The organism is Alteromonas sp. S005 (assembly GCF_036864475.1).
Taxonomy (GTDB): Bacteria; Pseudomonadota; Gammaproteobacteria; order Enterobacterales; family Alteromonadaceae; genus Alteromonas.
Genome location: NZ_JAZETN010000006.1, coordinates 1 through 57,671, shown reverse-complemented (window position 1 = coordinate 57,671; position 57,671 = coordinate 1). Strand labels below are relative to the sequence as shown.

General features: G+C 44.1%; 43 protein-coding genes and 8 tRNA genes (1 of these 51 running past the window's edge). 27 read left to right on the top strand and 24 right to left on the bottom strand.

Annotated features, from left to right (window positions below):
* Window positions 1-925, top strand: partial view of a ribose-phosphate pyrophosphokinase gene (locus V7R55_RS09420; RefSeq protein ID WP_014949014.1) — the 3' portion only. 23 nt of this gene lie to the left of the window's left edge; 925 of the gene's 948 nt are visible here — the last part of the coding sequence; its start codon lies off the left edge, out of view; the stop codon is at window positions 923-925.
* A gap of 75 nt (window positions 926-1,000) precedes the next feature.
* Here the strand turns inward: V7R55_RS09420 and V7R55_RS09415 are convergent, their stop codons facing one another.
* A complete protein-coding gene (locus tag V7R55_RS09415) occupies window positions 1,001-1,309 on the bottom strand; it encodes a hypothetical protein (RefSeq protein WP_334059234.1) in 309 nt (102 codons plus the stop codon).
* A 614-nt stretch (window positions 1,310-1,923) separates the two neighbouring features.
* Between V7R55_RS09415 and V7R55_RS09410 the strand changes: the two genes are divergently transcribed.
* The 15 genes from V7R55_RS09410 to V7R55_RS09340 all read left to right on the top strand — a co-directional run bounded on the left by V7R55_RS09410 (window position 1,924) and on the right by V7R55_RS09340 (window position 10,057).
* Entirely contained in the window at window positions 1,924-2,379 is a 456-nt protein-coding gene (locus V7R55_RS09410) for a ribose-phosphate pyrophosphokinase (RefSeq protein WP_334059233.1), read from the top strand.
* A 129-nt stretch (window positions 2,380-2,508) separates the two neighbouring features.
* On the top strand, window positions 2,509-3,510 hold the full coding sequence (gene ahr / locus V7R55_RS09405; RefSeq protein ID WP_334059336.1) for an NADPH-dependent aldehyde reductase Ahr: 1,002 nt from the start codon (window positions 2,509-2,511) through the stop codon (window positions 3,508-3,510).
* A gap of 333 nt (window positions 3,511-3,843) precedes the next feature.
* A complete protein-coding gene (locus V7R55_RS09400) occupies window positions 3,844-4,476 on the top strand; it encodes a 50S ribosomal protein L25/general stress protein Ctc (RefSeq protein WP_334059232.1) in 633 nt (210 codons plus the stop codon).
* A gap of 5 nt (window positions 4,477-4,481) precedes the next feature.
* On the top strand, window positions 4,482-5,063 hold the full coding sequence (pth, locus tag V7R55_RS09395) for an aminoacyl-tRNA hydrolase (RefSeq protein WP_334059231.1): 582 nt from the start codon (window positions 4,482-4,484) through the stop codon (window positions 5,061-5,063).
* Between the two features lie 41 nt (window positions 5,064-5,104).
* Window positions 5,105-6,196: a redox-regulated ATPase YchF gene (ychF, locus tag V7R55_RS09390; protein WP_118489665.1), complete on the top strand. Its 1,092-nt coding sequence runs from the start codon at window positions 5,105-5,107 to the stop codon at window positions 6,194-6,196.
* Between the two features lie 124 nt (window positions 6,197-6,320).
* Window positions 6,321-7,334 (top strand): peptidylprolyl isomerase, encoded by a 1,014-nt coding sequence (locus tag V7R55_RS09385; protein WP_334059230.1) that lies wholly within the window; start codon window positions 6,321-6,323, stop codon window positions 7,332-7,334.
* Window positions 7,335-7,505: 171 nt separating this feature from the next.
* Window positions 7,506-7,582, top strand: a tRNA-Met gene (locus tag V7R55_RS09380).
* Between the two features lie 35 nt (window positions 7,583-7,617).
* Window positions 7,618-7,702 (top strand) — tRNA-Leu (locus V7R55_RS09375).
* Window positions 7,703-7,706: 4 nt separating this feature from the next.
* Window positions 7,707-7,782 (top strand) — tRNA-Gln (locus tag V7R55_RS09370).
* Window positions 7,783-7,817: 35 nt separating this feature from the next.
* Window positions 7,818-7,902 (top strand) — tRNA-Leu (locus tag V7R55_RS09365).
* Between the two features lie 2 nt (window positions 7,903-7,904).
* A tRNA-Gln gene (locus V7R55_RS09360) sits at window positions 7,905-7,980 on the top strand.
* A 52-nt stretch (window positions 7,981-8,032) separates the two neighbouring features.
* Window positions 8,033-8,109 (top strand) — tRNA-Met (locus V7R55_RS09355).
* A 32-nt stretch (window positions 8,110-8,141) separates the two neighbouring features.
* Window positions 8,142-8,226, top strand: a tRNA-Leu gene (locus V7R55_RS09350).
* A gap of 4 nt (window positions 8,227-8,230) precedes the next feature.
* A tRNA-Gln gene (locus V7R55_RS09345) sits at window positions 8,231-8,306 on the top strand.
* 344 nt (window positions 8,307-8,650) lie between these two features.
* A complete protein-coding gene (locus tag V7R55_RS09340; protein ID WP_334059229.1) occupies window positions 8,651-10,057 on the top strand; it encodes an alanine/glycine:cation symporter family protein in 1,407 nt (468 codons plus the stop codon).
* Between the two features lie 67 nt (window positions 10,058-10,124).
* Here V7R55_RS09340 and V7R55_RS09335 read toward each other — a convergent pair whose 3' ends face one another.
* The 3 genes from V7R55_RS09335 to V7R55_RS09325 all read right to left on the bottom strand — a co-directional run bounded on the left by V7R55_RS09335 (window position 10,125) and on the right by V7R55_RS09325 (window position 14,242).
* Window positions 10,125-12,698 (bottom strand): hypothetical protein, encoded by a 2,574-nt coding sequence (locus V7R55_RS09335; protein WP_334059228.1) that lies wholly within the window; start codon window positions 12,696-12,698, stop codon window positions 10,125-10,127.
* A 216-nt stretch (window positions 12,699-12,914) separates the two neighbouring features.
* Window positions 12,915-13,571: a cupin domain-containing protein gene (locus V7R55_RS09330; RefSeq protein WP_334059227.1), complete on the bottom strand. Its 657-nt coding sequence runs from the start codon at window positions 13,569-13,571 to the stop codon at window positions 12,915-12,917.
* Window positions 13,572-13,621: 50 nt separating this feature from the next.
* Entirely contained in the window at window positions 13,622-14,242 is a 621-nt protein-coding gene (locus tag V7R55_RS09325) for a flavin reductase family protein (protein WP_334059226.1), read from the bottom strand.
* Window positions 14,243-14,334: 92 nt separating this feature from the next.
* Here V7R55_RS09325 and V7R55_RS09320 point away from each other — a divergent pair, with 92 nt between their 5' ends.
* Window positions 14,335-14,919, top strand: coding sequence for an acyl-CoA thioesterase (locus V7R55_RS09320; RefSeq protein WP_334059225.1), 585 nt, complete (start codon window positions 14,335-14,337; stop codon window positions 14,917-14,919).
* 202 nt (window positions 14,920-15,121) lie between these two features.
* Here V7R55_RS09320 and V7R55_RS09315 read toward each other — a convergent pair whose 3' ends face one another.
* Both V7R55_RS09315 and V7R55_RS09310 read right to left on the bottom strand, forming a co-directional pair.
* Window positions 15,122-17,683, bottom strand: a complete 2,562-nt coding sequence (locus tag V7R55_RS09315; RefSeq protein WP_334059224.1) for a TonB-dependent receptor plug domain-containing protein — start codon at window positions 17,681-17,683, stop codon at window positions 15,122-15,124.
* Window positions 17,684-18,261: 578 nt separating this feature from the next.
* Window positions 18,262-18,432 carry a hypothetical protein gene (locus V7R55_RS09310; RefSeq protein ID WP_334059223.1) on the bottom strand — a complete coding sequence of 57 codons (171 nt, stop codon included), beginning with the start codon at window positions 18,430-18,432 and terminating at the stop codon, window positions 18,262-18,264.
* Window positions 18,433-18,638: 206 nt separating this feature from the next.
* On the opposite strand from V7R55_RS09310, the gene V7R55_RS09305 reads away from it, so the two are divergent.
* A complete protein-coding gene (locus tag V7R55_RS09305) occupies window positions 18,639-18,821 on the top strand; it encodes a hypothetical protein (protein ID WP_334059222.1) in 183 nt (60 codons plus the stop codon).
* Window positions 18,822-18,981: 160 nt separating this feature from the next.
* Here the strand turns inward: V7R55_RS09305 and V7R55_RS09300 are convergent, their stop codons facing one another.
* Window positions 18,982-19,533 carry a carboxymuconolactone decarboxylase family protein gene (locus tag V7R55_RS09300; RefSeq protein ID WP_334059221.1) on the bottom strand — a complete coding sequence of 184 codons (552 nt, stop codon included), beginning with the start codon at window positions 19,531-19,533 and terminating at the stop codon, window positions 18,982-18,984.
* Window positions 19,534-19,685: 152 nt separating this feature from the next.
* Here V7R55_RS09300 and V7R55_RS09295 point away from each other — a divergent pair, with 152 nt between their 5' ends.
* The gene (locus V7R55_RS09295; protein ID WP_334059220.1) at window positions 19,686-20,276 is read left to right on the top strand and encodes a TetR/AcrR family transcriptional regulator; all 591 of its coding nucleotides are present in this window, start codon (window positions 19,686-19,688) and stop codon (window positions 20,274-20,276) included.
* 10 nt (window positions 20,277-20,286) lie between these two features.
* On the opposite strand, the gene V7R55_RS09290 is transcribed toward V7R55_RS09295, so the two are convergent.
* Window positions 20,287-20,463, bottom strand: a complete 177-nt coding sequence (locus V7R55_RS09290) for a hypothetical protein (protein ID WP_014948996.1) — start codon at window positions 20,461-20,463, stop codon at window positions 20,287-20,289.
* On the bottom strand, window positions 20,463-21,662 hold the full coding sequence (locus V7R55_RS09285) for an FAD-dependent monooxygenase (RefSeq protein WP_334059219.1): 1,200 nt from the start codon (window positions 21,660-21,662) through the stop codon (window positions 20,463-20,465). Before V7R55_RS09285 ends, V7R55_RS09290 begins: the two co-directional genes overlap by 1 nt.
* Window positions 21,663-21,967: 305 nt before the next feature.
* On the opposite strand from V7R55_RS09285, the gene miaB reads away from it, so the two are divergent.
* The 5 genes from miaB (at window position 21,968) to lnt (ending at window position 27,586) form a co-directional block, all read left to right on the top strand.
* Window positions 21,968-23,401, top strand: a complete 1,434-nt coding sequence (miaB, locus tag V7R55_RS09280) for a tRNA (N6-isopentenyl adenosine(37)-C2)-methylthiotransferase MiaB (protein WP_198817277.1) — start codon at window positions 21,968-21,970, stop codon at window positions 23,399-23,401.
* Window positions 23,402-23,430: 29 nt separating this feature from the next.
* Window positions 23,431-24,513: a PhoH family protein gene (locus V7R55_RS09275; protein WP_334059218.1), complete on the top strand. Its 1,083-nt coding sequence runs from the start codon at window positions 23,431-23,433 to the stop codon at window positions 24,511-24,513.
* The gene (ybeY, locus tag V7R55_RS09270) at window positions 24,510-24,986 is read left to right on the top strand and encodes an rRNA maturation RNase YbeY (protein ID WP_334059217.1); all 477 of its coding nucleotides are present in this window, start codon (window positions 24,510-24,512) and stop codon (window positions 24,984-24,986) included. Before V7R55_RS09275 ends, ybeY begins: the two co-directional genes overlap by 4 nt.
* 116 nt (window positions 24,987-25,102) lie before the next feature.
* The gene (corC, locus tag V7R55_RS09265) at window positions 25,103-25,960 is read left to right on the top strand and encodes a CNNM family magnesium/cobalt transport protein CorC (protein WP_334059216.1); all 858 of its coding nucleotides are present in this window, start codon (window positions 25,103-25,105) and stop codon (window positions 25,958-25,960) included.
* A gap of 102 nt (window positions 25,961-26,062) precedes the next feature.
* Window positions 26,063-27,586, top strand: coding sequence for an apolipoprotein N-acyltransferase (gene lnt / locus V7R55_RS09260; protein ID WP_334059335.1), 1,524 nt, complete (start codon window positions 26,063-26,065; stop codon window positions 27,584-27,586).
* 1,338 nt (window positions 27,587-28,924) lie between these two features.
* On the opposite strand, the gene pta is transcribed toward lnt, so the two are convergent.
* The gene (pta, locus tag V7R55_RS09255) at window positions 28,925-31,063 is read right to left on the bottom strand and encodes a phosphate acetyltransferase (protein ID WP_334059215.1); all 2,139 of its coding nucleotides are present in this window, start codon (window positions 31,061-31,063) and stop codon (window positions 28,925-28,927) included.
* A 50-nt stretch (window positions 31,064-31,113) separates the two neighbouring features.
* Window positions 31,114-32,295: an acetate kinase gene (locus V7R55_RS09250; RefSeq protein ID WP_334059214.1), complete on the bottom strand. Its 1,182-nt coding sequence runs from the start codon at window positions 32,293-32,295 to the stop codon at window positions 31,114-31,116.
* Between the two features lie 392 nt (window positions 32,296-32,687).
* Here V7R55_RS09250 and V7R55_RS09245 point away from each other — a divergent pair, with 392 nt between their 5' ends.
* Window positions 32,688-33,137 (top strand): Hsp20 family protein, encoded by a 450-nt coding sequence (locus V7R55_RS09245; protein ID WP_334059213.1) that lies wholly within the window; start codon window positions 32,688-32,690, stop codon window positions 33,135-33,137.
* Between the two features lie 131 nt (window positions 33,138-33,268).
* Here V7R55_RS09245 and V7R55_RS09240 read toward each other — a convergent pair whose 3' ends face one another.
* The 7 genes from V7R55_RS09240 to dapB form a co-directional block, all read right to left on the bottom strand.
* Window positions 33,269-33,661 carry a DUF3224 domain-containing protein gene (locus tag V7R55_RS09240; protein ID WP_334059212.1) on the bottom strand — a complete coding sequence of 131 codons (393 nt, stop codon included), beginning with the start codon at window positions 33,659-33,661 and terminating at the stop codon, window positions 33,269-33,271.
* 93 nt (window positions 33,662-33,754) lie between these two features.
* Complete coding sequence (locus V7R55_RS09235) at window positions 33,755-34,294, bottom strand: NUDIX hydrolase (protein WP_334059211.1); 540 nt, start codon at window positions 34,292-34,294, stop codon at window positions 33,755-33,757.
* A 72-nt stretch (window positions 34,295-34,366) separates the two neighbouring features.
* Window positions 34,367-36,352 (bottom strand): methyl-accepting chemotaxis protein, encoded by a 1,986-nt coding sequence (locus V7R55_RS09230; protein WP_334059210.1) that lies wholly within the window; start codon window positions 36,350-36,352, stop codon window positions 34,367-34,369.
* Window positions 36,353-36,712: 360 nt separating this feature from the next.
* Complete coding sequence (gene greA, locus V7R55_RS09225; protein ID WP_014948981.1) at window positions 36,713-37,189, bottom strand: transcription elongation factor GreA; 477 nt, start codon at window positions 37,187-37,189, stop codon at window positions 36,713-36,715.
* 117 nt (window positions 37,190-37,306) lie between these two features.
* The gene (gene carB / locus V7R55_RS09220; RefSeq protein WP_334059209.1) at window positions 37,307-40,528 is read right to left on the bottom strand and encodes a carbamoyl-phosphate synthase large subunit; all 3,222 of its coding nucleotides are present in this window, start codon (window positions 40,526-40,528) and stop codon (window positions 37,307-37,309) included.
* 13 nt (window positions 40,529-40,541) lie between these two features.
* A complete protein-coding gene (gene carA, locus V7R55_RS09215; protein WP_334059208.1) occupies window positions 40,542-41,672 on the bottom strand; it encodes a glutamine-hydrolyzing carbamoyl-phosphate synthase small subunit in 1,131 nt (376 codons plus the stop codon).
* A 372-nt stretch (window positions 41,673-42,044) separates the two neighbouring features.
* Window positions 42,045-42,848: a 4-hydroxy-tetrahydrodipicolinate reductase gene (gene dapB, locus V7R55_RS09210; RefSeq protein WP_334059207.1), complete on the bottom strand. Its 804-nt coding sequence runs from the start codon at window positions 42,846-42,848 to the stop codon at window positions 42,045-42,047.
* 392 nt (window positions 42,849-43,240) lie between these two features.
* Here dapB and V7R55_RS09205 point away from each other — a divergent pair, with 392 nt between their 5' ends.
* Complete coding sequence (locus V7R55_RS09205; protein WP_334059334.1) at window positions 43,241-43,936, top strand: cytochrome b/b6 domain-containing protein; 696 nt, start codon at window positions 43,241-43,243, stop codon at window positions 43,934-43,936.
* 148 nt (window positions 43,937-44,084) lie between these two features.
* Here V7R55_RS09205 and V7R55_RS09200 read toward each other — a convergent pair whose 3' ends face one another.
* From V7R55_RS09200 to grpE, 6 genes are all read right to left on the bottom strand, one after another.
* Window positions 44,085-45,989, bottom strand: a complete 1,905-nt coding sequence (locus tag V7R55_RS09200; protein ID WP_334059206.1) for a propionyl-CoA synthetase — start codon at window positions 45,987-45,989, stop codon at window positions 44,085-44,087.
* 207 nt (window positions 45,990-46,196) lie between these two features.
* Window positions 46,197-48,773, bottom strand: a complete 2,577-nt coding sequence (locus V7R55_RS09195; protein WP_334059205.1) for a bifunctional diguanylate cyclase/phosphodiesterase — start codon at window positions 48,771-48,773, stop codon at window positions 46,197-46,199.
* A gap of 450 nt (window positions 48,774-49,223) precedes the next feature.
* A complete protein-coding gene (locus tag V7R55_RS09190; RefSeq protein WP_334059204.1) occupies window positions 49,224-49,706 on the bottom strand; it encodes a c-type cytochrome in 483 nt (160 codons plus the stop codon).
* Between the two features lie 387 nt (window positions 49,707-50,093).
* Entirely contained in the window at window positions 50,094-51,227 is a 1,134-nt protein-coding gene (dnaJ, locus tag V7R55_RS09185) for a molecular chaperone DnaJ (protein WP_015066791.1), read from the bottom strand.
* A gap of 227 nt (window positions 51,228-51,454) precedes the next feature.
* Entirely contained in the window at window positions 51,455-53,383 is a 1,929-nt protein-coding gene (gene dnaK / locus V7R55_RS09180) for a molecular chaperone DnaK (protein WP_334059203.1), read from the bottom strand.
* Window positions 53,384-53,500: 117 nt separating this feature from the next.
* Window positions 53,501-54,124, bottom strand: a complete 624-nt coding sequence (gene grpE, locus V7R55_RS09175; protein WP_334059202.1) for a nucleotide exchange factor GrpE — start codon at window positions 54,122-54,124, stop codon at window positions 53,501-53,503.
* A 259-nt stretch (window positions 54,125-54,383) separates the two neighbouring features.
* Between grpE and V7R55_RS09170 the strand changes: the two genes are divergently transcribed.
* A partial coding sequence (locus V7R55_RS09170) for a sodium:solute symporter family transporter (protein WP_334059201.1) occupies window positions 54,384-57,671 on the top strand: 3,288 nt, incomplete at its 3' end.

Here is a 57,671-nt window from a genome sequence, read left to right as displayed (position 1 = left end):
AGGTAATGCCGTACCAGAACTTGCCCAGAAAGTTGCCGATCGCCTCTACACCAAACTTGGAAATGCCAAAGTTGGCCGTTTCAGTGACGGTGAAATCAGCGTAGAAATTCATGAAAACGTCCGTGGCTCGGACGTTTTTATTATCCAGTCTACGTGCGCACCTACTAACGATAACCTTATGGAACTTATTGTGATGATCGACGCACTACGTCGCGCATCAGCTGGTCGTATTACAGCAGTAATTCCTTACTTTGGTTATGCACGCCAAGACCGTCGTGTTCGTTCAGCTAGGGTGCCAATTACTGCGAAAGTAGTGGCTGACTTCCTGTCTAACGTTGGTGTTGACCGCGTACTTACTATCGACCTACACGCCGAACAAATTCAAGGTTTCTTTGATGTTCCGGTGGATAACGCATTCGGTACTCCTATCCTTCTTGCTGACATGGTAAGACGTGATTTTGCCGACCCTGTCGTCGTTTCTCCTGACATTGGCGGTGTTGTTCGTGCACGTGCTACTGCGAAACTACTTAACGACACCGACCTTGCCATTATCGATAAGCGTCGCCCTAAAGCGAATGTGGCTCAGGTAATGAACATCATTGGTGACGTGAAAGACAGAGACTGCATCATTGTCGATGACATGATTGACACAGGCGGTACGCTTGCAAAAGCAGCAGAAGCGCTAAAAGCGCATGGCGCGCGCCGTGTTTATGCTTATGCGACTCACGCTATTTTTTCAGGTAATGCTGCAAACAATCTTAAAGAGTCTGTTATTGACGAAATTATCGTTACCGACTCTATCCCATTAAGTGCAGAGATGAAGCAAATTGGAAAAGTAAAACAGCTTACTTTATCTGAGATGCTTGCTGAAACTATTCGTCGCATCAGCAACGAAGAGTCTATTTCAGCAATGTTTGAGTACTAACTCGCACTAAAAAGCGAGTGAGACAATGTCTTTCAATAGCATTGTTTCACTCGCTTCTTTTATACGAATTATTGATTAATTATCAATTTCGTCTTCTTCGTCGTCTTCTGGCATATCCACGTCAACAACAGGTACTTCAACTTCTTTAGTCTTTGTTTTTACGTCAACGTCCATCGTATCGACGTCATACTCAGGCATTTTACCGCCTTCAACGTCAACGTCTGGCATTTGACCATCATCGGTTTTCTTTACTTCATATTCAGGAAGCTCGCCAGACTCAACGTCAACATCAGGCATTTCGCCATCTTCAGTTTTGTTCACGTCGCACGCACTTGCCGCTAGTGCCAGACTCGATACTGCAAAAATTTTGGTTAAGTGCTTCATTTTCTCTCCTTAAAAACGTTGCTTTTGATAATCCCCAATTAAGGTAATGGAGATTATGCTAGCTGCGTAATACATTGCCTTTTGACTTAATGAGTAAATCTCGGGCGCTGTTATTACTTAAGTCAATGATTATAAAGCAGGGTCTGTGCCAACCATCCTATAAAATTCTGCACAGCAAAATGTCCGAACCTAAAATGCGGTCTATTTCGCTCTTAGTAATAAAAAGAAATCTATTATCCAGCTGCACGCTAAACCCTTAGGCGAATATTATCCGACACCCGTTAAACCGCGGCTTATGTCACTTTTTATAAAAACTTTTCGCAGGTAAATTTTGACGAATAAGATAAAGCCTCGACTTCTCCCTGAAAACTTCTGGCTCTTTTTAAAAACGAACACACGGTTCCCTTAGACCGAGTGCGGTAATCTCTTTAATGATGTAAAAAATATGTATAGGTTTCTGCGTTTTTTGTAGAAATTACTTAACCACCGTGGAAGACTGTAAAACAAAGAAGAGCCTTAATCGGTAATAGCCAAAAATTTTGTACTGTTGCACACTTGGCTTTAACTGGGCGCTAACCATAAATCCTACTCTTGTTTAATAGAGGAATATAAGAATGAAGACACACCACCTTAAACTCGCACTCATAATTACTTCTGCGCTTGCACTTGTCGCTTGCTCTCAAGAAGAAAGTAATAAGGACGTCACTATGGTAGATAAAGAAAAGCAAATGGAAAGCAAGACGGAATCTATGCCCAAAGAGCTGGTTGCTGAACCTGTTACACAAGCTGAAGCCGTTGAAGATAGCGTAAAAGGTGAAGTCTCTATGAAAGGCAGCATTATATACAAAGACCTAGAAGGCGGCTTTTATGCATTTATTGCCGAAAACGGCGACCGTTATACCTTACATGGTCTAGACGAAACCTATCAAAAAAATGGACTTGTTGTTGAAGTTGAAGGCACACCTAAACCAGACATGATGACCTTCACCCAATTCGGTACAGTACTTCAAGTATCAAGCGTTAAGGTGCTTGATACCAGCAAGGTTATTGATAACCTTCAAACACAATGATCGTACCTTGTGCGAAATAAGTAGCAAATAACGCGTTTATGTAACTTACATAATTAATGTTTTCAAACAGCGAATAACCTTTACTCTCGTACTAATAGTACATACCTACACTTAAAAGGATGACCAGTGATGATTAATGCATATGCCGCTAAAGAAGCGGGCGCAAAACTGGAAAAGTTTCAGTACGACCCCGGCGAGCTTGCTTCGCATGACGTTGAAATAAATGTTGAAAGTTGTGGTATATGCCACAGTGACTTGAGCATGCTTGATAATGAATGGGGTATGACAGAGTACCCTTTTGTGCCAGGACACGAGGTAGTAGGTACTATCAGTCAAGTGGGCGAGCATGTAACCTCTCTTAAAGTTGGACAGCGTGTGGGACTCGGTTGGCATTCATCCTATTGCAATAGCTGTAGAACTTGCGAGGAAGGCGATCACAACCTGTGTGCCGATGCTACTATGACTATCGGTGGTCGCCACGGCGGATTTGCAGATAAAGTACGCGCTCAGGCCCGCGCTGTTATTCCCCTTCCCGATTCTATCGACAGCACAAAAGCAGGGCCTTTGTTTTGCGGCGGCATCACTGTATTCAATCCTCTTGTCCAGTTTGGTATTAGCCCAGCAAGTGAAGTTGGAGTTATCGGCATTGGTGGTCTAGGGCACTTGGCTTTGCAGTTTTTAAATGCGTGGGGATGCAAAGTAGTCGCGTTTACTTCAAGCGAATCTAAGCAAAAGGAAGCGATAGAGCTGGGCGCATCAGATACTATTAATAGTCGTGATGAAAACGAGATTAAGAAAGCACGCGGTCGCTTCGACCTGATTATTTCGACGGTTAATGTAAAGCTAGACTGGAATCTGTATTTATCTACATTGGCGCCGAAAGGTCGACTTCACTTTGTGGGGGCTACCCTTGAGCCTCTTGATATAGGTGCGTTTAATTTAATTGGCGGTCAAAAAAGCGTATCTGGTTCCCCTGTGGGTAGCCCAGCAACCATCAAAACCATGCTCGATTTCGCAGCCCAACATAATATTGAACCGGTTACTGAAACTTTTAAGTTTGATGATGTAAATGACGCTATTGAAAGGTTACGAGAAGGAAAAGCCCATTACAGAGTGGTGCTGACGAAATAAACGGTAACGCTCAAGATAGCAACATTTAAAGATGAAGCCAGAAATAATAGCTTGGATGAAAGTTAGCCTATACTGTTCTTGGTAAAATAAAAACGCGCTTCGGCGCGTTTTTGATGTTGGCAGCGCCATTTTCAGGTTAGCTCGCTTCTATTTTTATCTTCGTTGGTAATTGTATGTTGTAGTAGGTGGTGTTAGAATTCGCCGCCCTTGAATTTTGGGCTGATGATTTATTGTGCGTATGAATGTATTTTCAAACGTGATAAACATCAAATTACAGTGGGTTTTGGTCGCAAAAACCCACATCATTAGACTTATATTTTTTGGAGACAGACAATGTCTGAAGCAAATTTCAAACTAGATGCTTCTGTTCGTACAGACCTAGGGAAAGGTGCGAGCCGCCGCCTACGTCGCGAAGATAAGCTTCCTGGTATCATCTACGGTGGTGAAGAAGCACCAGTTTCTATCACACTAGATCATAACAAAGTAAACAACTCTGCTGACTTTGAAGCGTTTTACTCACACGTTCTTGAGCTAAACCTAGACGGTAAAGTTGTTGAAGTACTAGTTAAAGACATGCAGCGTCACCCTTACAAGCCTAAGATCATGCACATTGACTTCCAACGTGTAATCGCTGGCGAAGACGTTCACACTAACGTACCACTTCACTTCGTAAACGAAGAGAAGTCTGCTGCTGTTAAAGCTGGCGGTATCGCTGAGCACCACGTAACTGAAATTGAAGTTACTTGTCTGCCTAAGAACCTCCCAGAGTTCATCGAAGTAGATATGGCTGCTGTTGAAATGGGTCAAACGCTACACCTTTCTGACCTAACACTTCCAGCTGGCGTTTCTTCGGTAGAACTTGCTAAGAACGACGAAGCTCACGACCTAGCAGTTGTGACTGTTAAGCCTGCTCCTAAAGCGGCTGACGCAGAAGAAGACGGCGAAGAAGCAGCTTCAGAGGAATAATCCTCTTGGCTGATATCCGCCTAATCGTGGGCCTGGGTAATCCAGGCCCCGAATATGAAAATACCCGACACAATGCCGGTGAATGGTTTCTCAACCAACTTGCCGACACCTATAGCGCCCCGCTAAAACCAGAAACCAAATTCTTCGGTAAGACTGCTCGCATTACTATTGCTGGCAAAGATGTCCGTTTGCTCTACCCCACTACGTTTATGAATAAAAGTGGGCAAGCTGTAGCAGCACTGGCTAATTTTTACCGCATAGAACCAGAACAAATACTAGTAGCATTTGACGAATTGGATTTGCCCCCCGGCGTAGCAAAATACAAAGTGGGTGGAAGTTCTAGTCAAAACGGCGTACGCGATATTGTGGCTAAAATGGGTAACAACAAGAATTTTTTGCGTTTGCGCATAGGTATTGGTCATCCAGGTCATAAAAGCCGAGTAACCGGACATGTTCTTGGTAAGCCACCAGCAGATGAAAAGGCAGCTATTGAAAGCGCCGTTGATGAAGCGGTACGCTGTACCGAAATTTTGCTGAAAGAAGACCTTAAGCAAGCACAGAACAGGTTGCACTCTCACAAAGGGTAAACCTAGCCAGTTTTCACTTTTCCAAACTAAGGATCCATACCATGGGTTTTAAATGCGGTATTGTTGGCCTACCAAACGTAGGTAAATCAACACTTTTCAATGCATTAACAAAAGCAGGTATCGAAGCGGCCAACTTCCCTTTCTGTACCATCGAGCCAAACACAGGCGTAGTACCTGTGCCAGATCTTCGTTTGGACAAGTTGGCTGAAATCGTAAACCCACAGCGCGTTATTCCCACTACTATGGAATTCGTTGATATTGCGGGTTTGGTAGAAGGCGCATCTAAAGGTGAAGGCCTAGGTAATAAATTTCTAGCGAATATTCGTGAAACCGACGCTATCGGTCACGTTGTACGCTGCTTCGACGATGAAAACATTGTTCACGTTGCAGGTCGCGTTAGCCCTAAAGATGACATCGACGTTATCAACACCGAACTTGCGCTATCTGATTTAGAAACCACAGAAAAAGCACTTCACCGTGTAGCAAAACGCGCCAAAGGTGGCGACGCTGATGCCAAGTACGAAATGAAGGTACTTGAAAAGATTAAGCCGCACCTAGATGAAGGCTTATTACTTCGTTCACTAGAGCTTAGTAAAGAAGAGCTTGCGGCAATCAGCTACATGAACATGCTTACTCTTAAGCCGACCATGTACATTGCTAACGTGAATGAAGATGGTTTTGAAAACAACCCGTATCTTGATCAGGTAAAAGAGATTGCAGCAGGCGAAAATGCTACAGTTGTAGCTGTTTGTGCATCTATCGAGTCTGATATTGCGGAGCTTGAAGATGACGAACGCGAAGAGTTTATGCAGGACATGGGCTTAGAAGAGCCTGGCCTTAACCGCGTAATTCGTGCCGGTTACAACTTGCTAACGCTTCAAACTTACTTTACTGCAGGTGTTAAAGAAGTGCGAGCATGGACTTTCCCTGAAGGTTCAACCGCACCACAAGCAGCGGGTAAAATTCACACCGACTTCGAGAAAGGCTTTATTCGCGCTGAAATAGTAAGCTACGATCACTTTGTTGAGTTTAACGGCGAGCAAGGTGCCAAAGATGCAGGTAAATGGCGTTTAGAAGGTAAAGACTACATTGTTAAAGATGGTGACGTTATCCATTTCCGCTTTAACGTGTAATTTCTATCGTAGAAACTAGCACAGTTTACTAAAGCCACCGCAAGGTGGCTTTTTTGTTTCCCGTAAACAATTGTTAAGCGTACATAGGGCTGATATAACTATTAAAAAACGAACGACGTTAACAATGATTTTTAAAAAGTTCAGCAATTCTTACCTATTCTCAACATTGCAAAGCAAATCACAGCGATATTCACAGCTAAAAAAACGACAGTCTCTGTACAAGGCCTCGGTTAGAACGTTATGTTTACTAGGCTTCGCTTGCTTTTCCATTGCCAGTGAAACTCAGATTAAAGCAGTAACTACACAAACTAACATCGGCGGCGGTGAAATAGCGCCAACTTTGGTAAGCAATGCCGACAGTTGGTATCAGGTACCCCAAACTAATACAGTGACCTTTAAAACCGCACACGGCGACGTGGTGATTGCACTACACCCAACACTTGCGCCAAAACATGTGGCTAGGTTCAAAGCCCTTATAGACGCTGGCTTTTACAACGAGCAAGCGTTTTATCGTGTTGTAGACGGCTTTGTCGCACAGGCAGGCAGTAATGATACTCACGACTCAGCTCGGTTTGCAGCAAATCTGCTTACGACAATCAACGCTGAATTTACCCAACCACTTAATAGCAATGTAAGCTTCGTTGAATCTAAGGATATGTTTGCACCTCACACAGGCTTTTTAGACGGATTTCCTGTTGGCGTTGATAAAAACCGAAAGGAAATGTGGGGTCTCCACTGCCCTGGCGTTGTGGCGTTTGCTCGTAATAGCGAGAAAGATACCGCCAGTACCGAGTTTTATATCGTAATTGGTCAAGCGCCACGACACTTAGATAGAAACATGTCGGTGATTGGCCGCGTGGTGAAAGGTATGGAGCTACTTCAAAAGTTGCCTAGAGGCAATGTGGACACAGGCGGCGTTTTAGATGACATTACCCAAGAAAGCAAAATAAAGCAGGCTTTTGTGCATGCAAGCAATGCAACACCTTATTTCCTGCAAACGCCTCATCATGAAGAATATAAAAAACGAGTGAATACAGGAAAAAACCTAGATAACCCGTTTTTTCATGACAATACGTATGGCCCGCGCCCAATTGACGTGTGTTATTACCAAACAAAAACCAGTGACAAAGCGTGGTAAATTGCTAACTTATTTCGTGCAAGTTGTTCAAATTCACGGCTTTTTGTGCGTATTTCGCCCTAATACGCACACTTAATGAGCATTTAAAAAAAGTTAGTAAAAAAGGGGTTGACGGTTGCCAGTCATATACGCATAATACGCGCCACTTCCTGAGAGGGAAGAGAATAGCAAGGCTACGTAGCTCAGTTGGTTAGAGCACATCACTCATAATGATGGGGTCGCAAGTTCGAATCTCGCCGTAGCCACCAATTCTCTGTTATCTCTTTTAGGAAAGTCTAGCTGCGCGGAAGTGGTGGAATTGGTAGACACGCTGGATTTAGGTTCCAGTGCTTCACGGCGTGAGAGTTCAAGTCTCTCCTTCCGCACCACAACTGGGGTATAGCCAAGTTGGTAAGGCAGCGGGTTTTGATCCCGCCATTCATAGGTTCGAGTCCTGTTACCCCAGCCATTCTTTTTTGAATGACTATTATAGCTAGCGTCTACGCGGAAGTGGTGGAATTGGTAGACACGCTGGATTTAGGTTCCAGTGCTTCACGGCGTGAGAGTTCAAGTCTCTCCTTCCGCACCATTTGGGGTATAGCCAAGTTGGTAAGGCAGCGGGTTTTGATCCCGCCATTCATAGGTTCGAGTCCTGTTACCCCAGCCAAATTCTTGAGAAGCCGCTCATCGAGCGGCTTTTTATTGAAGATAAAAGTTTAGGCTACGTAGCTCAGTTGGTTAGAGCACATCACTCATAATGATGGGGTCGCAAGTTCGAATCTCGCCGTAGCCACCAACTTTTACATTCCTTAATTGGAAGTCTACATTGCGGAAGTGGTGGAATTGGTAGACACGCTGGATTTAGGTTCCAGTGCTTCACGGCGTGAGAGTTCAAGTCTCTCCTTCCGCACCAAAATTGGGGTATAGCCAAGTTGGTAAGGCAGCGGGTTTTGATCCCGCCATTCATAGGTTCGAGTCCTGTTACCCCAGCCATATTCTTGAAGAAGCCGCTCTTTTGAGCGGCTTTTTTGTTTGTGATTCCCTTTTTTAAAAAGTGCCGATAGATTTTGGATTTAAATTCCTACACCCTTTCCCCCATGAATGAATAAATTTGCTATATGAGAGCATAAAACGTCATAGTTTCAGTACGTTTTCATTGCCCAATCATTTAATTGTCGTGCTAGTATTGGTTCTTTATCGATATAGCTCGGCTTATTCTAAGGTTTAGCAGATCTGTGTTTGCCCAAACCGAAGCGTTTGTTCTGACAACGCACCTGTCATGTTCAGTTCATTTTTACAGTCCGAGTAACTATTAAAACAATAACGAAGGAAAGTGCGTGATAAACGAATTCGTTTCATTAGTTAACAATATTCTTTGGGGAGACGGCCAGGTACTCATTATCATGCTTTTAGCATGTGGTATTTGGTTTACCGTAAAACTAGGCGGTGTACAGCTTAGGCACTTCGGCCATATGTTCAGCTTGCTAAAAGGCAGTAACACCTCTAGTAAAGACGGGATCAGTTCATTCCAAGCTTTATGTACCAGCTTGTCCGCCCGTGTAGGTACAGGTAACTTAGCTGGTGTTGCGGTAGCTATATCACTAGGTGGTGCTGGCGCTATCTTTTGGATGTGGATGATTGCTCTTCTCGGTATGGCCACCGGCTTTGCGGAAAGTGTTTTGGGCCAGCTTTACAAAGTACGTGACGAAAACGGGGAGTTCCGTGGCGGCCCTGCTTACTATATCAAGCAGGGGCTCAATAAAACCTGGTTAGCTGTCGCTTTCTCGCTTTGTTTGTTCTTTGGCTACGGGTTTGTTTTCAGTGCCGTTCAAGCCAACACTATTACCGATGCATTAAATAATGCGTATGCTTTCCCCACTGAATATGTGGGCCTCGCCATTATTGCTCTGGCAGCTTTAATCGTAGTGGGAGGGCTTAAAAGCATTGCTCGCTTTGCCGAGTTCGTGGTGCCATTTATGGGAATTGGCTACGTGCTTGTGGCATTGGCCATTACCTTCATTAATATTTCAGAACTGCCAGCCATGTTACTTGATATTATAAAATCAGCATTTGGCTTGCAGGAAGCTGGCGCAGGAGCATTAGGTGCTGCCATTAAAAATGGTATTCAGCGTGGTCTTTATTCAAATGAAGCGGGCAGCGGCTCTGTACCGCACGCAGCAGCAAGCGCTGTTCCAAACCCTAACCATCCGGTATCGCAAGGTTACATTCAGATGCTCGGAGTTTTCTTAGATACACTAATACTGTGTACATCGACTGCGTTTATCATTTTACTTGCTGGCGGTTCAAGCTCTGATCAGATGGAAGGTATCCGCTTAACTCAAGATGCGATGAGCAGTCATCTAGGTGAAGGCGGTACAGACTTCGTGGCAGCCGCCATCAGCTTATTTGCGTTTACTTCTGTGGTCGCTAACTACGCTTATGGCGAAAGTAACCTACACATGTTCAAGCTAGATAACAAAATAGGCCGTGCAGTGTACACCATTGGTTATTTAGGCATGATCTACTGGGGCGCACAGGCGGCACTACCTCAGGTATGGGCCATGGCCGATATGGCGTTAGGCCTAATGACGGTGATTAACATCATCGCTATTGTGTGGATGACCCCTACCATTGTGTCTATCAGCAAAGACTACTTTAAGAAAAAAGACAGTGGCGAAAACATGGAATACAAAGTTGGCGACTGTGAGATACAAGGTAAGTCGGAAGATGGTATTTGGGATTAACCCAACATTTTACGTTTAAACGAAAAGGGGCATCATTGATGCCCCTTTTTGTTTCTTTAAAGCAATTTTAATGAGTTTGATAAAGTACTTTGCCGGTAGCAAAAGTTAACCTGACATTACCGTTACTATCTTCATTACAGTAAATGTTATTATTCAAACTCCCTTCTCTTTCTGAATCTGCCAGTAAGAAATCAGACTCCCATATAAGTTCGCCTGAATGCATATCCAATGCGTACACTTTTGATTTAGCTTGGCGAGAATCATATTGCAAATCATCGGTTAGGTTAAACTCAGGGGTAATGACATATGTCACGCCGTGAGCTTTTGTATCAGAAAACTCGCTGCAATAGTCAAGGCGATATGCTGACGACATACTGGATATTTCAATGCTTGAATCAGAGTAAACAGAAACAAAGCTGTCATCAACAACGTTATAAACGTGATTGAAAAGCAGCTCTTGTGGGTTGGTGCTGTTAACGTTAATTCGCTCCCTAACCATGATGGATACAAAGGGGCTATCGTCATAGTATGCGTTCACAATAGCGGGCTCATCTTCCACAAGATACAACTCTTCATCCGTTGGGTATTTAACTTTTCTAAAGACTTCAAAGCCTTCAGGTGTCTTTTGTACAATAACGAGATGATCGTCGATAATCATTGCAACATAGTGTTTTCCTTGCCAAGTATAACTACTCAGCCCGCGGATTGGTCCGTTCCCCTCAAGGCCCCATAAGGTTAATTGTGCCTCTTCCTGCATGCTGTCTTGTTCAACAATGAACAGCTCTCGGCTCATCCTTACAAGGATATAGTCAACACCAGCCACGTTAACAAACTTAAATTCTGGGGGACCGCCATTTACACCAATCACATATTCTGATACTGCATTGCTATTAAAACTCTTTCTCACTAATGTAGAGTCAAATACTTCCCAACCGTAAGTATCAAGAGATGTAGTCGACAAAGAAATAAAGGTAGGCTCTAGTTCAGCAGCCGCTTTTTCAGTGAATGAAGTACTTCTATCTTCATTTAAGCTAAATACCCCTTTCAAACTTCCCACCGCAAAGCCATCTCTTGTGGCAGCAATGTTTCCCAAAACCTCAAAATTGTCGACGTCTGAAGTTAAATTCTCTACAACAGGGGAAGCTGTGCTGTTGGTAGCTACTGTAAGGGTGTGTTTGAGCCTTGTCGCATAATCGCGATTTCTCACTTCTATTTCAAAGTTAACATCTAGCGGGTAGCCAAAATTAGGCACAAATGCTTCCCATTCAATGCTACCGTCATCGGTTATTTGCATATCTATTGGCGAGGTAACTAACCTAAATTCGAAGGGTCCGTTCCCCTGGGCATTTAATATCTCTATATTATTTGAATATACTTCGCCTACCTGCAGGTTAGACGCTAAGCTCGCTAGCTCTATTTGTGGTTGGCTTTGTTTAACATAAACCGACACCGTCACAGGGTCTGATTCAACCTTTCCATCAAAAGCGATAACCTGAAGCTGATATTGGCCTGACTGTGAAAAGCTTACGCGAGTATTGTTAAAACCGTTGTTTTGAAATGAAACGTTAGCACCTTCAGGGGCCGATAACACGCTCCACTGGAAAGTAAGAAGGTCATCATCAATATCACTACTTTCGCTGGTGTCTAATAACATAAACACGTTACGGTCAGCTTCAAGTGACGTAGATGCCACATTAACGAGTGGCGCCGTATTCTCAGCATCTAAATAGTCTTGATTGCCGATAAAAGAAAAAGGAATGACTAGCGTAGGCTCTTCAGCATTATTGATATCGCTGAAAAGGCCAACAGAGACAAGCCCTTCTTCCTTTTCTTTAATTATAAGTGTGCTTGAGCCTGCGATCGCGAGGGCAAGAGACGGTGAGGTGAATGAACCTGGTCGCAGAGTCGTGACATCAACGTACCCATAAGGAGAAATGTATATTCTTCCATCAGGCACTAACACAGGGTTATTTTCGGAAATCGTGGTGTCTATGTCTACGTCATCAATAAACACCGTAACACCTGATGACGCGTAGGTAAGCAGTCCGTTTACTATGGCTGACTCTGTGTATTGCTCACCAACAGATGCTTCAATCGTCCCCTCGAAGTTTGCAACCATTCGTGAATTGTCGATGGTTAGGCTATCAAATGAAAGAGTCCCTTCAAACGACTCGCCATTAGAAGACACAGACGATACAGATAACGTACCGTTACCATTGAAGGTATAGGGCCCCAAAGCGCAGTTTATGTATTCAACTTCAGAGGTATCATTTTTTAACTCGCCAACAATTAATTGTCCAGAATCACAGTCTAATCCAGACGGTTGCTCGTGATCCGTTAACACTCGGTCAAAACGGGCATAAGGAAATTCGTCAGCATGCACTAACATTACAGACGTATCTAAAGCCGACGTTACATAATAGGCAATATCATAAGCAGAAGTGCTGTCGACAACTGCTTCATTCTTAAGCCCTCCATACTTGCTAAAAAGTCCGCTTGGAGGAGGGGCTGGATTAGTAGGTGTTACAGGGGTAGGTGAAGAAGATGAGGAATCTCCGCCTCCCCCTCCGCACGCTGATAATACCGATAAAGTGACGATGCAAACCGCACTATGTTTGATAAGGCTAACTAAGCTGTTCATATTACACTCGTAATTATGAGCATGCTTTATAAGAACATCGGAAAAATAGAAGAGGCAATGCTTTAGAGAGGTAAACTTACTTAACTTTATCCAAAACGCGACAACTAAAACTATCCATGTTTTTAAACGGTAAGAATGCTCGATTTTTCTGCTGATAATCAGCGCGAAAATTTAAACAGTAATCTCCCTCTTTTCAAGCCCTATTTCATTGATACCCTACAACGCCACTGGCAAATGCCCTGTCTTAACCCAGATTATTGTTTCTTCATCAACGTAAGGATGATGCTGACTCATATGCGGGCTTCTTATCCATGTACCTTGAGGGTATTCACCGTGTTCGTCTTTGAACGTACCCGATATTACAAAAATCTCTTCACCACCAAAATGCTTATGAGGCTTAAATACCTCGCCCACTGGCCATTTAACTAGCGCTACGTGTTCATGCTCAAAGTTGTGTAGCGGCATTACTTGTAAACCGCCCTGCCCTTGCAGCCACTCTGCAGTATTAGTGTTCACCCTAACCTCAGTCAAATCCCGCTTATCAAACTGATTTAGCTTGACCAAAATCACGCAGCCTTCTTTGCTAAACGGGCTGTGTTTGCTGCCCGGCGGATTACGCATGTATGTGCCTGCGGGGTAGTCTCCGTGCTCGTCGGAAAATACACCTTCAAGTACAAGAATTTCTTCTCCATACGGATGGCTATGCTGCTTAAAGCTAGCGCCTGCTTCGTACTTAACAACGCTGGTTGTATGACCAGACTCTTTTGCTTCACGCTCTAGCGGCTTACGCCATACTGTAGAGGAAGGTGAAGCTTGCCATTCTTGCATTTGCGTATTGATAGCTAAGCGTTCATCAAAATTCATATTTAACATTTAGGTCACCGATTGGTAATGGCGCGTTGTCGCTATTTCGTTAAAGACCATTACTCTGGCCTTAGCATTTCGAAAAAGTTATCTTGAGATATAGTGTAGTAATCACCCCTTCCGCCGCCACGGCTAATTGGCTTGCTTTTAAGTGTACTGTAAACGCCGTTTTCTATAAGCGACTTATCGATGTGTACGCCCACTACTTCGCCCATAATAAACCAGCTGTTCACCGCATCACCTGAAGCAGTTTTTAGCTGTACCACATCGGTAAGCTCACACTCCATGCTTACCTTACTGGCTTTCACGCGAGGAACACTTATTATTTCACTGTCTACGGTTTGAAGCCCAGCATGCTCGAACTCGCTTTCTTCAGGTGCCAGAGGTTTGCTTGTTGTATTCATTGCATCTACTAAGTCTTCCGATACAAGATTCCAGCAAAACTCACCCGTTTCCTGCACGTTTATCAATGAATCTTTTTTGCTGCCTACTACCGAGAAGCCAATAATAGGTGGTGTATAGTTCAACGCATTGAAAAAACTGTAAGGGGCAAGATTCAACACGCCCGCTTTTGATATTGTAGAAATCCATCCTATAGGGCGCGGCGCGATGATCGCGTTAAACGGATCGTGAGCTAAGCCATGACCTTCTTTTGGCTGATAAAAGTGCGTTTGTGACAAAACCATTCCTTATTATTTATGGTAGGGTAAAACTAATATTGATATGAACGCTTATCCGGCGTTTTTCAAGAGCTAAAAATTAAAGGTTGTTTATGACTGCACGAAGTGTCGCATTTTCAAGAACAAGACTGACTGAATTAATGGTACCTTCATTCGCTAATTTTGGCGGAAAGGTGCATGGAGGCGTTATCTTGTCCCTAATGGATAAAGTCGCCTATGCCTGCGCGAGCAAGCATGCAGGTGCGTATTGCGTTACGGTAACTGTGGATGGCGTTGAGTTTTTACAGCCCGTTGAGGTTGGCGACCTTCTTCACCTTGATGCTACTGTACATTATGTAGGGAACACGTCGCTAGTTGTAGGGATAAAGGTCACCACCGAGAACATAAAAACGAACGCGGTTAAACATACTAACAATAGCTTCTTCACCATGGTAGCCAAAGATGACAGCGGCACACCTGTTTCAGTACCCGAACTAGAGTTATCTACTCACCATGAAATGCGTAATTTTGTGACCGCTATCCGTCGTAGTAAAATTCGCAAGGAAGCACAAGTTAAGCTTCAACGCGATTACGACGCCTTTATTCCCAAAGAAGACTTCGCACTTCTCGATGCGCATAGGTGCACAGTTATCTTTGAACGGGATGAAGTGCCAGCCAAGCAAGATTACGAAGATTAGAGGGTATACTTTAAGGTTAAGGACTTACAGCAGTTCCTCAATATACGATTACTTTTAACTATGTTGCACTGTCAGTACAATAGCGTCTCACCTAACCAATAAAAAAGCCCTCTAAGTTTTTTATTCAATCTTAGAGGGCAATTCAACTTAGCTACTTTTTTATTTTCTCGTTTATCCTAAGCGCTTAACTAGAAGCACTTAACTAAAAGCGATACGAGACTTTTCCGTAAACAAAGCGGCCGGTGAAGCCGTACGGCGAGAAGCCTGAGTAGGAAAACAGACGTGAGAAAGTGGTTACTTCATCAACCAGATCTCGCGTTGGCTCTGGATACACATCAAAGATGTTGTTAGCACCAACAGAAACCGTTAGCCCATCAGTTAATGCAATGCGAACATCTAAGTCAGTGATCCATTCCGAAGGAAGGATTTCGTTGCGCGCTTCAATTGAAGAAGGATCCTCTACTTCACCATAGCGTGTAGTGCGAAGCGTGGTAGTGTAGCGGTCATAGTTCCACGTTACGCCAAGATTCAGCTTGCTATCAGGTGAGCTGGTTTCAAAGCGACGAAGTTCAACATCACTGAACAGGTTGTCTTGGTCAAAGCCAGCGTTCTGCAGCACGTCAGGTGCATCTAAAATGTCGGTCACTTCATTGTCGTTAAAGTTCATTCCGGCATTAAAGTTAAACGCACCATAGTCAGATGTATTCAAGGTGTAAGTAGATACAATGTCCACACCTTCTGTACGCGAATTAATCGCGTTTAAGAAGAAGCGTGCACGGTTTGCTCCTGTGCCTTCTAGCAAGGCTTCAATCGCGTCACCAGATAGATTGTTTGACAGCACAATACGGTCGTCAATGTCTATTCGGTAGAAGTCTACCGTTAAGTTAAAGTCGGCTGTGGGCGAGTAAGTAAAACCTGCGCTGTAGTTATTGGACTCTTCTGCATCTAGCCCCGGGCTACCTAGCGCTTGCGCAACATCACTTGATGGTGCAAATGTGCCCGTTTCAGTTGGCTCGCCATCGACAAATACGGTAGCGATAGAGGTAAAGAACTGCTGCTGAAGAGACGGCGCTCTAAAGCCTGTTGATACCGACGCACGAAGGGCAAATGCATCGCTAAGCGTTACACGATGCGACATCTTCCAGTTAAACGTGCTGCCAAAATCTGAATAATCTTCATAGCGACCAGCCACTGCTACATTCCAGTTTTCTACAACATCGGCTTCTAAATCAACGTAAAAGCTGTAGTTGTGGCGGCTATTGTCACCTGCTGACTCAGGGGTAAAGCCTGGGAATACTTGAGAACCAGCGGCTCCAAATGGGCCGTCTACCGGGTCTGTAACAGCTCCACCAGGCCCAAAGGTACCTTGAATGTAAGAGTTTTCTTCACCGGCTGTAATGTCGTAACCTTCATGACGGTATTCTGCCCCCATAGCGAAGTTCATTTCACTGTAGAACAACCCCGTATCAACCAATCGTGACGCATCTGCGTTAATAATAGTGGTATCGTACTCAAGCGTACCGGCATCAAACTCAGTTTGGCTTGTTGGGCCAAGTGACGTATTTAATGTGTTTACTACGCCATACTCTAACTCGTTACCACCGTGAGTCAGAGACAGGTCATAATTCCAGACATCTCCATAACCTTTAATGCCAGCGATAAGCGACATATCGGTTATATCGGTTTGAATAGAAGGTAAGAAACCATCTTCATAAATCTCAACGATATTACGTGAGTCCTGCGCACGGCGATAAAAGCCACTACCAAGAGAGTCACGAGTGCTATAGCCAGCCGTAGTGTAAAACTCAACGCTGTCAGTTAGCGCTTTACCCGCGTTGATAAACAGCGCGTAATCCTCTACTTCACCGTTACCGTAAACGTGGTTATAGCGGTTAACTGTGAGTTCACGCGGGTCTAAATTCCCCTGTGCATCGCGGGCATAGTTTTCTCGCTGATCGTAGTCAGCACGATTTGCCTGGCCGCGGTCACGATATTCTGCTGAAACATTTACAAAACCATCATCGCCCCACTCAAAGCCCACATTGCCTTGAAGGGTGAAGGTTTGTCCATCGGTTACTTCACGGTCACTGCCCTCATCAAATGCTAAATTACCGTCAGCGCCAATACTTACCCCTTCAAGGTTAGGTACGCCATCCATCGTTGTTACATTAGCACCGTAAGTCGCCGATACTTCACCGCCTTCAGCGGCATCTTTCAATACTATATTAATTACGCCAGCGATAGCGTCTGAACCGTATTGGGCCGCTGCACCGTCGCGCAAAACTTCAATTCGTTTGATAGCGTTAGCAGGAATAGCGTTTAAATCTACTGCCGAAGAGCCTCGCCCCACCGAACCGTTTAGGTTAAGTAGCGCCGAGGTATGACGGCGTTTTCCATTTACTAATACTAGAGTATGGTCAGGTGCTAAACCTCGTAGCTGTGCTGGCCGTACGTGGTCGGTGCCGTCAGTAATAGAGGGTTGAGGAAAGTTAAAGCTTGGAAGCAACTGATTCAAAATCATGTTGGTTTCAGTTAGGCCCGTTGCTTCTATCGAAGAAGCATCAATAATATCAATAGGAACGGGAGAGTCATTAACAGTGCGGCCAACCCGTCTTGAACCTACAATTTGAATTTGCTCAACATCTTGCTCATCAACAGAAGCTTGGTCTTGTGCAAGAACCGACGTGGAAAAAGGCATTCCAGCTATTGCAGAAGCAATAAGGGAAAGCTTAAAAGCAGAAGCGTTAAATTTTGCCTGTTGCATTGTGTTGTTCCTGAATTCTTTTAAATTTTACTTATTGAAGTGTGTTGTCTTGTATCAACCGCGTTAATTTGGTTTTAAATACAATAACTTCATTCTGTTGTTGGGGTACTGCTAAACGTCAGATTGTCTGATAAGACTTATTATTATTAGGGATGAAAAGCACTATGTGCTTCCGACCTGAGTAAATCACAAAAAGATTCGCTCGCACAATACTAAAGTAGTAATAAAAGCGTAATATCGACGACAAGTAGATTTTTAAAGGTGAAGCGACGGAATTATCTTCTTTTAGACTAGACGCTTCAATAATAAGAGTTTGTAACTCTCGTGAGCTATTGTAGGCAGATTAATTGTGATACAAAAAAGCGCTCTGTAAAGAGCGCTGTTTATCGTGTTTAGTGGGGTTGGCACTTACGCTTTTTTAAGCTTCTTCTTAAGCTTTTTTAGCTTGCCTTCTTGCTTAGCAATTTTAGCTTTGGTTACTTTTATTTCTTTTTTAAGTTCTTTTTTCTTAGCCATGATTTAGTTCCTTATCATTACTTGTAGTGTTGGCCTTACGCACATGATGTTTGGTAAAGCCGTTATTTTTCGCCGTGCTTGGCGATAAATTCTCGAATAAAATGTCTAACTTCGCGAGCGGCAGACGTGTCTAATTCTTCGCACAAAGCAATAAATTGCGCACGTTCTTCGTCGTTAATGCGAATAATCATCTGACTATTCTTTTTCTTCTTTTTGTTGTTTTTCTCAGACATTTACGACCTGCGCTAAAAGTAGACTACATTATTCAACAGCAAAATGTATATCCTATGTATATACATTTCAAGGTTTTTTGAACTTTTTGCTTTGGTTTTTCATAAAAGCGTCATAGCGTTGTCACAGTAGTGACTTTAGGCTAAGCCATAGTTCTGTTATGAAAGTAGCATCAACGAACGCAAATAAGATCAGAAGTGAAGTAGACATGACACAAACACAATCGATAACTCACCTATCGTGTTTCATCGAAGCAGTTGCTATTGCAAAGCAAAACAAATGTGACAACTGTAATGACTTGAAAGCACTGTTACAGCAGAAAGGTTATGAAGAGCTGGTGGCGAGTGAAACCGTACAAGAGTTAAGCCCCCAGCTACCATTGGCGTCTTAAACCATTATTCTAGATGCACTCAAAATTGCCGATTGCAATTTTAAGGCTTAAACATCATTAAGTACGCAGTTACTTAAGCGTCTTGGTCAACTCAATAGGCTGTTGCCAAAAACGAAAAACGGAAGCTAGGCTTCCGTTTTAAAGAACGCTTGTACCGTGCTTATTTCGGTGACCATTCGAATTGCTTGAACGGCTCATCAACCGGTGTTTCGGCTACGTGGTTTGTATAGTTGCTCATTACCTTTTGCGCCAAAATAAGAATAATTTCTAGCAGTTGCTGATGTTTGTAGCCAGCAGCATAGAAAGTATCAAGCTGCGCTCTGTCTACGTTGCCGCGACCGCGAGTTACAGCAAGTACGGTTTCTTTTAGCGTATTCAATTTACTATCAGACAATGTTTCATCATTGCGAAGCTCTTCAATCAAGTCATCACTTACTTTCATACTTTTAGCAATGCCTGTATGCGCGGGTACGCAGTAATGACATGCGTGTTCTACGTTTACTGCCTGCCAAACTACCGTTAGTTCTTCTGCGCTGAACGAGGTTTCTTGGGCTAGCTTATGTAGTACTTGATAGCCTTCAAGAAGCGTAGGCGCTTCAGCCATTACTGCATGTAGGTTGGGCAGCATGCCAAATGCGCTTACCGAATTATCAATAAGTGGCTTTGCCGCTTCTGGCGCTGTGTCTTTTGTGTGTAATTTAAAATCGCTCATATCACTCTCCTGTCGATGTGACTAGAAACTAATGTAACCCTCTTGGTTACCCCTATCTTTCTAATGTGAGAGCAATAATATGTTTACTTGAACGATCGTTCAAGTGATAATTGAACACATGTTCAAAACATTCACGCATAAGGTATGCAGCTATGAAATATGATCACGATGATATTATTGAAAAAGCCACCGCACTTTTTTGGCAACGAGGCTTTCATGCTGCGGGTATGCGCGATATTCAACAAGCGTTAGATATGCGCCCCGGCAGTATCTACGCTCGCTTTCAAAGTAAAGAGGGTTTATTTAAGCTTGTTATTGAACAGTATGCGCAAAATAGCTCAGAACGGTTAAAACAAGTAGCAAAAGCCGAGTCGCCTTTAAATGCGCTTTATAGCTTTTTCGAAACGGCACTAACTGGCCCTGATGAACAGCGCTATATGCGCCAGTGCCTTCTTGTTAAATCAATTGCAGAGTTGGATTTTATTGGCGATATCGCAAAAAAAGCGGTGCTTGAAAGTATGCAAACCCTCAAGGCTGGTTTTAGAAATATTATTGATGCTTGTATCGAAAAAGGTGAGCTGCCTGAACATACGCCAACGTCAACAGCCGCAGAGTGGCTTCAAAATCAGTTCGTTGGCTTACGAGCGTTTGCCTTACTGCAAGACGATAATCAAACAACTATTAAGATGATAGACAAAGTCATTATCGATTTAAAAGGACAATGGCCACAACAAACACATTAATGCATCACATTTAGGAAAAGAGCAAACGCAATAATTGCGCGATTAGCAATATCCCCATTAAGGGCCAAATCCACTTGGCCCATTTGGCTGCATCTTCATTACTGATACGCATTTTAGAGCGTTCTATTAGCGGTATAATCAATGCTAGTGCACCAAATAACACCGCCAGTAAAATTAACACTTCCATTATCGTAACCCTATCGCATATTTAAGCACTTGTTGTTTAGCAGGCTCGGCGCGCTGCGCCACAGAAAGCAACTGATTTCTTACCCATTTAATGGGGGCAATATCATTACTAAACAAGGTGTAAAACCCATCCATTGCGCTCATCATTATCAAGTTATCTCGCTTTCGTGGCTTTTCATAATTGCTGACAAGTCTTTGAGAAAACACTTTATTGGTTAGCGACAATGCGTTGTCGCTACCGAGCGGCTTGAATTCAGCACACACAGAAAGAAAGGTTTCTACATCTTTAAAACCTAAATTAACTCCCTGTCCAGCAAGAGGGTTGATGGTGTGTGCTGCATCACCAATTATTGCACAACAGCCTTTAACATAGTGATTGGCATGAGAACGCGTGAGTGGAAAAACTGCTTTATCAATAACTGAAAAGCTATTGCCATTTCTGGTCAATTCATCGGGAAACGTTTTAAGAATTTCACTTTCAAGCTGGCTCGCTTTTAAACTTTTAATGCGTTTGAGTTCGTCAGGCGAGTCATACCAAACTAGCGAAGCGTAGTTATCAAACATAGGTAAAAAAGCTTTAGGGCCGCTCGATGTAAACTGCTGCCAGGTCACAGGTTCAACAGCGTTCTCCATCTTTATAGTGATCCCCATTGCCTGCTGGGCATACTGCCAACCATTAGTGCCAATACCCGACGCCTTTCTTACCTGAGAGTTTGCACCGTCAGCACCAATAAGCCATTTAGCCTCAATAGTTCTGCCGCTAGATAATTTAACGTTAGCAGTATCCGCTAGCCGAATGTCCTGCACCGTTTGACCAGTGATAAGCTCAACATTCTCATACTGTTTTAGCGCTTCATGACAACCTAACTGCAGCAATTGGTTTTCCACAAAAAAGCCTAGCTGAGGCATGTCGATACTTTGTGCGGTGAAATCTGTTCGATGGGAAGGGTCGTCCCACACGCTTAGGCCTGTGTAAGGTTTAACACGCATAGCGGCAATATGTTCCCAAGCGCCTAGGGCTTTTAACAGCGTTACCGATGCTTCGCTGATAGCTGAAACCCTTAAGTCAGGTCCATCCTCGGGATTGAAAGCTACAGGTAGATACGGCTCTATCACTGCTACTTTAAACTCCTGTTGAGCAAGCCCCAACGCTAGCGCCGCGCCGACCATACCGCCGCCGTTTATACAAAAATCGACCATTTACTCTCCTTAAAACACGCACTTGCATTATGTCTTAAAACACAAAGCGCTGTGAAGTAAAACGTAGAACAGGCTTGGCTTAGATCAATTCTTCACGAATCGTCGTAAGACACTGGGAATATGCTTGCATAACAGGTAAAATATGCGGCTATTTTGAACATCTTCCTGTAACTGACACTATCACTGTTTTTTTGTGTGGCGATTTAAGCGCCGCCCTTAAAAAATATTCTGGCAGACACCTTAGCTGAACCAAGGTGATACTGCATTCACCTACAGGAACACTAACAGGTTATCAAATAGTTGTTATGACTAAAAAGCTGTATATCAAAACCTGGGGCTGCCAAATGAACGAGTACGACTCGGAAAAAATGGCAGACTTACTAGACTCAACGCATGGCTTTAGCGCTGCACAAAGTGCTGAAGAAGCCGATGTTATCTTGCTTAACACTTGCTCTATTCGCGAAAAGGCGCAAGAGAAGGTTTTCCACCAACTTGGTCGCTGGAAGACGTTAAAGCAAGACAAGCCAGAACTTATTATTGGTGTAGGCGGCTGTGTGGCTTCACAAGAAGGTGACACTATACGCCAACGTGCGCCGTTCGTAGACTTGGTTTTTGGCCCTCAAACGCTGCACCGCTTGCCTGAAATGATCAACGAACTTCAAGGCGGCGCAAAATCAGTGATTGACGTAAGCTTCCCTGAAATTGAAAAGTTTGACCGTTTGCCTGAGCCGCGTGCCGAAGGTCCAACCGCATTCGTTTCAATTATGGAAGGCTGTTCAAAATACTGCACATTCTGCGTAGTACCTTACACCCGTGGTGAAGAAGTAAGCCGCCCTGTCGACGACGTATTGCTTGAAATCGCTCAGCTTGCAGGTCAAGGCGTACGTGAAGTAAACCTTCTAGGTCAAAACGTTAACGCGTATCGCGGTGAAAATTACGACGGTACAATTTGTCGATTCTCTGAGTTACTAGAATTAGTGGCTGCTATAGATGGCATCGACCGTATTCGTTACACCACCTCACACCCGGTTGAATTTACTGATGACATTATAGAAGCATACGCGTCTATTCCTGAGTTAGTTGACCACCTGCACTTACCTGTTCAAAGCGGCTCTGACCGCATTCTTAACCTGATGAAGCGTGGCCATACGGCAATTGAATACAAGTCGAAAATGCGTAAGCTCAAAAAAATTCGCCCAAACATTAGCTTGTCGAGCGACTTCATCATTGGCTTCCCTGGCGAGACCGATGCCGACTTTGAAGCTACCATGGATTTAATTCAGGCTGTGGATTATGACCTTAGCTTCAGCTTTATTTACAGTGCTCGCCCAGGTACACCTGCTGCAGATGCAGTGGATGATGTAAGTGAAGAAACTAAGAAACAACGTCTTCACTTATTACAGCAGCGTATCACGCAACAAGCCCTTCGTATTGCTCGTCACATGGTTGGCACAGAGCAGCGCATTCTCGTTGAAGGTCCGTCTAAGAAAAACCCAATGGAGCTTTCTGGCCGTACTGAAAATAACCGCGTGGTGAACTTCGAAGGCACGCCTGACATGATTGGCGAATTCGTTGATGTAAACATCACAGACGTATTTACTAACTCACTACGTGGTGAAGTGGTAAGAAGAGAAAGTGAAATGGGCTTGCGTGTTGCGGTTTCGCCCCAATCTATCATGGCAAAGCATCAGGCAGATTTGCCCGATGAACTAGGCGTAGGTCAATTTAACCCAGCCTAAATACATTTTATAGCGAGGAAAAAAGTAGCTTGAGTACATTGGTTAGTAACGAATTTGAATTAGAACCGGCAGATAGCAAACGTTTGTCGAGTTTATGTGGCCCCTTTGATGACAACATTAAACAAATTGAGCGAAGGTTAGGCGTAGAGATTACCTACCGAAATAACGCGTTCAAGGTGTTGGGTGAACCGCAGCAAATAAAAAGTGCTAGCGAATTACTTAAGCTTCTTTATATAGAAACTCAGCCTATTAAGGGCCGTATTCCCGAGCTAGAAGCAGAACAAGTTCATCTTGCCATTCAAGAAGCCCGCGTTATTGAAAAAGACGCTACTGGCGGCTACGGAAAAGAGGTGAATATTAAAACCAAGCGCGGAGTTATTAAGCCGCGCAACCCCAACCAAGCGCAATACGTGGCAAACATTGTAAACCACGATATTACTTTTGGTATTGGCCCAGCCGGAACAGGTAAAACCTACCTCGCCGTTGCGGCTGCTGTGGATGCACTAGAACGCCAAGAAATTCGCCGAATCTTGCTTACCCGCCCAGCGGTAGAAGCTGGTGAAAAACTCGGCTTCTTGCCCGGCGACCTTTCACAAAAAGTTGACCCGTACCTTCGTCCGCTTTACGACGCCCTGTTTGAAATGTTGGGTTTCGAAAAAGTAGAAAAGCTTATGGAGCGTAATGTTATTGAAGTTGCGCCGCTAGCCTATATGCGTGGTCGTACTCTGAACGATGCCTTTATCATTTTGGATGAAAGCCAAAACACCACGGTAGAGCAAATGAAAATGTTCTTGACCCGTATTGGCTTCAATTCAAAAGCGGTGATAACTGGTGACATCACACAGGTAGACTTACCTCGCGGTGCAAAATCAGGTCTTCGTCATGCTATTGAAGTGTTAAGTGAAGTGGATGACATCTCTTTCAACTTCTTTAACGCTGAAGACGTGGTTCGTCACCCTGTGGTTGCGCGTATCGTTAGAGCCTATGAAGTGCACGATGCTGAACAAGAGCGTCTTCGCAAAGCACGTAAAGAAGAAGCGTTGCGCCTTCAGCGTGAACAGGCTTCTCAAGACGAAAGCATCACGCAAACGAAAGACGACAACGCATCGTGAGCGCCATTATTGATATACAACAAGCGTTTGAAGGTGACGAGACTATCTTATCAGCTATCCCGTCACCTTCAGAACTTGAGCTTTGGGCCAATGCTGTGCTCAATTATGAAGGGTTGAGCGAACGAGAAGTCACGATTCGTTTTACCGACGAAGCAGAGAGTCAAAGTCTTAACCATGAGTACCGAGGCAAAAATAAACCGACAAATGTTTTATCTTTTCCGTTTGAAGCGCCTCCAGGTATAGAAATAAACCTTTTAGGCGACCTCGTTATCTGCGCTCCGGTTATAAGCCGCGAAGCTGAAGAGCAACGAAAGAAAGTGAGCGATCACTATGCCCACATGACGGTTCATGGGCTATTGCATTTAATGGGTTATGACCATATTGACGATGCAGACGCCGAGGAAATGGAAAGCAAAGAGATTGATATTCTTGCAAGTCTTGGCATTAGCAACCCCTACGAAGTGAGCGACTAGCAAACAACCATAATCTGTTGTTATAAAAGCACTTTAACACTTAATAACAATAAAACATTGACGACCAGCACGAACCATTTTAACGTTGGCGTTGACCTAACAATTAAACGGACATTATGAGCGACGATAATCCTCACTCTACCAACGGCTCCTCAGGCAAGAGTTGGTTAGATAAACTAAAAAATTCGATTTCTGGCGAGCCGAAAAGTAAAGAAGAGTTAGTATCGGTTATTACTGATGCTGAACAAAATGAAATTATTGACCCACAAACCCGAGAAATGATTGAAGGGGTTATTGGGGTAAATGAAATGCGAGTGAGAGATATTATGATCCCTCGCGCTCAAATGACCACTATAGATGTAGAGAAGAAGGTAGAAGAATTCCTGCCTTTAATGCTTGAATCTGCTCACTCCCGTTTCCCCGTCATTAGTGAAGATAAAGACCATATTGAAGGTATTTTGCTTGCTAAAGATCTTCTCGCATTTGCTTTCAACGCAGAAAAAGAGTTCAATTTAAAAGATATTCTGAGACCTGCGGTTATTGTTCCAGAGAGCAAACGGGTTGACGTTCTACTTAAAGAATTCCGCCAACAGCGCTATCACATGGCTATTGTTGTAGACGAATACGGCGGCGTGTCCGGTTTGGTGACTATCGAAGATATCCTTGAGATTATCGTGGGTGAAATTGAAGATGAGTACGATACCGAAGAAGACGGAACCGATGATATTCGCCCATTAAATAAATCAACATACTCGGTTAAAGCGTTAACCCCAGTGGACGATTTTAACGAGTTTTTTGAAACCAAGTTCAGCGAAGAAGAAGCCGATACCATTGGTGGCATTGTGCTAAAAGCCTTTGGCCATATGCCTGAAACTAACGATGAAATCACCATCGGCGATGTTCAGTTTAAAGTGACTAACTCTGATAAACGTCGGCTTATACAACTTAAGGTTTCAGTGCCTTCACTGGAATAGCGAAGTCACCAAAATAACACTTATTTCAGCACGGGGTAGCACAAACTTATAGGTGCTTACCCTGTGAATATAAATTCTATCACCCACCATCAGATGACTTCTATGCTGAAACGGTTTATCCCCCACTTTCTTCTTGTGTTAAGCGGTGCAAGTTTAACGCTCGCTTTTGCCCCATTTAACATGTGGCTTTTAACTATTCCTGCCCTCGCACTTGCTATACGTCAAGTTATCAAGCTGAAGCATCGCCCGTTTTTAGCCGGGTGGTTATTTGGTGCAGGTTGGTTTGGGGCTGGAATAAGCTGGGTACACGTAAGTATCGCCGACTTTGGTGGACTACCGCTTATCGGCTCTATCGCCTTAATGTCATTACTTTGTAGTTACTTAGCGCTATATCCAGCGCTGGCCACCAAGTTCACCGCCAAGTATTTTTCACCTCAGCTGTGGCCCATGGCACTGCCTTTTTTCTGGGTTGTGGCGGAGTGGTTGCGAAGTTGGATGTTAAGTGGCTTTCCATGGTTATCTTTAGGCTATAGCCAGCTAGAAAGCCCACTGTCTGGCTTTGCGCCTATTATTGGAGAAACGGGTATAAGCGCGCTTATCGTTATCAGCGCCACCCTATTTGCGCTCATTCACAATAGGCGAACTTTCGCCAACGCAGTGCTGGTTGCGCTGTGCTTGTTTACTAGCGGCTACTTGCTTAAACAGCATACTTGGGTTACCCCAGACAAAACCTACTCTGTAGGCATGGCCCAGGGCAATATTGCACAAAGTTTACGGTGGGTGCCAGAGCAAGATGGCCCTACAATGGACACCTATTGGAAGCTAACCGAAAGCCTATGGGATAACGACCTAATTATTTGGCCAGAAGCGGCTGTCCCTAAGCTTGAGCCTTTAGCTCAACCTTATCTTGCTAAAGTTAATGAAAAAGCCTTTCAAGAAAAAACTGCACTTATTACGGGTATTGTTAATTACAACTGGGAAACCGACGAGGCGTGGAACAACCTCATTGTGCTAGGTAAACGCACGCCAGAAGCCGCTTATCCCGACTATCAATATTTTCACAACAACCGATTTTCGAAACATCATTTATTGCCTGTAGGCGAATTTGTACCTTTTGAAGATTGGCTTCGTCCACTCGCTCCCCTTTTCGACTTGCCTATGTCATCATTTTCTCGCGGTGACTATCAGCAGGCGAATCTTGAAGCCAATGGCATTCACCTAGCACCAGCTATCTGTTTTGAAATTGCGTTCCCTCATCAAGTGATGGCAAATGTATATGAAGATACAGACATGATCATTACCGTGAGCAACGATGCGTGGTTTGGGCACTCCCATGGCCCAGCTCAGCATTTGCAAATAGCGCAAATGCGCGCGCTTGAGTTGGGTCGCCCTGTTGTTAGGGCTACGAATAACGGCATTACGGCCTTTATAGACCACCAAGGCGAGGTGACAACACGCTTGCCGCAATTCGAAGCGGCAAGCATTACCGCCCCGGTAATGGCCACAACCGGGTTTACGCCTTACTATCACCTACAAGATTTAGGGGTATGGATAATTGTTGTTATGCTTCTGGCTGCGGCAGTAGTTTTGAAAAGTCGACGCGCGAGTAATTTGGACAGTGAATAAAAACTAAAACGCTGCCGTTTGGCAGTGTTTTTTATGTTTTGCCTTTTTGTTCACTATACCAGTGTTGCTTTTGCCATTGAATCGACCAGAATTATCTAGACACTTAATTTTCTTTTAAATGTTCTCCCAGCAAATAGTAATAGAAGCGAAATGAAAAACATCAAAAGGGTGCTTGGTTTAACACTTTTCTCTAACACTCCATAACTAGGATAAACAGCCGGATAAAAAACTTTCACCTTCTTGCCAGCCCCGTATTTCTCTAGCTCTTCCACGCTAAACGTTCTATTTTTAAGTTGGAGCCTCGAATTGAGTGAAACGATATCTGAAACATACTGAATGTCGTCAACGCTGTAAGTGAACTCTATTTGTGCTTCATCAACATAGCTATTTCCAGTCCTCACTCTAACTCTATCGGACGACAAAACTACCCCTTCAGTCTCAGTAAAAAAATAAGACGCTATACCTACCAACACCCCATAAGTAGAAAGAGGTAGAAGAAACAAATTGAGGAACAAGCATGCTGTATAGAGCTTTTTATACTTAACCATCATCTTAAAAAATAAGTTAATTAATCAGGGGCCGTGAAGCCAGAGTCGACCACGCCATGCTTTTCACAACTGAGCCCAAGCTGTTAGCCTTGGTTTCTTTATCTAAGAATGGCGTTAAAGATGCAATTATTTTTCGTTTTAGGCAACTGTTCTTGAATACAACAAATTTGTTGTATAAAAGCCTGCTTTGCCTCTTGAGCCGTTCAATATGCTGTTTTTTTGTTAAACGACATATTCTTTCTTACTCTTGCTTTGCCCCAAGAGTAATTGCATTAGGCCGCTAAAAAGTCAGTAAGTAAGCCAGCAACTAACTAAATAATTACTTGAATAGCAGTATCGGTATAGGTTGCCTTCTTACTTATTATGTCAGGTAATGCCATTACGCAAAACATGAAAGCCGCGTAAAGCAGCTCTATTTTAAGCCACGAAGTGTTAAATCACTTCCATATTGGAAATGCTATGGTAAACAACAAAATGCTTGTGATATTCCACAAACAAGGAATGATGTTATGACAACTCTGGCAAACAAGCTCAAACCAACACCCAAAGGCGTTTCTTTTCGACCATAGCAAGCCGTTGTGAATGGTATTGCGGTGCAGGCAAGGCACATACTGCCTTCCCATTAGGGGAGAATCACTTTGTTTATCAATCAGCGAGACTTTAGGTATGCGCTGGCCAAGCACGAGTTCGTGAAACACCTAAATTCGAAAAGCATCCAGTAAACATTAAAACAAGGGCACCACTACCGGACGCCCTTGAGTTTACATTAAACATAAGTACCGACGAAAATTTAATTACCCGCGGCCTGTATTGCTGTTAGTGCTATAGTAAATACAATATCATCCACCAGCGCACCGCGACTTAAATCGTTAACTGGTTTTCTCATTCCCTGAAGCATAGGGCCAATACACACTAAGTCGAAGCTACGCTGCACCGCTTTATAAGTGGTGTTACCCGTGTTTAGGTCAGGGAATACAAACACGTTTGCTTTACCTGCAACCGGGCTGTTTGGTGCCTTGCTCTTACCCACACTTTCAATGGCTGCAGCATCGTACTGCAGCGGCCCGTCGATAAGTAAATCAGGGCGTAGTTCTTGCGCAATTTTAGTCGCCTCACGCACTTTTTCTACGTCGCTGCCTGCACCTGATGAGCCAGTGCTGTAGCTTATCATTGCAACCCGCGGTTCAATGCCAAACATCTGCGCCGATTCAGCAGACTGAATGGCTATATCGGCTAACTGCTGAGCATTGGGGTCAGGGTTAATAGCGCAGTCACCGTAAACCAAAACTTGATCAGGCAGAAGCATGAAAAATACTGACGATACTAACGAGGCGTTTTCAGCTGTTTTAATTAACTGAAGCGCTGGGCGAATAGTGTTCGCAGTGGTATTGACTGCACCAGATACTAATCCGTCTACGTCATCCTGCTGAAGCATCATTGTGCCCAAGGTCACGTTGTCTTCCAGTAACTCTTTTGCAACCACTTCAGTCACGCCTTTATGACCGCGCAGTGCCACTAAACCTTCAACATAGCTATCTTTTATCTCACTAGGAGAAAGTATTTCTACTCCGTCGCTCAGTACTACACCTTGCTGCTCTGCTACACGGCGAATCTCCGTTTCATCGCCAATAAGTACTGGGCGCGCTAAACCACGCTTAGCACAGATAGAAGCGGCTACTACAGTTCTTGGTTCGTTACCTTCAGGTAGCACAATGCGTTTGTTTACTTGCCTTGCACGGTTTGTTAGATAGAAGCGGAACGCTGATGGGGAAAGCTTTTTCTGGCGAGAAACTTTCTGTGTTAGTGAATTCACCCAGCTTGCATCTAAGCTTTCCGCTGTATGCACCATCACTTTTTCGATACGCTGGCTGTCATCAACCGGTACTTCTTGGTTGAATGCGTGAAGTGCTTGGGCTGTTTGCCATGTATTCGAGTTTACCAACATTACTGGCAGACCCGTTTCCATGGCTTGACTGCATAATGCCATGATATTTTCATCGGGCTGGTAGCCGCCTGTAAGTAATAGCGCGCCCAGCTTAGTCCCGTTTAGCGCAGCCAAACAGCAAGACACAAATACATCACCGCGATCGCCTGACATCACAAGTAACGCTCCCGGTTTAAGGGTATGCGTCATATTGTGAATTTCTCGGGCGCAGAATGTAACGCTGCTTAATCTGCGTTCTGCCAACTCTCCCTCGTTAAGCAATGTCGCATTAAGGTGCTCCGCAACGTCTGTTGCACGTGGCGAAACGAGGTCAGCACTCCAATCAATAGTACCAAGAAGGCTCAACCCTCTCTTGAAAATAGGCAAATCACGCAGGGCCTGCGTACGCTCTTCATCGTGCTCAGGCGCTTCTATTGCACCGATATCTGCACGAAGTCGTCCGTGTTCATCAAAAGGCGCGTTAACCTTGTTGAAAATACAGCCAACCACTTTTTGACTTTTATGACCGCCATAGGTATCAACCACGATTTCAAGGCGGTGATTGATATCAGTGGTCGACTCATTACCTGGCACCGTCACGAAAACAATGTCTGCATCAAGTGCACGACTAATTTCTAAATTGAGGCGCTCAGCATAAGGATGATGACGGGTTGTCACCAGCCCTTCTATAACGGTTACTGCATCTTGAACGCTCTTTTCTTCAAATCGCTCAATAATTTCTTCTAAAAGCTCATCAGTATTATCACTGCTGATCATTCGCTCTACATATTCAAGTCCGAACGGCTCTATTGGCGACACGCTGGCATGATGGGCAATGATCGCTGTAGAGCGCTCTTCCCCATTGTCGCCCTTTCTAGGTTGGGCAACGGGTTTGAAAAAATTAAGCTTTATACCTTGCTCTTCTATTGCGCGAACAAGGCCCATGCTGACCGTAGTAAGGCCCACACTAGTGCCTACGGGGATCAACATAATTCTGCGAGACATAGTTACTCCTGCCATTGCCAACGTGTAACCGTTGACCTTGCTAGTTTAATTTACGCGAAGGTCGCAGCTTCAGCTGCAATAACCCATTCTTCATTTGTTGGCACAACATATACGGCGGTTGATGCTGTATCGGTGGTTATCTTTCCACCTTGCCCAAATCGCGCGTCTGTATTTCTCTGCTCATCAAGGCGAATACCAAAGTGAGCGAAATATTCCATTGTCTTTTCTCGAATGAGCGACGAGTTTTCACCGATGCCACCTGTAAAGACAATAGCGTCTAACGTTGGCACAGCTACCATGTAGCCTGCTATGTATTTAGCTAGGCGATAGCAAAAAATTTCTATTGCCAATAGTGCGCCTTCGTGACCTTCAAGTGCAGCATCTTCGAGGGTTCTGCAGTCGTTGCTAAGCTCTGAAATGCCTAGCAAACCTGATTGCTTGTTTAACAAATCGCCAATTTCATCTGCGGTTTTACCAAGCTTTTTCTGTAGCGTACCAGGCAAGCTAGGATCTAAATCACCACAGCGCGTGCCCATTACTAGCCCTTCTAAAGGAATGAAGCCAAGGCTGGTATCTACTGCCTGACCTTTTTCAATTGCTGACACGCTACAGCCGTTGCCTAAGTGCGCACTGATTATGCTGGTGTCTGAAACTGGCTTTTCAAGAGTCTTCGCCATGCTATCAAGTATGAACTTGTGGCTAGTTCCGTGGAAGCCATAGCGCCTAATACCGTGTTCACGATAAAGCGACATCGGTAATGCATAAATAAAAGCTTTTTGCGGAAGTGTTTGAAAAAATGAAGTATCGAATACCACGACATGTGGCAAATCTGGATACGCAGCTTGAGCGGTCACAATGCCTTTTAAATTAGCCATATTATGAAGCGGTGCCATGCTCGCATACTCTTCGATTGCTTCAAGTACGCTATTATCTACAAGGGCAGCACCTTTAAACTTTTCTCCACCGTGTACAACACGGTGACCAATGGCGATAGGCTTCACGCCTGTGCTTGCAATAATTTCAGAGATAGCGTTTAACGCTTCTGTATGCCCTGCTTTTGCTGGCAATGCTCGCTTCTCTTCTTTGCCGTTTAGCTTAAAGGATAAGCTCGCATCGCTATTTCCCAATGCCTCTGCAATACCAGACAGGCCCGCCTCGCCAGTATCAGCGTCGATAATGGCAAACTTTACTGAAGAGCTGCCACAGTTTAAAACAATAACTTCTTTTTTCATTTTTGTAATTTCAATTAAAATGGTAAGACATTCTGTTTAACCAATTGTAGCATTTCTAAACAACTAGAGGGGTTAAACAAATGCTAAATGTTTTATAAAAATTATCGCATAATCCAATATGATATTTGGGTGTTAAACAGTATCCCTTCAACTAAGAATGCGAAAATCCATTCATGCGGCGAGTTTCGCAAAAAAAACAAATATAATATTTTCAATTACTTAATAGATTTTCGCTATTATTTCCAAAGAAATTCAATTTTCTTTCTTGAAAAGTATTTGGGCCATTCCTATATATGATTTGTCGGCGCTGAAGAGTCAGGTCGACAAAACCGCCGCCGCAAAGTCGGGGCACTTTATTTTTTAACATATTGCTTAATTTTGAGGATATGACTATGCGTACTATCGATCTATCTCCACTTTACCGTTCATTCATTGGTTCTGATCACCTAGCATCTCTTATTGATGCAGCATCTCGTGCAGAGAAACAGAGCACCTATCCGCCGTATAACATCGAGCTGCTTGGCGATGACAAGTACAGAGTAACCATGGCGATTGCTGGTTTTAGTAAAGACGATGTGTCAATTCAGGTTGAAGAGAATACGTTAACTATTACTGGAACCAAGAAAACGGAAGCGGAAAACAAAGACAGTAAAGAGCGTAAGTTCTTACATAAAGGCATCTCAGAGCGTAACTTTGAGCGTAAATTCCAACTTGGCGATCATGTAAAAGTGTTGGCTGCAGATATGGAAAATGGTCTATTACACATCGATATGGAGCGAGTCATTCCCGAAGCCAAGAAGCCTCGCCAAATAGAAATTGGCTCTCGTTTACTTGAGAACTAATAAGTAGTTTCTTGGTTTGTTTCCCAACTTTTAGCGGCGCCTTACGGCGCCGTTTTTTTTGGGGCTTAAAACGCAGCAGTAAAGTTACAAACGCTTGCATGCTAAGCGTTAGCTACCTAATCATTAAATACTTAGGCATCATCTACCTCAAGGGTGTAATTAGCTTTACCCGACTCACCGGACTTAAAGCTACCTCGAAAGGTCTTGCCCGCGAGTTCTCCCGTTGCAGAACCTTTGATAGATTCGAAATCGCTGCTAGCAATACCGCTTTCAAACTTACCGTTGTGCTGAAAAGTAACAGTACCACGCAATCCCTTTATCACGCCGACAAAGGTTTCGAAGCCTGAAAATTGAGCTGACATTTGCGATTGATAAGACATCAAAAACTCAATACTCGACTCGCCGCTCATATCACCTGTATAGACCTGCTTGATACTGGCATGAGATATCTTTATTCCCTCTGGCCTTTCACTCAGTGTGTCTTCGTCCCATTGTGTAATGGAAAAACTTCCTTCTATTGCCATAAATATCACTTTTATTATTAGTCTCTTGGTAAGGTTTCCATAAACTAACTTCTAAAGCTGCAAGAAGGCAACCTGAAAATTGTAACTGTTGGTTTAAATAATCCCCTTAAGCATGGCCAAACCTAAAGCATTGCAGGTACTAGCATCTTTTATCTCTCCATTGATGACTTTTTCCTTTAAGGCAGTTAAGGAAAGCGGAACAACCTGCAAGTCTTCTTCTTCAACATCTAGTTTTTGTTCGCCTTGGGTCAAACCTTTAGCCACGTAAATATGGTACCCCTGATTACAAAAGCCGTATGCAAGATATTGAAAGCCTACATATTCCATTGATTCAGCAGTTAAGCCTGTCTCTTCTTTAAGCTCACCTTTTGCAAGCTCTACTGGATCAGCGTCGGGGTTGCTCTCCCATGCCCCTTGGGGGAGCTCAAGCTGTCGCTCTTTAATGGTATAGCGGTATTGCTCAACCATATACACGGTATCGCCCTCAATCGGTAAGATAATGGCAAAATCAGGCTTTTCCACAACGCCGTATATGCCTTCACTCCCGCTACTTCGCCGTATTTTGTCCTCTTTTACGCGTAGCCATTTGTTTTCGTAGACTACTTTTGAACTGAGCGTTTGAATTTCTGACATCGTATTCCTCGTCACTTCGCGCACGTATTTTAATAAAGTTATTTGACCAACATAGTGGGCAATGAAAACAACTCAGTCAATTGTGAAATTAGCGATAGTCCGACTGAGAACCAGATTATTCTCTTTCATTGAATTGGATAGTTCTGATAATGCTCGTGCTAACTCAACTTCGTGGTTTGCGGCAGTTTCAACGTCAACAATATCTTTTGCTACTTCTTGTGTTGTGACTGACTGCTGCTCTGCCGCCGCAGACATATTGTTGGCCATAAGCTCGACGTTAGATGCGGCATCTTTTACTTTTTCAGCTGTCTCCCGTCCCCTTCCAGTAATATCAACCGATTTCTTCACTGCCGAAGCGCTTTTATTAACGTCTTGGACAACCACCAAACTTGCTTGTTGAAGCGACGCGAGCAGTGTAGCTATTTGAGCTGAAGCGTCACGACTATTCTGTGCTAGTTTGCGAACCTCATCGGCAACAACCGCAAACCCTCTACCATGCTCTCCAGCACGTGCCGCCTCTATTGCAGCATTCAGCGCCAATAGATTCGTCTGATCTGAGAGAGTGTTAATAGTTTCGAGTATGCTACTAATGTCAGTCACTTGCTTTTCCATAGCCGCAGCATTCACCTCAACGTGTGTCATGTCATCTTCTAAGAGCTTCATCGCCATTCTAATTGATTCATTAATATCAAAAGCCTCTATTGCTAATTCATCTAACGATTTACTCGCAGCCAATGTGTCAAAGGCTGACTTCGCAATATCGGTACTGGTTACCGATATTTCTTCTAGCGCTGACGCGATATTGAGTGACCGTTGTTGCGTTTTACCTGCATCGTGTACCATTTCAATGCAGGATGTTTCTAATTCCGATGATAGACGCGAGCTTGCTTCAATTGATTGCTCTAATCCTTTGATCACATCTTTTAGTGCCAATATCGTAGTATTAATTGCTACAGAAACCCTTCCTAACTCATTTTGCATCGGCATCTCTACATCAATTGTTAAATCCCCATTTTCGGCAATTTTCGCAAGATTTTGAGTAAGGCGCGTTAGTTGAGTATTGAGAATGTACAGCAGCGTACGGTAGATAATTGCAATGACCACAATGCCAACAGAAATAATGATGAGCGTTAGCACTAGGCTTAATATGGCGTTCCTGTGCATTCGTTCCGCGTTCTCGTTTACTTTTTCCCAGATATTATCAAGTATCGCTTTTACGTCTTTAATTTGTGACGTTGCAGCACCAAACCAATCGCTGCTCGTTGGAAGGGAGTTAAAGTCAACTCCCCCCGAACTAAGCTTTTGTAAAGTACGCTCAATCATTTTTGCATTATTCGATGTCATAGCTTTTGTGAACTCAATATTGCTCTCATGAGGCAAATTATTTTCTAGCTTTCCTGCAAGGTATTGCGCCTCTTGTCGATAACCCGTTAGTTCACTTGTTACAATGTCACTGGCTTCACGTTTCGCTATCGCACCATTAACTTTCCCTCGCAATTGCCCTAACCGCTCTTTTAATTGGGCTAAAAGAATAGCATTAGACAACTGTTCTTTTGAAGCTAAGCTATTGACATATATAGTTAATGAAGTAGCAGCGTTCAGCGCAGATGCGTTAAGTGAACTGTAGAACGCGAAGGCTCGAGCACCGTTTTGACTATCTACCTCTTTCCTTAAGGCGTCTTTTTCACGTAAGTAACTGATGAGTGGATTAACGATTTTAACTACTCGTTCGCTGTAGACATCAGTATTTTGAAGTAACGATATCACCTTTGAGGCAGCGTCATCTGCATGTTGACGCTGCGTATACACTTTTTCTTTCCCCTGTACCGTTGGGTTACCTAAGTAACCTGCTGTCAAGCCGCGCTCTACCGCATGATGATGGGCCACTGATTCTACAGCAGCAATCAGCGTTATAAGATCAATATCAGTTGCGGCCGCATTGGTAACACCTAATGAACGCTTAATATCTTTGAAGGATAGGTATGAAACACTTAATAAGAGAATGCCCGCACCCAACACAGACAGTTGTAGTATAGAAAATCGTTGTAACAAACGCACCGATAGAGCTCCATGTATTCCGTACTGCTCAATGGATAAAATGAGGAAAAATAAACCTTCTAAACCTGACTAATAAATAGTCAGATCATCTCAGTATAGAAAACAATGAAATAAGCGCAAACCGGCCACATACCTAATGCCTTGCTCAGCACTTTGATACTGCCTAGGGATCGCGGTATAAACTAAACCAATCTCGAAGTTTCAATTAGATCTGTAAAAGTTTTTATTTATCAGCACTCACAATATCTATACGGACTAGCACTGTCTTTTCGTGTGGGAAATATGGCGGTACAGACCGAGCTTCACATTACAAACAAAAACGCCGAGCAAATGCTCGGCGCTTTTTAGTAATGTCAGTCTTTAGATATACTCAACTTCGATAATTTCTACTTCAACTGCACCCGCTGGCGTTTGAATCGTTACCATATCATCAAGCTCTTTACCAATTAGGCCGCGAGCAATAGGAGAGTTAACTGAAATCAAGTTATTCTTAATATCAGCTTCGTCGTCACCAACAATGCGATAGGTGGTTTCTTCATCGGTATCAACATTTAAAATGGTAACCGTAGTACCGAAAATAACCTTACCGGTATTTTCCATTTTAGTAACGTCGATGATCTGTGCGTTTGAAAGCTTGCCTTCAATATCTTGAATGCGGCCTTCACAGAAGCTTTGCTGTTCACGGGCAGCGTGATATTCAGCGTTCTCTTTTAAGTCACCATGTTCACGTGCTTCGGCAATAGACTCGATAATACGTGGGCGTGTTTTTGTTTTTAGCTCATTTAATTCGTCACGCAGCATTTGAGCGCCGCGCGCTGTCATTGGATACTGACTCATGAATACCGTCTCACTTAGCTAGTAATTTAAACAGAAAAGTGCGCCGCGAAGGCGCACTTTTTATTCGTTCACACAAATGTAATATTGCTAGGATACCTCGTATCCTAGCGTATGTCATTAGTGTTTAAGTCTAGCGTGTAGTTCTTGAACTGACGCCACTTTATTGCGGTCATCGGCAGACTTAGCACGGATAGTTGCGAACGCAGCGTTCATCGTTGTAGTGTAGGTTACCTTGTTTACCAAGGCTTCACGACGAATGTACACTGAGTCGGTGATGGCTTGACGACCTTCCGTTGTGTTAATCAAATACGCGTATTCGCCGTTCTTGATAGCATCAACAATATTAGGGCGGCCCTCAGACATTTTGTTAACCACTGTGCTCATAATGCCAGCATCGTAAAGCTCAGTAGCCGTACCGCGGGTAGCTTCAATGCTGAAGCCCGCTTCAACCAACGCTTTTGCTAGTGCAATCATACGAGGCTTGTCGGTATCGCGTACTGAAATGAGCGCTTTACCTTGCTTAGGTAGTGGCGCACCAGCACCCAAGTTAGCTTTTGCATACGCCTCTTCGAAGGTATCGCCAACCCCCATTACTTCACCAGTAGAACGCATTTCTGGGCCTAATAGTGGGTCAACGCCTTGGAACTTCGCAAATGGAAGTACCACCTCTTTCACAGAGTAGAACGGAGGAATAACTTCTTCAGTTACCCCTTGCTCGGCTAAGCTCACACCTGCCATTGCACGTGCTGCTACTTTAGCAAGTGGAATACCCGTTGCTTTAGATACAAACGGCACAGTACGGGCTGCACGAGGGTTAACCTCGATTAGGTATACTTCACCATCTTTAATCGCAAACTGTGTATTCATCAAACCGACTACGCCAAGTTCAAGCGCCATGGCCTTAACTTGCTCACGCATGACGTCCTGAATCTCTTTTGAAAGCGAGTGTGGAGGCAATGAACATGCAGAGTCACCAGAGTGAACACCCGCTTGCTCAATGTGTTCCATAATGCCGCCAATTACTACGTCTTTACCGTCGCAGATAGCGTCGATATCAACTTCGATAGCATCGTCTAGGAAACGGTCTAGCAATACTGGCGCATCGTTAGACACTTTAACCGCTTCGTTTAGGTAACGCTTAAGGTCTTTCAGGTCATACACGATTTCCATTGCACGACCGCCTAGCACGTAGCTTGGGCGAACAACCAGTGGGAAGCCAATTTCTTCAGCCATAGTTAGCGCTTGCTCAACGTTAGTTACCGTGGCATTTGCAGGCTGCTTAAGGTTAAGCTTGTTCACCATTTGCTGGAAGCGCTCACGGTCTTCGGCACGGTCAATCGCTTCTGGTGAGGTACCGATAACCGGTACACCCGCCGCCTCTAGTGCACGAGCAAGTTTAAGCGGCGTTTGGCCACCATACTGCACGATAACGCCTTTCGGCTGCTCTTTAGCAACGATTTCAAGTACATCTTCCAGTGTTACTGGTTCGAAGTACAGACGGTCTGATGTGTCGTAATCGGTAGATACTGTCTCAGGGTTACAGTTAACCATAATGGTCTCGTAACCATCTTCACGCATTGAAAGCGCCGCGTGCACACAGCAGTAGTCGAACTCGATACCTTGACCAATGCGGTTTGGACCGCCGCCCAATACCATTATCTTGTCTTTGTCAGTTGGCGCTGCTTCGCACTCTTCGTCATACGTTGAATACATGTAAGCTGTGCTGGTAGAGAATTCTGCTGCACAAGTATCTACACGCTTGTAGACAGGAGAAATACCAAAGTCACGACGGGTTTCACGAATATCGCTTTCTGCCACTTTGGTTAGCTCAGCAAGACGCGCATCAGAGAAGCCTTTACGCTTAAGTGCGCGCATAAAGTCAGCATCAATGCCTGGTAAACCAAGCTCTGCTACTTTAGCTTCAAGAAGGATAAGGTCTTCAAGCTGCACTAAGTACCAACGGTCGATATTAGTAAGGTTGAATACTTCTTCAACCGTCATACCCATACGGAATGCATCACCAATGTACCAAATACGCTCTGCACCAGGTTGACGAAGCTCATAAACCACTTTATTTCGTGATTCAGGGTCTTCAAGGTCAACCATAGGGTTCAGGCCTGTCGCGCCTACCTCAAGACCGCGAAGGGCTTTTTGAAGCGACTCCTGTTGGTTACGACCAATAGCCATCACCTCACCTACCGACTTCATTTGGGTAGTTAGGCGGTCATTAGCACCGGCAAACTTCTCAAAGTTAAAGCGTGGGATCTTAGTCACTACGTAGTCGATAGACGGCTCGAAAGAGGCTGGCGTTAAGCCACCTGTAATATCATTTGCTAATTCATCTAGCGTATAACCTACCGCAAGTTTCGCTGCTACTTTCGCAATTGGGAAACCTGTTGCTTTCGAAGCAAGTGCTGATGAACGCGATACGCGAGGATTCATTTCGATGATTACTACACGACCAGTTTGCGGGTCTACACCGAACTGTACGTTTGAACCACCGGTTTCAACACCAATCTCGCGCAGTACAGCCATTGCTGCATTACGCATTAGCTGGAATTCTTTGTCAGTCAGGGTTTGTGCTGGAGCAACTGTGATTGAGTCGCCGGTATGCACGCCCATAGGGTCGAAGTTTTCGATAGTACATACAATAATGCAGTTATCTGCTTTATCGCGCACTACTTCCATTTCGTACTCTTTCCAACCTAGCAACGATTCATCAATAAGCAGCTCGTTGGTAGGAGAAAGATCAAGGCCGCGATGACAAATTTCGTTGAATTCATCAATGTTGTACGCGATACCGCCGCCAGTTCCACCCATGGTGAAAGACGGACGAATAATACAAGGGAAGCCGATGCGGCTTAATACATCGTGCGCTTCGTCCATGGTGTGCGCGATTTCCGCACGTGGGCACTCAAGACCGATGTTTTTCATCGCTTTATCAAAGCGCTCGCGGTTTTCTGCTTTGTCGATAGCATCTGCCGTAGCACCGATAAGCTCACAGCCGAACTCTTCTAGTACGCCATGCTTATCTAGCTCTAGCGCACAGTTAAGTGCAGTTTGACCACCCATTGTAGGTAAGATGGCATCTGGACGTTCTTTTTCGATGATCTTGCGAACTACTTCCCAATGAATAGGCTCGATATAAGTTGCATCTGCCATTTCTGGGTCGGTCATGATGGTCGCTGGGTTAGAGTTAACCAAAATAACACGGTAGCCTTCTTCGCGAAGAGCTTTACACGCTTGCGCGCCTGAATAGTCGAATTCACAAGCCTGGCCAATAACAATAGGGCCAGCACCAATGATAAGAATACTTTTTATGTCGGTACGTTTTGGCATAGTTGGCTAATTCCTACTGCTTGTGTTGTTCAATAAGTTCGATGAAGTGGTCGAATAACGGCGCCGCTTCATGAGGACCTGGACTGGCTTCAGGGTGACCCTGGAAGCTGAACGCAGGCTTGTCGGTGCGGTGAATACCCTGCAGCGACTTGTCGAACAACGAAATGTGAGTTACTTCTAGGTTATCTGGCAAGCTAGACTCATCAACAGCAAAACCGTGGTTTTGGCTGGTGATCATAACTACATTGCGCTTAAGGTCTTTAACTGGGTGGTTTGCCCCGTGGTGACCGAACTTCATCTTCACTGTCTTTGCACCACTTGCGATAGCAAGCAGCTGGTGACCAAGACAAATACCAAATACTGGCGTACCAGTTTCGACGATAGTTTTAATTGCGGTTACTGCGTAGTCACATGGCTCAGGATCGCCCGGGCCGTTTGACAAAAACACACCGTCAGGGTTCATAGCAAGCACATCTTCTGCAGGCGTTTGCGCTGGTACTAACGTAACTTTACAACCGCGGTCAGCCAGCATGCGAAGAATGTTGTTTTTAACACCGTAGTCGTAAGCAACAACGTGATATTTGAATTCACTAGGTGTTACGTAGCCTTTGCCAAGTACCCAGCTGCCTTCGGTCCATGTTTTTGGCTCAGTGATGCTCACTACTTTTGCCAAATCCATGCCTTTAAGACCAGGGAAAGCTTTTGCTTGCGCCAGTGCGCTAGACTCGTCTAATTCATCAGAGCAAATAATGCAGCCGTTTTGTGCACCTTTGTCTCGCAAGATACGCGTTAAACGGCGAGTATCTATATCAGCAATACCCACAACGCCTTTCGCTTTAAGGTATTCAGACAAAGTTTGCTGTTGACGAAAGTTACTAGCAACAAGAGGTAGGTCACGGATGATTAGACCTTTCGACCAGATTGTATCTGCTTCGACGTCTTCTTCGTTAGTGCCGGTGTTGCCAATGTGTGGATAAGTAAGGGTGATGAGTTGTTCAGCGTAGGATGGGTCGGTGATAATTTCTTGATAGCCGGTCATGGAAGTATTAAAAACAACTTCCCCAACGGCGGAGCCTGTAGCGCCTATCGCCGTACCTTTAAAAACAGAACCATCCTCTAACACCAAAAGGGCAGAATTAGCCAAGTCAACCTCCAGATTAAGGATAACTATGTGTTTGTGCAGTTTTTTGCACAAACCCCACAAAAAACGGGAGTTATTGATAACAATACATCCCGTTTTACGATCTTTGCAGCTAATAAAACCGCACTCTTCAGCCATTTTGGCGGCTTCAGAATACGAAATTCTGGCAAATTCCGGCGAGTATACATCACTGACCGAAAATGGCAAATTTATTTGTAATAATTTACTAAAATACCGCTTATACCACCTTTTTTGCGCAGAACCACCGAAAGTGCGGCTTATTGCTCATTTAAAGTGCAACTTTAGTTTAACACTTTGATAACGCCGAGGAGTTTGCATGCTTTTGAGCTATGGCACGCTCACATCCAAAAACGCCTACAGCTTTAAATTAAGTACATCAACCATGGAGTATAGACCAGGTTGTTTTTCATACAACCACTTTGCAGCATGCACAGCGCCTTTTGCAAAAGTTAGACGGCTTGATGCTTTGTGCGTAATCTCTAAGCGCTCACCAATATCCGCAAATAGTGCGGTATGCTCGCCAACGATGTCTCCGGCGCGAACTGTAGCAAAACCAATGGTACCTTGGTCTCGCTCAGGCTCTTTTCCTTCTCTGCCGTACACGGCACAGGTTTTTAAGTCGCGACCCAACTCATCGGCAATGGCTTCACCAATAGCCATAGCTGTGCCTGAAGGCGCATCTTGCTTAAACCTGTGGTGTGCTTCGGTAATTTCGATATCTGCCGTTTCACCTAGTACGTTGGCCGCTTGTCGAACTAGTGAAAGCATTAAGTTAACGCCCACACTGTAATTAGCAGCAAACACGATGGGAATATGCTTTGCGGCTGCATCTAACGCTGCTAACTGGGCATCGTTCAAACCGGTTGTACCGATTACAACAGGCATATTATTTTTCACGCACCACGCTAGGTTACTTTCAATGACCGAAGGCAAAGTAAAGTCGATCATCACATCTGCATCGTTACCGCTCAAGTTAGAAAGCGCAGTGCAATCGACATCTTTTTTACCAATACCGGCCAGTTCACCTACGTTTAGGCCAACCCAAGGTGAATCGTCGCGCACTGTAGCGACGCTTAGTTCAGCGTCTTCACTTAAATCCAACGCTTCGACTAACACGCGCCCCATGCGCCCGTTAGCGCCAAATATTCCTACTTTCATTTTATCGCTTTACACTTTTATTAACCTTCAACTGTCAGGCATTTTGCCAAATGCAGGTACTATTGCAATGTGAGATTCATATTAAATACGAATAATTAGAAACTAAGTGCGCCCTAAACCCTAGTGCTTTATTTGTCTACGCAAAGTACACGCACTAAAAATGTCTCTTAAACCTTCAATAGACCGACATAAGCTAAATATTTTGAGGTTTACGAACGGCCGGTTTTTAAGATAAAACATAGTATTATATGGTTAGGCTTTCTTGTGTTAACCAGCAAATTGGGAGACGCTATGGCTTAGATTTAATGACCTAGGTCTATTTATCGTTTTTCACGCTATTTAACGTGTGTTTAAGCTAGATAGGCCACCACAAAACGTGAAATACAATGACGATGAAGAAAACCCTTGTGTGGGACTTACCTACCCGACTATTTCATTGGCTGATTGTCGCGAGCCTATTAGCCCAATATGCCACCGTTGAATGGCTTGAAAACAAAGTCCAATGGCACTTCTATATAGGGTATTTCACCTTATTTCTTATTATGTTCCGCCTTATTTGGGGAGTGGTTGGTACACGGCACGCTAGGTTCAGTAACTTCGTCACTGGCCCTAAGAAGGTTTTTAGCTATGTAAAGACGCTTTTTAACAGGCAGTCAGAACCCGCTGTTGGGCACAACCCGCTAGGCGGCTGGTTTGTTATTGTTATGCTGGTGCTATTGGCCATACAAGCCGTATCTGGGCTATTTATGACAGACGATATTTTCTTGAACGGTCCTTATCGACAGTTAGCCAGTGAAGAAATATTAGATTTGATGAATAATCTGCACCACCTTGCATTTGATGCGTTACTTTATGTCATTGCTTTGCACATAGGCGCGGTTATTTTTTACAGCGTATATAAAAAGCAGAAATTGGTTCCCGCCATGGTGCACGGTAGTAAAGACTCGATAATAGAATCAAGAGCCGCAGGTATCGCGGACTCTCGACTGTTACGCGCACTTATTGTGGCGCTTATCGCTGCGGCGTTCGTTTATGTGGCAATTGAAGTGTATCCGCCAGAACCACAAGTAGATGAATATTACTATTGATCTGCACGACAACCTTTTGTCATTCACTAACAGCATAACGTCATTTCAATAATAAAGGGGCAAGAAGCCCCTTTATTGACTAAAGAAAAAATCGTTGAAAAGTACGCTTAGCGATCTCGCTTTTACCTATTCGCCGCTCATTGTTTCATTATATGGCGGCTGGTTCACGAACTAATCCCTTATCTCGCATTATCGATTCTATTTCTTCTACGCTTGACGGATCATCGATAGTCGAAGGGACGGCGACCGTTTCGTTGGCAGCAATTTGGCGCAGTAGCTTGCGAAGTATTTTACCTGACCGGGTTTTCGGTAGACGATTCACCACAATCGCTCGCTTAAAACAAGCTACTGGGCCAATTTTATCGCGAACTCGCTGAATCAAATCCTGTTCTAACGCTTTCTCGTCCACACTCACACCATCTTTTAGAAGAACAAGCCCAACCGGTAGTTGTCCTTTCAATGCATCATTAATTCCTATCACGCTGCACTCGGCAATATCTGGATGTGCCGCAAGCACTTCTTCCATTTCACCAGTAGACAAGCGGTGACCGGCAACATTTATAACATCATCGGTACGCCCCATAATAAATACGTAGCCGTCCTGATCCACATATCCATTGTCTCCAGTACTGTAGTACCCTTCGAATTCGCGTAAGTAGCCATCGACAAACCGCTGATGATCTTGCCAAATCGTGGTTAAGCAACCTGGAGGAAGGGGTAATTGAATCGCAATGGCACCCTTCTCTCCCGTAACTTGAGACGCTTCAGGCCCCTTTAAAACCTTAACGTTGAAGCCTGGTGTTGGCACACTTGAAGAGCCCGGTTTAGTTTGCATTGGTTCAAGGCCCATTGGATTGGAGCAAATAGGCCAACCAGTCTCGGTTTGCCACCAATGATCGATAATGGGCACGCCTACCTTCTCACTTGTCCAATAGTATGTGGGTGGGTCAAGCCGCTCGCCTGCCATAAACAAAGTACGCAAACTCGATGTATCGTACTTTGATAAATACTCGGCATTCGGATCGGCCTTTCGAATTGCTCGAAAGGCGGTAGGTGCAGCAAAAAGTACATTCACTTTGTGAGTTTCTATCATGCGCCAAAACGCCCCTGCGTCAGGGGTGCCAACGGGTTTACCTTCGTATAGTACAGTGGTTGCACCTTTTATAAGCGGTGCATAGACAATGTAAGAGTGGCCAACTACCCAACCCACATCTGATGCAGCCCAGAATACGTCGTCTTCACTCGTGCCATACACCGCGCTCATTGAGTAGTTTAATGCAACTGCATGACCACCGTTATCTCGAACCACGCCTTTGGGCTTTCCTGTGGTGCCTGATGTATAAAGAATATAAAGAGGATCTGTTGCATCAACGGCGACGGGAGAAGCTGGCTCACTATTTTCAACCAGAGTGTGCCAGTCGTAGTCAGTTTCTTTATTTAACTCTACAGTTAGCTGCTCTCGCTGAAACAAAACGCATGCTTTTGTCTTGTGCTCTGCTATTTTGACCGCCTCATCTACAAGAGGCTTATACGGTAAAACTTTGTTTCCCTCTATGCCACAGGACGCAGTAACTATTGCCACTGGCTTCGCATCATCTATACGTACAGCAAGTTCATTCGCTGCAAAACCGCCAAATACCACTGAATGCACCGCTCCCAATCGTGCACATGCAAGCATTGCGATTGCCGCCTGAGGGATCATCGGCATATAGATAATAACGCGGTCGCCTTTTTTAACACCTAGGCGAGATAGCCCTCCGGCAAATTGCGCTACCTCAGCAAGTAGCTCCTTGTAGGTAAAATGTTGGTCAGTTTGTGTTACCGGAGAGTCGTATATCAGTGCGGTTTTATCGCCACGACCATTATTAACGTGATGGTCAAGCGCTAGGTAACTTGTGTTTAGCTGCCCTCCTCTGAACCAGTCATAGTAACCGTTGTCTGTTTTTTGGCATCCCTTCTCTGGAGATTGAAACCACGCAATTTTGCGTGCTTGTTCTAACCAAAACTTATCGGGGTGCTGGGTAGAGGCAATATATTCATTTTTATAAGTCATATCCATTTCCTGAATAGGGTTTATATTTACCCTACTTCAACTCAACCCAACCTGCTTATAAGACTTAGGGCGTAGGTTCGCTAACGGCATGATTTACAAAAAATTAAAATTCCTGCAACACCTATAAACGCTTAAAAATTTGGAGAAATCTAACAAAACAAGTATTTATTCGTGCTTAGCAACTGTGGGACAGCCTCACTTAAATAGCTAATTTTGACAGTTAATTACCTTTTCACGCCAATCACTTATGCTCATTGGCTTGTCCAAGTAATAACCTTGAAATACGCTACAGCCACACGACTTTGCTTCGATTAGCTGTCCTGTGGTCTCTATCCCTTCAGCTACAGTATCAAGATTCAGTGCCCGCGCCATATTACAAATATTAGTGACAAAAGCGTGTTTTTCTTTTGACTCTTCTATTGCTTCAATAAAAACTCTATTTACTTTCAGTTCGTTTATTGGAAGCTCTTGAAGCGAGTTAAGATTTGAATCTCCAGTACCAAAATCAACAATAGATAAACTAAAACCTTGCTGCGCTAAATCTCGAACTCGGTGCTGTATAATATTCACACCTTTTATTAAGGCACCTTCTGTCAGTTCAAGTTTTAAACACTTATGTGCCACACTCCATTTGTTCACTATTTCTACGAATTTGCTGACAAAGTCTGCCCGGGCCAAGTGCTTCGCACTTATATTTAACGAAAGCTTAGTGTTAATGTTATTCACATTGCATTCGCTCAACAATTTACAGGCTTCATTACAGACCCATAATCCAACATCAGCAATAAAATCGTTCTGCTCGGCAATCGGAATAAACTCTTTAGGCGTGACGACTCCAAGATAAGGGTGATTCCATCTAAGCAATACTTCAGAGCTTACAAGGTTTCCACTACTACAATACTGAGGCTGCAATTCTAAAAACAACTCATGGTTAGCGATTGCTCGATTTAACGAGTTTTTTATGTAGTTATAACGATCTATATCACTGCCGCTGATATGCAAATAAGCGTGTTGCCTCTCGTCGTCCAAGTATTTAATATCTTCATTGACGACCTTTCTAAATATAAGCTCTTTTATTTTTTTGTACGACAAATGCTTTGGGGGGACAGCACAGCTTACTGTCTTTGTTTCTGTAGCCAACGCTCTATTATGCAGGGTGATCGGTACTAAAACGTTGTCTCGAAGACAATGAATACACTTTAGTGCCGCGTTTTTCGCCGTGGAATCATCTTCGTAACGAGTTCTTAAGTGGAGAATAAAGGTACCGCGATCGCATTTAAATACTTTTGCATTGAACTCTTCATTGGTTTCAAAAACACGAACGAAGCGGCTGGCCAATATACGTAGAATGTAGTCAACGGTCGGTTCTCCAAACGCATCTTCATACTCAGCAACGTTGACAAGGCTAATCCTAATAAACACAGAGAGCGCCTTATCTGACGTTGTTAAAGCAGCTTTATCTAAAAGATATTGCTTGAAATGATGAATATTTGAAAGTCCGGTTAAAGGATCTGTCAATGCTAATTGTTTGAAGCGAGCTACTTCAAAGTTCAATTTTGAAACCGTGCGAATACTTGCAATGACAAGCTCTTGGTTGTGTACCTTGCATGTTTTAAAACTAACATCACACGCTATTCGTTTTCCATTTTTGTGGCGTAGGCATTCGTTTACTGTCGCAAACTTTGAACAGTGCGCTACTCCTTCGGCTAAATTTAGCAGGTAAGAAGGCTCAACACTGTTTTGAACCTTTGTCGCTAGTAACTTAACGTCTTGACCTATTAGCTCTTCTGGCTCAAACCCCAACACAGAAGCAACATATTCGTTTGCCGATAGTATGGTGCCATTTTGGTCAATGCTGAGCACAGCACTATCAACGCCATTCAAGATACTTGTTAGATAGTCTGTGTAATTGTGTTGTGAATCAGACAGTCGCTGAGTTTCCGTTTCATCCTGGACGACACCGTACAAGCGAGTAAGTTTTAAGCCTAAATTAGCATGGCGCCCCACCTGCAAAAATACGGTTAGTTTTATATTTTTAGTTCGCCCTTGCTTGTCGGTAATAGTGAGATACTTCGTAAAGTGTCTTTGCTTCTTTATTGCTTTGAGAATTTGTTGTTTAAGGTCGTCTCTATCTTCAAAGGGAATAACTTCAAGCGCATCTTGTAAGTTAACGCTTTTTGAATGTAGTAACCCTAACAAGCTTTTCATGGTTTGGGTTGAAGAAAACGCGCCTGTGAATCTGTCTATTTGCCACGCTCCTACTTTTGAAATAGCACTTACTTCTTCAAGGAGTGACAGCTGTTCAGTTAACTTATCTGAATAGGGATGCCTGACAAGCTCATACTGGTAATTTAATTCTACTTTTTGGCGCAGGATATCTATGTAAGTATGTTGATGTGCGCTTAAATTGCTTTGTTTTACAAACGTAAGTACAACCCCCAGCACGTCGTTTTGCATATCCCTTACAGCTGCCACAACAACATAGTGTTCACGAAAGCTTTCTAATGGTTGGGGTAAAGTGAAATCACTCACAGGTAACGGTGCACTCATTGGCGTTAAAGGGAGCATGAGTAACATATGAGGTGGGAAAACAACGAGATGTGAATCGGTCTGTAAGTGTTCGCTATCACTTGCGATTATTGTGGCGCGACCGCTATTAAAGTTTAATGAAACCAACAATATGCAAGGCGACTCTATATTATGCCTACTTTCAGTAAGTAACGCAGAAATACTATTCTGGGTTACTCGTATTGTGGAAAGCATGCGTTCACTGCGTAAATCCATCTAAGCAAGTCCTCAAAAACAAAAAAACTCAGCGAATATAAAGCGCAGCCAATCTACCTACACCGAAAACATTTGGAGTATTGCCGGACGCTAAAACGCTTCGTTATTTTTCAACAGTGACACGTTACCTTATAAAAACCCCCGTCTCGGTACCTTTATAGGTAAGCTATTTATCGTTATTAGATTTATTTATACGTTCGTTAATTCTTTAAACATAAACAAAATCTGTTCATATTTCCAGCAGATTATAAACAATAGATAGGCACGCTCGATAAAGTCAAAGAGTTTGATGAAAGAGAGAGAAAATAAGCCTTGATTGCTTGACACTGTCTTATAAAACAAGAATCTTAGTATTAACACGCCTCGAAATGCCCATTGAAAGTGATAGGCGCAGAAAGAATGGGTGCTGCTGAAAAGTGGTGGAGCACTGGCCTCAACAGCACCTAGAAATTAGTCTTTTTTGTAGTCATCGTGGCAAGACTTACAGCTTGCCCCTATTTTACCAATAGCACCGCGATACGCGCTCTTGTCACTCGCATCCACTGCAGCTTGAAGACCTTGTGCGGCCGTTTTAAGTGCCATCACTTTCTTTTCTACATCTGAGAAGTTTTCCCAAATTTCATCCTTTGCACCAGTTTCTACGTCAAACTTACGTGTGTCGACGGCTAGATAGTCACCCATCATGTCGGCAAGCTGCTCAAGACGTACAGCGTTGGTTTGCATTACGCTTTCATTGAACGGAAGCGCGCCTTTGGCCATACCACCCAAGGGGCCCATGTTGCTTCGAACTAATTGAAAAACAGCCTGGCGGTACTGAGTTGCTGCTTTAGCGTGTTTTTCAGATGAAGCTTCCATAACTTCAGCTGTCGCTGAGCCTGAAATCACTGCACCAACGGTTACTGCTACGATCATTGCTTTATTAAATAGTCTCATGCCTGTTCCCTTTTTTAATTACTGATTATCTGCTACTACTTTTGCCGATATTTTATCTTTTACTTGTGAGTCTATCGTGACGAATAGTTCGTTTTAGCGCAAGAAATTTAACGGTGAACAAGCGTATTCAAGGGATTAGCCGCACCTAGCCCACTATCAACTAATATTCGAATGAAAAGGGACACCCACCTACTTCACCTTTACAAAGTACAGGTTTGGACAGACACTCGCTCTAGCCTCATAAAGAAGTACAGGTTTGGACAGTCACTCCATTTTATCTCGTTTAAAAAGCGAAACCGTCCTAATAAATTATAGGCGTAGTAAATTTGTACTTAGGCACAAAAAAGCCCTCTCTAGGAGGGCTTTGAATCTAAAATAAGTGCAAAACTAGTTAGTTAAGTCGTCAAAAAATTTCTTCACGCCGTCGAAGAAACCCTGCGCTTTCGGGCTGTGCTTGCTCGACGCTTTGCCCATTGACTCTTCTAGCTCTTGCAGAAGCTCTTTTTGACGTGATGACAAGTTAACTGGTGTTTCAACCACAACCTTGCACATCAAGTCGCCCATAGCGCCACTTCGCACTGACTTAACGCCTTTACCACGTAAACGGAACATGCGGCCAGTCTGCGTTTCGGCACTAATTTTCAGCTTAACTTTACCGTCTAAAGTAGGTACTTCAAGTTCGCCGCCGAGTGCTGCTGTAGTAAAGCTTAGCGGTACTTCACAATACAGGTTATTGCCGTCGCGTTGGAAGATGTCGTGTTCACGAACGTGTACTTGTACGTACAGGTCACCCGCTGGAGCACCATTCTCGCCCGCTTCGCCTTCGCCAGAAAGACGAATACGGTCTCCTGTGTCTACGCCTGCAGGGATCTTAACATTAAGAGTCTTAGTCTTTTCTTTGCGACCATGACCGTGACAGCTGTTACAAGGATCTTCAATAATCTTGCCCTTGCCTGAACATGTCGGACAGGTTTGCTGTACAGCAAAGAAACCTTGGCGCATTTGAACCTGACCGTTGCCGTGGCAGGTTGGACAGGTTTTAGGTGAAGAACCTTTTTTCGCGCCTGAACCGTCGCACACGTCACATTCGACCAGCGTAGGTACGCGAATATCAACGCTCTTACCGCGAACCGCTTCTTCTAAGCTTAGCTCTAGGTTGTAACGTAGGTCTGAACCTTGACGAGCACGCGACTGACGTCCACCGCGACCACCGCCGCCAAAGATATCACCAAAAACATCGCCAAAGATATCGCCGAAGTCGGCACCACCACCGAAGCCGCCGCCACCGCGGTTTGGATCAACACCTGCGTGGCCGTATTGGTCGTATGCTGCACGCTTCTGCGAATCTGACAGAATTTCGTAGGCTTCCTGGATTTCTTTAAACTTATCTTCCAGGCCTTTATCGCCTTGCGTACGGTCAGGGTGATACTTCATCGCAAGCTTTTTGTACGCTTTTTTAATTTCACGTTCGCCCGCGCTTTTATCTACCCCGAGTACTTCGTAGTAGTCTCGTTTCGACATATCGTTTACATATCCTACTTTTTTGTCGACAAGCTTGTAGTGCTCGTCGAATCTACATCTGACTGTTGTGAAAATAACCTGTTTAGTTTTTTAATAACGCCTAGTAGTTTACACCAAGCTATTTACACCAAGTTATTTACACAACAAAGGCGCAACAAGAAATTCCTGATGCGCCTGAACTGCTTAAACGGCCCGTTACTTTGAACTAACGGGCCTGACACAACAGTTTACTTCTTGTCGTCGTCTTTCACTTCTTCAAATTCTGCGTCAACAACGTCGTCGTTTGCTTGACCAGAAGAAGCTTGCTGCTCAGCGCCTTCTGCGCCACCAGCTGCTGCTTGTTGAGCTTGCGCCGCTTCCATCAGCTTGCTAGACGCTTGAATAAGTTCTTGTGTTTTCGCTTCGATTTCCGCTTTGTCTTCGCCTTTAGACGCTGTTTCTAGCGCAGTAAGGGCTTCTTCAATTGGCGCTTTGTCTTCTGCACTTAGTGCATCGCCAACTTCTTCAAGCTGCTTACGTGTAGCGTGGACCATGCCATCAGCTTGGTTGCGCGCTTGAATTAGCTCTTCAAACTTCGCATCCGCTTCTTTGTTCGCTTCTGCGTCTGCTACCATTTTTTCTACTTCTTCATCGCTTAGACCTGAAGAAGCTTTGATAGTGATCTTCTGCTCTTTACCTGTGTCTTTATCTTTCGCAGACACGTGTAGGATACCGTCAGCATCAAGGTCGAAGGTAACTTCGATTTGCGGCACACCGCGCGCTGCTGGACGAATACCTTCAAGGTTGAACTGACCAAGAGACTTGTTGCCGCTTGACTGCTTACGCTCACCTTGTAGTACGTGTACTGTTACCGCAGACTGGTTGTCTTCCGCTGTAGAGAACGTTTGCGACTTCTTAGTAGGGATAGTCGTGTTTTTCTCGATAAGCGCAGTCATTACACCACCCATTGTCTCGATACCTAGAGACAAAGGAGTAACGTCTAGAAGTAGTACATCTTTAACGTCACCAGAAAGTACACCACCTTGAATTGCCGCACCTACAGCTACTGCTTCATCAGGGTTAACGTCTTTACGTGGCTCTTTACCGAAGAACTCAGTTACATACTTCTGTACTAGCGGCATACGCGTTTGACCACCAACAAGGATGATATCGTTGATATCGCCTACAGATAGGTCTGAATCAGCTAGTGCTTGCTTAAGCGGGTTAAGCGAGTTTTTCACTAAGTCTTCAACTAGAGACTCAAGTTTTGCACGAGTAAGCTTAATTGCTAAGTGCTTAGGACCTGTTGCATCAGCCGTGATGTAAGGCAGGTTTACTTCTGTCTGTTGTGAAGAAGAAAGCTCGATTTTGGCTTTCTCGCCAGCTTCTTTAAGACGCTGCATTGCAAGCGGATCTTTGCGAAGGTCGATGCCTTGATCTTTTTTGAACTCTTCAACTAGGTAGTTAATAACACGGTTATCGAAGTCTTCACCACCAAGGTGTGTGTCACCGTTAGTTGCTAGTACTTCAAACGTGTGCTCGCCATCTACTTCGTCAATTTCGATGATAGAGATATCGAAGGTACCACCACCTAAGTCGTATACCGCAACAACATTGTCGCCTTGCTTTTTGTCCATGCCGTAAGCAAGAGCAGCAGCAGTAGGCTCGTTGATGATACGCTTAACTTCAAGACCTGCGATACGACCTGCATCTTTAGTCGCTTGACGCTGAGAGTCGTTAAAGTAAGCAGGAACAGTGATTACTGCACCAGTTACTTCCTCGCCAAGATAGTCTTCAGCGGTCTTCTTCATTTTCTTAAGTACTTCAGCAGAAACCTGAGGAGGCGCCATTTTTTCGCCTTTCGCTTCTACCCATGCGTCACCGTTATCAGCACCTACAATTTTGAAAGGCATGATGTCGATATCGCGCTGAACTTCTTTATCTTGGAAACGACGACCAATTAGACGCTTGATAGCGAATAAGGTGTTTTCAGGGTTAGTAACCGCCTGACGCTTCGCTGATTGACCTACAAGCGTTTCACCATCGTTTGTGTAAGCGATGATTGATGGCGTTGTACGATCGCCTTCCGCGTTTTCAATTACGCGAGGTTTGTCGCCGTCTAGAACTGCGACACATGAATTCGTTGTACCTAAATCGATACCAATGATTCTACCCATTTCGTGTCTCCGAATAAGTTTCTTAATACTGTACTTTTAGTGGGGTTATTCCCCGTCTTTTCAATAGATGCCAGTAAAAAAACTGACATTTTCGTGTGTTTGTCGCAAAAAAGCGTATTAAGCTTGCGTATCCACACCGTCGCTTGGCGCGCGCGATACCATAACCATGGCAGGGCGTAACAAACGGCCGTTAATTTGATAACCTTTCTGCATTACAGCCATTACTGTGTTTGGCTCGTGATCTGCACTTTCTTGCATAGACATCGCCTGATGCAAATCTGGATTGAAGGTTTCACCCTGCGGATCAATAAGGCTTAATCCGAATTTCTCAATAGTGCTCAAGAAAGTTTTGTGGGTCATTTCCACACCTTCAAGAAGCGGCTTAACTGCTTCATTGTCACCGTCGGTCATTTCTATCGCGCGTTCTAGATTGTCGATAACCGGAAGCAATTCGCCCGCGAAACGCTCAAGAGCGAATTTACGTGCCTTTTCTACTTCACCTTCAGCACGACGACGTGCGTTGTCAGCGTCTGCACGCGCACGAAGCACGCCATCTTGCTGTTCTTTAATCGTTGCTTGCGCTTCAGAAAGTGCGGTTTCTAGTTCATAAATGCGCTGTGCATTTTCATCTAGTTCTACACCTTCTGCTTCTGACGCTTCTACTTGCGCATCTTCTGCGCCTAGTACAGTTTCATCAACTGAATTTTCTTGTTCTGCCTGCACGTCGCGATTATCGCTCATGCCTACCTCCAAACGTTTTTCTAAATTAGGCATCACCCAACCAAATTAAATTAGTGGGAATGAGTCTGTTGCGCTTAGTTATGGGGCTAGATTTAGGGTGATCAAGGGTATCCACAATATTTTTGTGGATGATTTTTAAAAAATCGTGGGAGATGTGCCATTTGTAAAAATCATGTTATTGTCGGAACATAAAAACTGCACAATCACGCGTTTTGAAAATGCCTGCAACGACATGGACGGGCTATTACACGGAATATCTATGCTAAGTATCTGGACGGTTGGCACTATCGTCGGTTTTTACCTTCTCGCGCTTTTCGCTTTAGCATTTTGGGGCGATAAACACTTACGTGATAATCGGCAACACCCTGCATTGTATAGTCTTGGGTTAGGCGTACACTGTACATCTTGGGCATTTTTTGGCACTACGTCGCAAGCAGCACAGTACGGATGGGCAGTCATCCCCACTTATTTAGGGATTATGCTGACTATGGCATTTGCATTTCCTGTGGTGCTTCATATAAGTAGACTGTGTCAACAACATAACATTAGTTCTTTAGCGGACCTCATCTCACTTAAGTACCAGCACTCTCATTTAATTGCCGCACTTATCACGCTGCTATGTTTTTTTGGCGTTGTGCCCTATATAGCCTTGCAGCTAGACGCCATTACGAAATCGATAAATTTACTCACCGCAGAGCCTCAATCAAGCACACCTTGGTTGAGTATTTACGTGGCAAGTTTACTGGCCATATTTGCCATAACCTTTGGCACGCGCACGCTAAATTTGACCGAAAAACATCCAGGGTTACTTCTGACCATTGCTTTCGAGTCGGTGATAAAGCTTGTGGCACTTTTGGCAGTAGGCGTTTTTGTTTGCTTCTTTTTATTCGATGGTGTCTTGGATTTGGTATCAAATGCTGCCTCAAATGCTAGTGCCAGAGGTGTTATTTACGCTGATAGCGCACCCTGGGTTTATGCATCACATGTAGTTTTAGGCGCTTGTTCCATGTTCGTACTACCAAGGCAGTTTCACATGAATTTCGTTGAGCAAAACGGTGAGGGTGAACTTAAAACCGCGAGATGGCTATTTCCACTCTATTTATTTGGTATGACGCTGTTTGTTATCCCCATCGCTCTTGCCGGCAAAATGCTGCTTCCGGCAACAGTAAGTTCAGATGCCTACGTACTCGCCCTGCCCTTATCGACCGAAAACATCGCCCTTTCAGGCTTTGCTTTTATTGGGGGGTTATCGGCTACTACTAGCATGGTAATTGTAGCTACCCTAGCCCTTGGAATCATGATTTCTAATAATGTGGTCACCCCACTTTGGCTAAAAGCACGCTTGAAAACATCACCAAACCGCTCTATGGAGCCAAGCAATATTCTCTCTATCCGGCGACTTACCGTTTTAATCGTACTTAGCATTGCACTGTGGTATCACTTAAATATTAGCCAAGCTGCGCCTTTGGTGAAAAGCGGCGTTATCGCCATAGCTTTATTGGGGCAGTGTATGCCCGCACTTATGTTTGGTATTTACTGGCAACGGAGTACAAAAGCTGCAGCTATTTGCGCATTGCTAGTAGGCTTTATTTGTTGGGCCGTATTTTTGCTCTACCCCAGTTTAATGTCTAGCTACTATTTTGACCCAGTACCTACTGACCAGGCTTTAGGTCTAGGTTTTGCTTATTCATTAATAGCTAACTGCATAACCTTTGTTGCAGTAGCGCTGATCACATCAGAACGTAGCGCTAAACAGGATAATATAGAAGCACCACATGATGGTGCTCCTCATCTACTCGTAAAAGTCCGTGATTTAATAGCGCTTACTGAGCGTGTCCTTGATATCGGTACTCACAGTCAACTTGTGCAGCAGCTTTCGGTGGATGTTAACCGCGCCTCAAGTAACGGATATGCCAGCCAGGCTCTTATTGACAGAGTGGATGAACTGCTTGCCGCCCAAGTGGGAGCGCCCAGTGCACGAATATTATTGGGGGCCATTGCAAATACCAGCAGTGATAGCTTGCCTGAGTTAGTTGATTGGGTAGAAGAAGCGTCCCAATCATTTCAATTCAACCACGAAGTACTTCAATCGTCTGTGCAAAATATCGAGCAAGGTATAAGTGTACTCGATGACAAACTACAGTTGCTGGCCTGGAATGACAGATATACAGAGCTCTTCGCCTATCCTAAGGGATTTCTCAAAGCAGGCATGTCTATTACTGAAATACTCAGCTATAACGCCAAGCGCGGTTTATTTAGCTCCTCTAACATAGAGCCTGAGCCCTTCACCATTCAGTCTGAAATTGATAAACGCGTTAGTTTTATGTTGGATGGTAGTCGCCATAAATTCATTAGAAAACAAGCTGATGGAAAAGTAATAGAATTAAACGGCGCTCCGCTTCCTGGTGGTGGATATGTGACTACTTACAGTGACATAACAGAATACATCGCAATTCAACAGCAGCTCGAAAACTCGAAATCGGAGCTGGAGGAACGGGTAGCTATGCGCACCGCAGAGTTAGAGGAGGCTAGGCGTCAGGCAGTGCTGGCAAATGAGAGTAAAACGAAGTTTCTCGCAGCTGCCGGCCATGACTTAATGCAGCCTTTTAATGCGGCGGCGCTGTTTGCCTCGATGCTCAGTAAAAAAGCCCAAAGCGGTGAAATGGCAGACCTGTCTAAGGGAGTCGTCAACTCACTTGATAGTGCCCAGAGTATACTTACAATGTTACTGGACATGACCAAGCTAGACGCTGGAGTGTTAAAAGTTCAAAAAGGCGTTTTTCCTTTAAATGAAATTTTATCTTCGTTAGCCCAAGAATTTAGTATCATTGCTGAGCAAAAAGGCGTCTGCCTTAGCTACATCCCCTCAAGTTTATTTGTATATAGTGATAAAAATTTACTGAGAAGAGTAGTTCAAAATTTACTGTCAAACGCCGTTCGCTATACGTCAACAGGAAAAATAGTAGTCGGTATAAGAAGAGCAGCATGTTTAAACGAAAACATTGAAAAGTCTAAAAAGATAAGAATAGTAGTCTGTGATACCGGTAATGGCATCGCCGCCGATGAGCAACAAAACATTTTTAGTGAATTCCATCAGTTAGATAATCCAAATAGTAGTGAAGGCATCGGTTTAGGTTTAACGATAGTTGAACGAATATGCCGCTTGCTAGGCCATCGAATATCACTAGAATCAACTATTGGGAGAGGCAGCTGTTTCTCTATTCATCTAGATTTAGCGCATACACCTGAGCCATGCAACCACCAACATATTGCTCATAACCCACCTTTTCAGCTATCAAAAAATTCTGAGCCCAATGTCAATTCGCCTTCAGCTTTTTTACTTGGGCGCTCTGTATTGCTTATAGAGAATGATGATCAGGTCGCAGCAGCAATGCGTTCATTGCTAGGAGATTGGGGAGCTGAGGTTTACTGGATTAAAGGACAGCAGGATACCCTCCCTACTAGAAAAAACTTTGACGTACTAATTGCAGACTATCACCTAAATGCGGGTGAGAAAGGTATTGAGTGTGCAGACCTACTTGCTCAA

Bases quoted from the DNA above. Each gene is read 5' to 3' on its own strand.
- V7R55_RS09305 (WP_334059222.1), top strand. From the start codon at position 18,639: ATGACACAAACACAATCGATAACTCACCTATCGTGTTTCATCGAAGCA.
- grpE (WP_334059202.1), bottom strand. From the start codon at position 54,124: ATGAGCGATAATCGCGACGTGCAGGCAGAACAAGAAAATTCAGTTGAT.
- V7R55_RS09240 (WP_334059212.1), bottom strand. From the start codon at position 33,661: ATGGCAATAGAAGGAAGTTTTTCCATTACACAATGGGACGAAGACACA.
- V7R55_RS09295 (WP_334059220.1), top strand. From the start codon at position 19,686: ATGAAATATGATCACGATGATATTATTGAAAAAGCCACCGCACTTTTT.
- V7R55_RS09415 (WP_334059234.1), bottom strand. From the start codon at position 1,309: ATGAAGCACTTAACCAAAATTTTTGCAGTATCGAGTCTGGCACTAGCG.
- corC (WP_334059216.1), top strand. From the start codon at position 25,103: ATGAGCGACGATAATCCTCACTCTACCAACGGCTCCTCAGGCAAGAGT.
- V7R55_RS09400 (WP_334059232.1), top strand. From the start codon at position 3,844: ATGTCTGAAGCAAATTTCAAACTAGATGCTTCTGTTCGTACAGACCTA.
- dnaK (WP_334059203.1), bottom strand. From the start codon at position 53,383: ATGGGTAGAATCATTGGTATCGATTTAGGTACAACGAATTCATGTGTC.
- ahr (WP_334059336.1), top strand. From the start codon at position 2,509: ATGATTAATGCATATGCCGCTAAAGAAGCGGGCGCAAAACTGGAAAAG.
- V7R55_RS09320 (WP_334059225.1), top strand. From the start codon at position 14,335: ATGACTGCACGAAGTGTCGCATTTTCAAGAACAAGACTGACTGAATTA.
- V7R55_RS09195 (WP_334059205.1), bottom strand. From the start codon at position 48,773: ATGGATTTACGCAGTGAACGCATGCTTTCCACAATACGAGTAACCCAG.
- V7R55_RS09315 (WP_334059224.1), bottom strand. From the start codon at position 17,683: ATGCAACAGGCAAAATTTAACGCTTCTGCTTTTAAGCTTTCCCTTATT.
- V7R55_RS09330 (WP_334059227.1), bottom strand. From the start codon at position 13,571: ATGTTAAATATGAATTTTGATGAACGCTTAGCTATCAATACGCAAATG.
- V7R55_RS09200 (WP_334059206.1), bottom strand. From the start codon at position 45,989: ATGACTTATAAAAATGAATATATTGCCTCTACCCAGCACCCCGATAAG.
- V7R55_RS09250 (WP_334059214.1), bottom strand. From the start codon at position 32,295: ATGAAAAAAGAAGTTATTGTTTTAAACTGTGGCAGCTCTTCAGTAAAG.
- pta (WP_334059215.1), bottom strand. From the start codon at position 31,063: ATGTCTCGCAGAATTATGTTGATCCCCGTAGGCACTAGTGTGGGCCTT.
- V7R55_RS09410 (WP_334059233.1), top strand. From the start codon at position 1,924: ATGAAGACACACCACCTTAAACTCGCACTCATAATTACTTCTGCGCTT.
- V7R55_RS09300 (WP_334059221.1), bottom strand. From the start codon at position 19,533: ATGAGCGATTTTAAATTACACACAAAAGACACAGCGCCAGAAGCGGCA.
- greA (WP_014948981.1), bottom strand. From the start codon at position 37,189: ATGAGTCAGTATCCAATGACAGCGCGCGGCGCTCAAATGCTGCGTGAC.
- V7R55_RS09205 (WP_334059334.1), top strand. From the start codon at position 43,241: ATGAAGAAAACCCTTGTGTGGGACTTACCTACCCGACTATTTCATTGG.
- V7R55_RS09235 (WP_334059211.1), bottom strand. From the start codon at position 34,294: ATGTCAGAAATTCAAACGCTCAGTTCAAAAGTAGTCTACGAAAACAAA.
- ychF (WP_118489665.1), top strand. From the start codon at position 5,105: ATGGGTTTTAAATGCGGTATTGTTGGCCTACCAAACGTAGGTAAATCA.
- V7R55_RS09245 (WP_334059213.1), top strand. From the start codon at position 32,688: ATGCGTACTATCGATCTATCTCCACTTTACCGTTCATTCATTGGTTCT.
- lnt (WP_334059335.1), top strand. From the start codon at position 26,063: ATGCTGAAACGGTTTATCCCCCACTTTCTTCTTGTGTTAAGCGGTGCA.
- V7R55_RS09385 (WP_334059230.1), top strand. From the start codon at position 6,321: ATGATTTTTAAAAAGTTCAGCAATTCTTACCTATTCTCAACATTGCAA.
- carB (WP_334059209.1), bottom strand. From the start codon at position 40,528: ATGCCAAAACGTACCGACATAAAAAGTATTCTTATCATTGGTGCTGGC.
- V7R55_RS09310 (WP_334059223.1), bottom strand. From the start codon at position 18,432: ATGTCTGAGAAAAACAACAAAAAGAAGAAAAAGAATAGTCAGATGATT.
- V7R55_RS09190 (WP_334059204.1), bottom strand. From the start codon at position 49,706: ATGAGACTATTTAATAAAGCAATGATCGTAGCAGTAACCGTTGGTGCA.
- V7R55_RS09335 (WP_334059228.1), bottom strand. From the start codon at position 12,698: ATGAACAGCTTAGTTAGCCTTATCAAACATAGTGCGGTTTGCATCGTC.
- miaB (WP_198817277.1), top strand. From the start codon at position 21,968: ATGACTAAAAAGCTGTATATCAAAACCTGGGGCTGCCAAATGAACGAG.
- V7R55_RS09285 (WP_334059219.1), bottom strand. From the start codon at position 21,662: ATGGTCGATTTTTGTATAAACGGCGGCGGTATGGTCGGCGCGGCGCTA.
- V7R55_RS09290 (WP_014948996.1), bottom strand. From the start codon at position 20,463: ATGGAAGTGTTAATTTTACTGGCGGTGTTATTTGGTGCACTAGCATTG.
- dapB (WP_334059207.1), bottom strand. From the start codon at position 42,848: ATGAAAGTAGGAATATTTGGCGCTAACGGGCGCATGGGGCGCGTGTTA.
- dnaJ (WP_015066791.1), bottom strand. From the start codon at position 51,227: ATGTCGAAACGAGACTACTACGAAGTACTCGGGGTAGATAAAAGCGCG.